The organism is Pseudomonas sp. S150 (assembly GCF_004526365.1).
Lineage (GTDB): Bacteria > Pseudomonadota > Gammaproteobacteria > Pseudomonadales > Pseudomonadaceae > Aquipseudomonas > Aquipseudomonas putida_A.
This window is the reverse complement of the sequence record NZ_CP038207.1, coordinates 5,203,748-5,261,418: the sequence shown is the minus strand read 5'-3', so window position 1 is coordinate 5,261,418 and position 57,671 is coordinate 5,203,748. Positions and strand designations below refer to the sequence as shown.

The following is a 57,671-nucleotide window of genomic DNA, read 5'->3' as shown; positions in this document are numbered from 1 at the left end:
TCATGCTGGTCTTGCGCACGATCTGCGTCAGCACTTCGCCCTGATCACGCAGCAAGTGCACCAGCAGTTCCGACGGCGAGCGAAAGCATTCGCCGGGCCTTCACCGACGAACGCAATTTGTCCACCGAGTGCAGCGGTTGCAGGCGTGCGCTGACGATCAGTTTGCTACGCACGCAGACCCACAGCGTCGACACGTCTGAGGAAACCATGCTGCTGAGGTTGAACACCACGTCGTTGACCACTGCCAGCAACGCCGAGTCAACGTGTTCGATGCGCGTCGAGCGCGAACCTTCGTGCAGCGCCTCGAAAAACTCTTCGGGCAATTGCAGATGACTCTTCATCCAGCGCTCGCACGCGGCGTGCGCCAGGTTCAGGTGCAGCCAGAGGAATTCATCACTGTCGCTGTCGTCTTGCAGACAACGCAGGGCGGTCGCCGAATCGACTTCGCGGCCACGTTCACCGGGACGAAAACGGAAGCCGTAAAGCAAACCGAACAAATCAGGATCGCGATGACTGAGATCAAGGCTGTGGTTCATGGAGGCTCGCTGCGAGGAGGGCGCGTCGGTCGCGGAATGGCAGGTTCACTGAGCCGCATCATCGCAATCACACATGACGCTTGTGTGACTGCAAAATGACAGTGATCGTGATCATTACCGGCAATCCTGTGGGAGGGGGCTTGCTCCCGAATGCGGATGATCATTGAGTGATGATGTGGATGACACGCCGCTTTCGCGAGCAAGCCCGCTCCCACCCTGTGCCATGGTCGATCACAGTCTCTTAATTCACCTACCAATGGTCGGATTTTCTTCAAGAAGCGCTCTGGTACGCCGATCACGCTTGGGTTACGTTGCGCGCGCTTGGCCATGAGCCAAGGCTCGCCGACACGGATGTCCGGCAAAATTCCACGCCTTACCGGGCGTGCCTCATCCCTGTCCTGAGTATCTCGCGATGCTGCAAAAATCCTTGAGAGCACAAATTCTCGCCCTGCTGGGCGGCAGCCTGCTGGCGATGCTGTTGATCGCACTGGCCTGCTTTCATTTCCTGTCCAACGGCGTGCAGAACTACAGCCAGTTGATCGCCGGCCCCTTGCACACCTCACAATTGATTGACGAGGCCAACCTGCAATTCAAGGTGCAGGTGCAGGAGTGGAAAAACGTCTTGCTGCGCGGCAAGCAACCGGCGGACCTGGCCAAGTACTGGAGCCAGTTCGAAGATCGTCAGCGCGATGTGCAGAACATTCTCGGTGAACTGGCCGGTCAGAAAGGCCTTGAGCCGGCGCTGAAATCCCGCATCGAACGCTTGCGTGATGAGCACCGCCAACTCGGCAGCGCCTACCAGAAGGGCCGCGATGCCTATGTCGCTGCGGGTGCCGATCCAACGGCTGGCGACAGCGCCGTCAAAGGCGTGGACCGCGCCACCAGCGATCAGATGAGCGAACTGGTCGCCGAGCTGCGCAAGCAGGGCACCGAACAGTCGGCGCAAATCAGCGCCAGTGCCGACAGCACCGTGCTGCTGGGGATACTGGTGATGCTCGGCTCGGGTCTGCTGATCGGCTTGCTGAGCCTGTGGCTGGTCAACCGCAACCTGATCGAGCCGATCCGCAAGCTGATCGATTACGTTACCCAGTTGAGCCGTGGGCGCCTCGCCGAACGCGTTGCCAACGACCGTCAGGACGAGTTGGGCAACCTTGCCGCCGCGGCCAATACCCTGCGTGATTTCCTCGCCGAAACCTTCACTCATCTGCAACGCAGCGCCAGTGATCTGGACAGCGCCAGCGGCGAACTGAATGCGATCGCCACGACCATGGCCGGCGGCACCAACGAGCAGTTCAACCGCACCGATCAGGTGGCCACGGCGATGAACGAAATGTCTGCCACTGCCCAGGAAGTCGCCCGTCACGCGGCGGATGCGGCGCGGGCTGCCGACGATGCCGACCAGTCTGCCCAGCAGGGTGAAAAGGTCATGCAGGGCACCATCCACACCATCACTAAGATGCGTGGCGAAATTGCCAACACCGCTGAAGTGATTCGTCGTCTGGAAAGCGACAGCGGCCGCATCGGCAAGGTGCTGGAAGTGATTCGCGGCATCGCCGAGCAGACCAACCTGCTGGCGCTTAACGCGGCGATTGAAGCGGCGCGGGCCGGTGAAGCCGGACGCGGTTTTGCGGTGGTCGCTGACGAGGTGCGCAATCTGGCGCAGCGTACGGCCGAGTCGATCATCGAGATCAACCAGATCATTCAGAACGTGCAGACCGGTGCCGTGGACGCCGCGCAAGCGATCGAAAGCGGTCAGGCGCGCAGCGACGAAAGCGTCGAGCAAGTGACTCAGGCCGGTGCGATGCTGGAGCGCATCACCCACGCAGTGGAAGCGATCCGCGACATGAACCGCCAGATCGCTACCGCCGCCGAAGAGCAGACCTCGGTCGCCGAAGACATCTCGCGCAACCTGACCGAGATTACCTCGATCGCCAGCACCAACCTCAACAGCGTGCAGCGCACCGAAAGCGCCAGCCAGAACCTGCACGGCCTGTCCGGGCAACTCAACGAAGTCACCGCACGCCTGAGCGCCTGACGTCCGCCGACGTGTACCGGTTCGGTTACCGAGTCGGTACACAGTCGATCTCAAATCCGTGCGACTGCCGCCGATGGCCGGTTATCTATAACCGGCATTGGAGCCCTCCCATGGTCAGCATCACCTCTGTTTCGATCAATCAGACCGTCAGCACCGCCACCAGCAAAACCAGGATCAGCGACGCGAGTGACGACACCTCGCCCCCTGCAACCAGCAGCGCGGGCGTCAGCGCCGATACCAGCAAAGTGGCGGCTGGCGGGGGCGCGGCTCCGGCAGGCGACAGCAGTTCCGACAGCAGCGGTGAATCGGATTCGGTGAAAGAATTGCGCAAGCAGATCGCCGAGCTGCAAAAGCAATTGCAGGAGCAACAGCAAGCGCTGCAAGCGGCTCAGGCCAAGCAGGAAGACGCGGATGCCAAGGCTGCCGACGTGGCGTCCGCCGAGTCGCAAATCTCCAGCACTTCGGCTTCGTTGCAGACGGCCACGGCGGCGTTGTTGCAGGCGTTGCAGGATTCCGGGTCGAGCAGCTCGGGGTCGTTGGTCAGCACTTCGGCTTAAGCATCACCGCAATACTTTTGTGGGAGCGGGCTTGCTCGCGAATGCGGTGTTTCAGTCACCGAAAATATTGACTGACACGACGCCTTCGCGAGCAAGCCCGCTCCCACAGGGGATTTGTGGTGTGTCTTAGATTGTGGGCAGGCTGAAGGTGAACAATGTGCCGCTCTGTGCGGTGGACGCCACATGCAAATGCCCGCCATGGGACTGGGCGATCTGGCTGGCGATGTACAGCCCCAGACCGAGCCCGGCCTGGGGCGCGCTGCCGGTCGGGCGCGAGTAAGGCTGGAACAGGTGCGGCAGGATCGCCTCGGGAATATGCCCCTGATTCTTTACCGCCAGCATTAACGCGCCGTGCTCGAGCTGCGCGATGACCTCAATGTCGCCCTCCGGGTCGCCATGGGCCACGGCATTGGCCAACAGGTTCGACAGCAGTTGAGCAATTCTCGCGCGGTCACAGGGCAAGCCCTGCAAGTCGCCGATGGACGCACGAATCGTGCGCTGCGGATGCACGTTGCGAATCTCCGTCACCACTTGTTGCACGGCTTCGGTCAAATCCGCGCAGGGCTGGATATCCACCGGAATACCCTTGCCCAACCGTCCGCGAGCAAAGTCGAGCACGTCATCCACCAACCGCGTTGCCCTTTGCGCACTGCCAAGGATATTGCGTACCCGCACCTCGATGGCCGGATCCGGATGCTTGCGCAGAAGCATTTCGGCGCCGGCGCTGATGGCGAACAACGGGTTGCGCAAGTCGTGGCCGAGCACGGCAATGAACTGTTCGCGCAACTCGGCGGTTTCGCGTTCCTGCAACAACGCGGTTTCGGTGCGCTGCGCGTTTTCCTCGGCTTCGATCTGCAACGCGAGCATCCGCGCGAACGACTCCATGGTGCTCTGGATGCTGCTCGACTTGAGTTGTGCCGGGTTCGGATCGAGCGCGCAGATCGTGCCGAAAAACCGTCCGTCAGTGCGGAACACCGGCACCGAGATATAACTCTCGAATTTGTACAGGCGCGGGGTGTGATGATCGCGGTAGAGCGGGTCTTCGCTGGCCTTGTCGATCACCACCGAGGTGTGCGCAGCACGGATTTCGTGGCACAGCGTGGTGACCACATCCAGCTCGCCACCAACCTGCAGGCCGAAATCCAGCTGGTCGAGGACGGCGCAGGCTGTCCACGAATCTTCGGTAACCCGCGCTACGGCGGCAAACCGCAGGCCGGTCAGTTCGCGGATCACTTGAAGGATCGCCGGAACCGCGCTGATCCGTCCGATTGTCGCGATGTCTGCTGCCGCTGTCTGCCCCATGCCCATCGCTCTCGGCTGCAATCGTTTATCTGATGCTCGCCATACTAGCAGTCTGATGGCGGTTTTGGCATCCCTTCAGGCTGCATCCGCGTGATTCGCCGGGCAACGGACGCAAAAAAGCCGCACGATCGCTGATCGTGCGGCTTTGCTTTGGCGGTGTATCAGGTGTCTTGCTTGTTGCTCAGCACTTTGCCGGTGGTGGCGTCGAAGTCGACGTCGAACTCTTTGCCATCGGCGGTTTTCAGCTCGACTTCGTACTCGTAACCGTTGAAGTGGTTATCCAGGTCGGTGTCGGTGATGGTCGCACCCGGGTGCAGTTTCAGTGCCTCGGCGTTCATCGATTCGAGCGACTTGATCTTGCCGGATTTGACCAACTCAGGGATCTGGTCGACACGCACATCGGCTTGGGCCAGGCCAGCGGTGAGGGTCAGGGCAGCGGCGGTAAACAGGGCAGTCAAAGTTTTCATCGGGTCATTCCTTGGGGTGTTCGTTGAAGTGGGCTCAGGTTAACCACCGCAACTTAATTCACCCTTAAAACCCCACATCGCGTGCAGCGCTCTTGTGGGAGCGAGCCTGCTCGCGATGCGGACAACCCGGTCTGCTGATCAGAACCCGTTGTTCTTCAACACCTGATCAACACTGGCACTGGCCGGGCGCTTGTAGAACTTCAACAGTTCGCTGGCGCGGTTGGTGAAGATGCCATCAACGCCGGCCGCCATGACTTTCTCGAAATCCACCGGCTCATCGACGGTGTAGACGTGCACCAGCATGCCCTGATCGTGGGTGTACTGGTTCATCCACGGTTGCACCAGGTCCGAATAGCTCTGGTCGCCGCCCTTGGTCAGCCTGGCCGAAGGGCCGGTGCCGATGGCGCCCTGCGACTTGGCGAAATCAACCCATTGCTTGAATTCGGCTTCGGACTTCGGCTCCTGCTTGCCGTAGAACACGTTCTTGTCCTTTTCGCCGGACTCGGCAAAGGTCACCTTCGATTTCGGCTCGATGCTGCCTTCGCCGACCCACAGCAGCAGGATTTTCGGCACTTGCGGCATTTCCTTTTGCAGCAGTTCGAGGCTGTTCTTCTCGAAAGTCTGCAGGATCACCTTGCCTTTGCCCTGGCCGACGGCCAACTCGCTTTTCGCCAGTTTCGAACCGGCCGGGCTCAGCCAGCCGCGATCTTGCAGCTTCTCTTTCAGGTCATGCTCGATGCCCGGAAACAGCTGCGGCTCCTTGGTTTCGATGTAAAGACCCGGCTTGTGTTTCGGGTTGGCCTGGGCGATGTCGATGATTTCATCGAGGGTGAGGATTTTCAGCCCGGCGTAGGTCGGACGCGCGCGATCCGGGTAAGCCTTGTTGTACCAGCTGCCGGCGTCGAGGGTTTTCAGTTCGGCCATGGTGAAGGCGGTGGCCGGGCTGTCTTTGCGCTCCGGGAATTTGGTGGCGACGTCGGTGGTGCGTTGCAGATTGTTGTCGTGCAGGGCGAACAGCACGCCGTCCTTGCTGCGCTGCAAATCCATTTCCAGGTAGTCGGCGCCGAGGTCGCGGGCCAGTTTGTAGGAGGCGGCGGTGGACTCCGGTGCATCAAAGGACGCGCCACGGTGAGCGATCACGGCTGGATGCGGGATGCCATGGGCGGCGGCAAGCGCGTTGACGTCAGTCTGGGCGGCGTGGGCCTGGCCGAGACCGAGCAGCAGGCTCAGCATGAGGGCGCTTTTGGTGAAAGTGGCGGGCATGTTCGAGTTCCTTTCGCAGGGCATTTTCAAAGACGTACCTTTTAACAACTGAATCGATTGGGTGCTATCGCCAGACCGACATAAACGTATTAAAAGCGATTTTTCCTGCACTTTTGTGGCGCGGTTTGCAGTACGCTTGCCCTCGGCAGACGCTCCGGCAGAGGGCGCGCCGATTCCGTTGCCCTGCGTGTAAACCATCGATGATTTTTCGTGAGGTTTACCATGCGCATCACTTCCCAACTCATCTGTCAGGCCGCCGATGACCTCAAGGGTTTCGTCGGCCTCAACCGCAAGACCGGCCAGTACATCGTGCGTTTCAGCGAAGATTCGTTCGGCATGGACGTCGCCGATGACGGCATTATTCCTGTGAGTGAATTCGTCTGGGCGCCGGCCTCTGAGACGACCATGACCTTGAAGCGAGAGCTGATTCAGTTGTTGCTGGACCAGAACATCGATGACCGGATCAACATCAGTGAGCCGTTGCGGGTGTACATGAGCAAGGTTGAGGTGCCGGAGATTGTGGCGGTGCGCAGTCTGGTGAAGGGTTGAAGTTTTTGTATTGACGGTACTGGCCTCTTCGCGGGCAAGCCACGCTCCCACAGGTTTTGAGTTGTTCTGAAGATCACGCTGTACCTGTGGGAGCTGGCTTGCCAGCGATGAGGCCGGTGAGAACACCACCCAATTCAAAGCCCAAGCGCGGTACCTGTGGGAGCGAGCTTGCTCGCGAAGAGGCCAGTCAGCGCGCCGTCAAAGTCACTGCCCAAACCGATACTCGCGCTCCACCCGACACACCCGGGTCTGAAATTTCGAATACCACTGCGCCCGGCCGCGCGCCTGAATCACCCGGTGCTCGGGATGCTCGCGCCAGGCCAGAATCGCCGCCTCGCTCTGCCAGTACGAAATGGTGATCCCGACCCCGTCTTCTCCACGAATCGAATCAATGCCGAGAAATCCCGGTTGCTCGCTGACCAACTCCATCATGCGCTCGGAGGCCGCGGCATAACCGTTGTCACCCTCGGTGCGGGTGGAGGTGAAAATCACCGCAAAGCAAGGCTCGTTCGGCTTCATGGATGTTGCTCCGCACATGCTTCGACAAACGCCCGCACCAGTGGCGGGATGTTGCCCTTGAGCGCTGCGCGTTCCGGTTGAAACAGCGTGGCGACAAAAAACACATGGTCAGTCAATTCGATCGCGCGCAAGTCACCTGCCGAATCATGCCCCACGGCGCGTAGCTGATGGCTCAGTAAATCTCGTTCGAACTGCGGATTCACCCCGAATCGGCAGCGATAGCCTTCAAGAATTTCGGACGTTTCGTACGCCTTGGCGATCAACGAGCCGGCGACCAGATGAATGCTGTCCACCGCCTCCACCAGTGAACAGGTCAGTGGTGTGAGCACGGCTCGCGGTGAATCCGGCGATGTTTCGCCATGCTCGGCATCGGCCCAGCCCAGCACATTGCGGGAAAATTCCAGCAGCGCATGCTGAAAACCACCGCAGGTGCCGAGGAAAGGGCGCTGTTGTTCGCGGGCAAAACGGATGGCCCTGAGTGCACCGGCCTCACTTTTGTAGGGGCTGGCCGGGACGCACCAGAAACCGTCAAAGTGATCCAGCGCAGTGTCGGCGTGTATCTGCTCGGTGGGCAGCCATTCGAATTGCACATTGTGGCCGGACTGCTCGGCGATCAGGCCGAGGGCAACGGGGATCGCCTGGTGGGCGGTGACTTGCGGATCGTGATCGCCGATCAGGGCGATGGAAATGGCGTCCATGGGATTTCCTTGATTTGAGTGAGTGATGAACCTCTGGGGGAGGGTGTGCAGTTGTCGATCACCGGGGCTCACTATAGATTGGCGTTCACGCACTCAATATTGGCGTTTCCCCAAGTGATCAATGCAGCGACGCACTATCGACTCGACTACCCGGATCTGGCGCTGATCCTCGCGTTGGTGCGGGGCGGCTCTCTGGCCCGGGCGTCGCAGCTGCTCAGGGTAGACGTGTCGACGGTGTTTCGCGCGGTACGTCGTCTGGAGTCAGCGCTGGGTCAGCAATTGTTCGAAAAGAGCCGCGCCGGGTACCTGCCAACCACCCTCGCGCAGACTCTCGCCGAGCAAGCCGAACGCGCCGAGCAGGCACTGGAAGCGGCGCGGATCGGTGTCGAGCAGGGCGGCGAAGTGGTCAGCGGCACGGTGCGCCTGACCTGCACCGACTCGGTGCTGCAAGGCCTGCTGTTGCCGGCGCTGGCGCAGTTCATGCCGAACTATCCGGCGTTGACTCTCGAGCTGAGCACCTCCAACGATTTCGCCAACCTCAACCGCCGCGATGCCGACATCGCCCTGCGCCTGACGCGTACGCCGCCAGAGCATCTGGTCGGACGGCAACTGGCGAAGATTTCCTACCGGGTCTGCGCCAGTGCGCGTTATCTGCAAAACGTCGATGCGACGGATCTGGCGGCGCTGACCTGGATCGCCCCGGACGAGTTTCTGCCGGATCACCCGACCGTCGCCTGGCGCCGTCAGCAGTTGCCCGGCGTGACCCCGGCTTATCGCTGCAACAGCATGCTCTCGGTGACTGAACTGGTGCGCGGCGGACTCGGTGTGGCGGCGTTGCCGGACTTTCTCATTACCGAAGGTTTACAGGCTCTCAGCGAACCGTTGCACGGTTACGACACCGCGCTGTGGCTGCTGACCCGCCCGGACTGCCGGGCGTTGCGCTCGGTGGTCACGCTGTTCGATGAACTGGGGCGGGCACTGCGGTTGCCGTGATCAGCGTTGCGGGTTCTGGCAGATGTGCGCATGCAGTTCGCGGGTCAGGCCTTCGATGCGCTCGGTCAGGCTCTTGGTCATTTCGGTGAGGCGGGTGTTCTGCTCCAGCAGTTCGAGCAGTTGCGCGGTGGTCTGCGCAGCCTGAGCCTGGCGCTCACTGTTGGCCACGGCCAGCGCTTCACGGTGTTGCGCGTCGGCGTCCGATTGCGCCTTGTCCCGCGCGGCTTGCCGGGTTTGTGCCAGCAGGATCAACGGCGCGGCGTAGGCGGCTTGCAGGCTGAACGCCAGGTTGAGCAGGATGAACGGGTAGACGTCGAACTGCGTCACGCCCAACACGTTGAGGCCGATCCACACCGCGACGATCACGGTTTGCGCACCGAGGAACAGCGGCGTGCCGAAGAATCGCGCGAAGGCCTCAGCGCGCAAGGCGAACGTGTCGTTGCCGAAGGTGGTGTTGAGGTGGGCGTGGGGGCGGTGGAAGCGCAAGTGGTCGACGGGGGCGGGCGCGGGGACGTCGGGTTTTTCTGTGGTCATGATGGGCTCGGCAGGACTTGGGACTGAAGGTCACTATAGTCCTGCATCGAGGCTTATGGCCCTTTCGCGAGCAGGCTCGCTCCTACAGGGATTGAGTCGATCACTTAACTTGTGATCAACCCAGAACCTGTGGGAGCGAGCTTGCTCGCGAAAGCCGCGACGCGGTCCAACGGCCCGACATATCGATCAGCCCGGCGCCCGCTCATTGGCAAACATGCTCACCGCCTGCACCGCTTCACTGGCGCCATCGCGGATCTGCAGAATCACGCTGCCAGCCTGATCCGCCAGTTCAACGCCTTGCGCCGCCCGCCCGCGAGTGCCTTCCATGCTCTTGATCGCCTGCCGCGTTTCGCTCTGGATCAGGTTAATCATGTTGGAAATCTCCGCCGTCGAGCCGCTGGTGCGCGCTGCCAGTTGCCGCACTTCGTCCGCTACAACGGCGAACCCGCGCCCCTGATCACCGGCACGCGCCGCTTCAATCGCTGCGTTGAGGGCCAGCAGATTGGTCTGGTCGGCAATCGCGCGGATAGTGTTGACGATCGCCGTGATCTGCTCCGAGCGTTCGCCAAGTTGCGCGATCAGCGTTGATGACTGCGCGATATCGTCAGCGATTTCGCGCATCTCACTGGCCGCCTGCTGGATCACCTGAGTGCCTTGCTCGGCGACTTTCCGGGTTTCCACCGAGATGTGATAAGCAGCGCTGGCGCTGCGCGCATCGTGCTCGTGCTGCTCGACGCGGGCGGTGACGTCCGTGGCGAATTTCACCACTTTGCACAACCGCCCGGCAGCGTCGTATACCGGGTTGTAGTTGGCCTCCAGCCACACACTCTGGCCGCGCTTGTCGACGCGTTCGAACTGACCCTGAAACAGCTCACCCTGATTCAACCGCCGCCAGAAATCCTCATAGGCGCTGCTGTTGACCAGCTCCGCGCGGCAGAACAAGCGGTGATGTTTACCCTTCAGTTCAGCGAGCGTGTAACCCATGCGCGTCAGAAAATTCTGGTTGGCGGTGAGAATGCCGCCGTTGAGGTCGAATTCGATCACCGCCATCGCCCGGTCGATCGCCTGCAGCTTGGCATTGGCCTCGCTCTCCTGCTGAACCTTGGTCGTCACGTCCATGGCGAACTTGACCACTTTGACCACGCGCCCCGACGCATCCTTGATCGGGTTGTAGTTGGCTTCCAGCCAGACCGGCTGGCCCTGGCTGTTGATCCGCTCGAAGGTACCGGACTGGAACTGGCCGTTTTTCAGGCGCGACCACAGTTCAGTGTATTGCGCGCTGCGACCAAACTCCGCGGTGCAGAACAAGCGATGCGGCTGGCCGATCACCTGTTCGGCGCGGTAACCCATGGTTTTGAGGAAGTTGTCATTGGCCTTTAGCACTACGCCTTCAAGGTCGAACTCGATCACCGCCATGGAGCGATTGATCGCTTCAAGCAGGCCGTTCTGTTCGGTGATGGTGTGTTGAAGGTCGTTGAGTTCGGACTGGTGGCGTTTGAAAAACATAGGGGCAGTACCTGGAAGTAGGGAAAGACGAGGTTTGTGTCCCTGTTTCCGCGCTGGCAGAGCAAATGCTGGATGAGCATTTGCCATTGACTGCAAAGTGCCAGCATCCAGGCTGACGAGCCGATCTTATACAAACTGCTTTGAGTTGTACAAGAAATTGCGAATCAGTTTTTTCAAGGCTGAGGGCGCGGGCGTCTTCTTAGCCCGGACTGCTCAGCGCCACGCTGATGGTGTTGCGCCCCGTGTGTTTGGCGGTGTACAGCGCTTTGTCGGCGTCATCCAGCCAGGCAACCGCGTCGCTGTACGACGGCTGAAACCGGGCCAGACCGATACTCAGGCTGACGCGTAGCTCTGGCACATCCGGGTGCCGATATTGATCCATCGCCTGACGCAATCGTTCCATTTGCGCCTCGGCTTTATTGAGTGGCTGGTCGGGCAGGATCAGGCAAAACTCGTCGCCGCCATAACGACCGGCCCGTTCACCTTCGGCCAGCAGCCCTTTGAGTGCCTGGCTCAACTCGCGCAGCACGGCGTCGCCAACGATGTGCCCATAGTTGTCGTTGATGGTCTTGAAATGATCGATGTCGATCAGCGCCAGAATGTCCTGGGTGTTGTTATCTCGGCACCGGGTGAAACGCGTATGGAGCAGATCCTTCCAGGCGCCGTGATTGAGCAGCCCGGTGAGGCTGTCGGTGCGGCTCAGGTCTCTGAGTGCACGCTTGTGCTGCGCGAGTTTGATCGCCAGTTGGTAACTGACCATGCCCAGGGCCAAGGGGTACAAGGTCAGCATCGGCAGGCAGGCCCAAACCTCGATTTGCGTCATCGTCAGGCTGAACTTGAAGCCGAACAGTAAACAGCCCAGCAGCACGCCGGCCACTTGGGCCAGGGCACCGAGCAGGAACAGACGTCGTCCACCGGCGGCGACATTGTTCATGGTCATCATCGACAGGATGGTCACGGTGGTCAGCGGATTGAACTGAAAGCAAGCGGTCCAGAAGCCCCCGCACAACGAGTCGTACAACAGGTTGCGGCGTTCGGCATGGTAGGGGAAGGTCGAGCGGGTCGAAACCTGATAGGCCAGATGCGGCCAGATAAAACCGTTGAACACCAGCAGCGCCCAGAGCCAGTTCGGCATGTGCAACGGATACAGCGCAGCCGCGACGCTGAAAAAGCCGACACCCAGACCGATGATCCTGGGCAGATAAATGCGTCTGGCGAATGACAAGCCTTTGCCGCGTTGATTTTCCATGATGTCCTGCGCCAGATTCATCCTGAAATACTTTGAAGTGTTTTTTCAGGTTGACCGTTCGTCGGTCAATTGTCGGACATTGTCATTTATTCCAACGAGAATAATCAGTGTCCTTCCGAGCCATTTAATCGTAGCGGGGCGCAGGAGAGGGCCGGTTTAGAGCTGGTATCTGGCCAGAAACATCTCCATGGCCGACTCGGCCACGGCTTTTTGCGTGTCTGCATCCAGCGGCGGCAGGCCCATGGAAATCTGCGGCCAGAAACCGAACGACTTCAACAGCCCTTGCACCTGCTGCGCGGCGAATTCTGCGTTCACGGTTTTCAGTCGACCATCCGCCAGCGCCGCGCGAATCCACACCGTCAGGCCTTCTTCGCGCTTGCCCATGCGCGCCACCATGTCCTGCGCGCGCTCCGGGGAATGAATGGTGGCGGCAATCGCCACCCGTGCCAGCCCGAGAAAGTTGTCATCGGCCATCATCTGCAGTTTAGCCAGCAACATGGGCAGCAGTTGCTCGCGCAGCGGCTGATCCGCGCGATAGGACACGGTTTGCTCGTCGGTAATCCGTGCCCAGAGTTGGTTGAGAATTTCGGCGAACAGCTCTTCCTTGCTGGGAAAGTGGTTGTACACCGTGCGCTTCGACACCCCGGCGGTGGCCGCGATCTTGTCCATGCTGGTGACCTCGAACCCGTTGGCACGGAATTCGGCAATTGCCGCCTGGATGATGGCTTCGCGTTTGCGGTCGGTGAGGCGTTGTGGAGCTGTCATAAGTACGCTTCGGCAGAGAAGGGGTGGAATTACACTTGGCAGTTTACTTGTCATCACGTTTCATGCAACCTAGAAACTACACCGCCCAGTGTAATGTTGCGTTAATCCGCGCAACCTAAAAACAGACAGTTCGGCTGATGCGTGCGTGCCTTGGCCATTTATCGTCCCACCGTGAAAAACCGTGAATTGCACGGTTTTTCTGGAGTCTCTCAGTCATGGCCAATCCAGATTTTTCTGCGGATCAAACTTCCACGCCTGAAGCCTCTCGCCAGGATCAAGGGCTGTTCCGTAACCACGCGCCGGTGCAGCGCGAAGGTGGGCGCAAGATGCTGCGGATCATGTGGAACATGATCTTCAACAAGCCGCGCAATACCCGACCGGCCGCCGCGATCCCGGTGCAACCGCTGACCCGTGAAGACCTGCTGGCGGCGCCTGACCACAGCGTCTATCGCCTCGGTCACTCGACTCTGCTGCTGAAAATGCGCGGCAAATTCTGGATAACTGACCCGGTCTTCGCCGAGCGTGCGTCGCCCGTGCAATGGGCCGGCCCGAAACGTTTTCACCAGCCGCCGATCAGCATCGACCAGTTGCCGCCGATCGAAGCGGTGATCCTGTCGCACAACCATTACGACCACCTCGATTACCAGGCGGTACTGCAACTGGCGGCCAAAACCAACTATTTCCTGACCCCGCTGGGCGTCGGCGACACCCTGATCAAATGGGGCATCGACGCCAGTAAAGTTCGCCAGTACGACTGGTGGCAGGGCACCGAAATCGCCGGCATCCGCTTCGTTGCCACTCCCTCGCAGCACTTCTCCGGCCGCAGCCTGTTCGACAGCAACAGCACCCTGTGGGCCTCGTGGGTGATGATCGATGGCGATACGCGAATCTTCTTCAGCGGCGACAGCGGCTATTTCGACGGCTTCAAACGCATCGGCGAACAATACGGCCCGTTCGATCTGACCCTGATGGAAACCGGCGCTTACAACGTCGAATGGCCACACGTGCACATGCAACCCGAAGAAACCCTGCAAGCGCACCTCGACCTCAAGGGCCGCTGGCTGTTTCCGATCCACAACGGCACCTTCGACCTGGCAATGCACGCCTGGCATGAACCGTTTGACCGGATTCTGGCGCTGGCCTGGGAGCGTAGTGTTTCGATTACCACGCCGCGAATGGGCGAGGCGTTTAATTTGATGCAGCCGCAGCGGGGGCACACGTGGTGGCTGAATATGGAGCAGGATGTGTCGGAAAACGCCCCAATTGCTGGTAGCGGCTACAAGTCGGGATGACTTTTCCTACTGTCGGTAGTCCAGCTGGCTGACAGCTCTTTCCTATGTCCTCGGTAGGCTTGGTCGCGAGTGAATGAATCACTCGTGATTAGCCTAAACAAGGACGATAGACATGACGCATTTCTTCAAACGTCGCGTGAATACGCTGACGAGATCCATATTGGTCGCACTGGCAGCGACAGGAGTCGCCGCCAGTGCCCATTCGGCCACTGATCTTCATTACGCCAGCGTCAGTGAACTCAGCAAAATGATGGCCGACAATGAGCTCACTGCTGTTGAACTGGTTGAACACTTTCAACAGCGAATTGCCGAGCTGGACAAGCAAGGCCCTGCTATCCACGCCATCGTCGAACTGAATTCACAAGCCATCGAAATAGCTACCGCGCTGGATAACGAGCGTAACGAGGGGCTGTCGCGTGGTCCGTTGCATGGTATTCCGGTACTGCTCAAAGACAATTTTGATACCGCCGACAGCCTGCAAACCGGCGCCGGCTCCTTGGCCATGGTCGGCCAGCCGGCAGCCAACGATGCCTTTGTGGTTAAACAGCTGCGGGATGCCGGCGCGATTATTCTGGGTAAAGCCAACATGAGTGAATGGGCTTATGTGCGGGAAATGGGTTTGCCCCATGGTTGGAGCGGACGTGGTGGGCAAGGGAAAAACCCACATGCACTGAGCGAGGAAATCTGCGGTTCCAGTTCTGGATCGGCCGCTGCCGTGGCTGCCGGTTTCGCGCCGATCTCCTTGGGCACGGAAACCAACGGTTCGATCACTTGCCCGGCATCGGCCAATGGCGTAATCGGCGTTAAACCAACCTTGGGCCTGTTCAGTCGCACCGGGGTGGTGCCAATCACCCGTCTGCAAGACACCCCTGGTACTTTGACACGTACTGTCCGTGACGCAGCGTTGATGTTCAACGTGTTGCAAGGCACGGATGCGACAGACTCCGCGACATCGATCGCCCCGACAGGAATCGACTACACCGCGTTACTGGCAAACGATGCCCTGCAAGGCAAGCGTATCGGTTATCCCGCCGCTTACGAGGGGACGGGCGGCGTGGTCCTGACTCCCGGAGTGGAGTTTCAGAAGGCAATGATCACACTCGAGAAACAAGGTGCGACGCTCGTGCCAGTGACCATTCGTTTACCTGATATCGATAATTTCGTACCCGGTCTGATGGGCGCGATGAAATACGAATTGCCTGAATATCTCGTCAGCCGTTCCGGTCTGCCGATCCAGTCGTTGCAGGACCTGATCGACTTCAATCAGCTCAATCCCGGCAAGGAGGGCTATGGGCAGGCCACGCTCGAAGCGATGAATGCGCTGGACATGACTCACGAACAGGCCAGCGGATTGATCTTGAGCATCAGCAAAAACTTCAAGGACGCCATTGACGAGCAACTGCGCGAACACAACCTCGACGCAATGGTTGCCGAAGCGGATGGTTACTCGCAGTTTTCTGCCGCAGTGGCTGGTTATCCGGCGGTAACCCTGCCATCGGGCATGAGCGCTAACGGTATACCCACGTCCGTGTTCTTTTTCGGCAAAGCATGGAGCGAGCCGCAATTGTTCGCCATGGCCTACAGCTATGAACAAGCCTCGGCCGAGCTGCGGCACCCTGCGTTCAAGTAATCATTCCACCTAAGCAAAATCCCCACGCTCTGCAACGTTCTGCTGCATGGCCTGGGGATTCAATTTTCGACCCGGCGCAAACCCGGGAAAAAACACCAGCCCCTGTGCCTCAAACCGATAAGCCAACGCCAGCCGCGTCGCATCCGCCACGTCCTGCTGCGCTTCAAACCGCTGGATATCATCCACCGCAACCTCCGCCTCGCGCGACAGTTGTTCCACGCTCCAGCCCAGCATCGCTCGGGCCTGAACGCAGTGCGTCGGGGTGAACTGGAAAAGGGCAATGCGTTCGAGGATGTGGTTCATCGCAAGAGAGGCCATGGTGTGCTCCGGGCTCAAGAGTGCTGATTGAAAATGTACTGTGTTTTTGTACAGTTGTTTTCGGCCGGGATCAAACGCATTTTTTGATTTGCCCTAGTTCGCCGCCTCCAACCAGACGGACGGTGCCTGTCCGAGGATGCGCCGGAACATCGTCGAGAACGCCGCCGGGCTCTCATAACCGAAGTCCAGGGCGATCCGCGTCACCGCTTCACCGGCCGCCAGCCGCGCCAGCGCCAGCACCACGCAGGCCTGTTGCCGCCATTGGCTGAAGCTCAACCCGGTCTGCTGCCGAAACAGTCTGTTGAAGGTGCGCAAGCTTATGTGCAACTGCTCGGCCCAGTGTTGCGGCGACTGATGAGCGTTGGGTTGATGCAGAAAGGTCTGACACAAAGCCAGGAGCTTTCCGTCAGTCGGCAGCGGAATGTGCAAGGGCAGGGGCGCACTGCGCGCCAGTTCATGCAGCAGCAGGTCGATCAATACGCCGTCGCGTCCTTCGAGGTCATAAGTCAGTGGCACTTCCACGGCTTCCATCAACAAGTGCCGCATCAACGGTGAAACGCTGATCACCTGACAACGCTGGCCCAAGTCCACCGCCCCCGGCTCGATGTACAAACTGCGCGTACTCACGCCGAGCATCAGCACCTCATGCGCCACCCCCGGCGGAATCCACACCGCCCGTTGCGGCGGCACCACCCAATTGCCGTCATGGGTACGAACCTGCATCACCCCAGTCGCGCCGTACAGCAATTGCGCCCGCCGGTGTGTATGAAATGGCAACAGATGGCCGTGGGAATAATCCGTACCGATCGCCACCACCGGGCGCGGCGTGTCATCCAGCTGATTGATCGAAACATTGCGCATCGAGCGTTTCCCGGTAGTTGGCGTAAACGCAAACATTATTGTCTGAGTTGCTGAAGCAGGCCAAGCCGACCCGCACTATCGTCGACCGCTCCCCATCACCGGAAGACGCGCCATGTTCTATCTCCTGCTAACCCTGTTCGGCTGCCTGACCGGGATCACCGCCGTGCTCTTCGGCTTCGGCGGCGGCTTCGTCGTCGTGCCGCTGCTCTACCGCATGCTCACCGCCAGCCACGGCGCCGACGACCCCATCGGCCAATCGGCGATGCACATCGCCGTCGCCACCTCGACCTGCGTGATGATCGTCAACGCGCTGATCGCCACCGACAAACACCGCCGCGCCGGCAACCTGATCCGCCATTACCTGTGGCCGCTCGGCGGCTTCATCGCCCTGGGCGCGATCCTCGGGGCGGTCGCGGCGGTGTGGGTCAGCGGCGAAATCATTCGCTACGCCTTCATCGCCTACCTCGGCGTGACCATCATCGACTGCCTGCTCAGACGCGGCTTCCTCACCCGCAGCGAAGGCATCATCCCGCGCCGACTCAGCAGTACAGAAACGTCCGCCGGCGGTGTAGGCATCGGCGCCATCGCCACGTTCCTCGGTGTAGGAGGAAGCGTCATGACCGTGCCGCTGCTGCGCCGCTGCGGGTTGAGCATGTCCCAGGCCACGTCCATGGCCAATCCGTTGAGCGTGCCGGTGGCAGTGGCCGGGACGCTGACCTACATGGCACTGGCCGGATTCAGCGCGACGGATCTGGGCGCGTGGTTTGTCGGGTATGTGGATTTGCTGGCGTTTGTGGTGCTGACACTGGGCTCGTTGGTCGGGATTCGAATGGCCACGCCGTGGATCGGGCGGATACCGGACCGGGTGCATGCGTGGGTGTACATCGCACTGCTGATCGTCGTCATGCTGGGCATGCTGCTCAAGTAGAGCCTCGATTCCTGCGCGCATCCTCTGCATACTCCGCAGCCTCATTCATTCAGGGATCGATCCATGCTCAAGGGACTGCTGCGCCTGGCGCCATACGCTGCGGCGCTGTTCACACTGATTTCCACTGCCCATGCCGAAGATGGCCGGCGCGTGTTCACCGGTACGCTGGGCAAGATGCCGATTGTGCTGGAGCTCAACACCACGCAGCAGGACGAAGTCACCGGCCGCTACTTCTATGAGAAGTATCACCGCGACCTGGAACTCAGCGGCTCGCTGCAGGACAGCACATTGAATCTCGTTGAAGGCAACAACCGCTATGACGACGACAAACCGCTGCCCACCCTGAAGTTGAAATCCACCGCCAACGGTTGGCAGGGCGAATGGCAAAATCCCAAGGGCAAGAAGCTGCCGGTACAACTGACCGAAGCCAAACTTCCCGCGCCAATTGCAACGACGTTGCCCTTTATTACCACTTTGCCGAAGAGCGATCCCTACGAGTATTTGCGCTTACAGGGACTCAAGCTCAAACCGGAGAAGAAAGAAAACTTCATGGGCTACGACCTGCAATGGTGGACGGAGCCTGAGTCGAAGATTTCGTTGTTCAGTGTTGAATCTGGCTATACGAAAGAAGAGCAGGAGCGGATCAATAACCACTTGCTCGGACGGCTCTGGACTGAAGTCATCGACTATCACCGCTGCATGATGGATGGCGGGGAATATGCCGAGTTCGATCAAGGGGCTGCTCCGGAGTTTCTCTCGCCGGATGTAGTCAGCCTGGACATTTCTACCGGTTACAGCTGCGGCGGTGCCCACCCGGATTTCGGCAGTTCGCCAATCAACCTCGACGTCCACACCGGCGAATTGTTGAAACTCAAAGATGTACTGTGGATTGGTGAACCGAATAGCGCGGCCACCGAATACGATCAGATGAAAGTCATGGCGCCGTGGCTGGTCAAACAGTTCACCACGCTCTATCCCGAAGAGATGAAGAAGCCCGCCGAAGATGACGGCAGTTGCGATTACACCGATGAAAGCGTCTGGGGTTATTCCAACTGGCACTTCACACCGAAGGGGATTTACCTGGGCGCTTACTTCGCCCGTTACCAACGTAACTGCGACAACCCCGATTGGTCAGTGCTGCCGTACTCGCTCGTCAACCAGCACCGTGGTGCAGCCAAACTGCAATTGCCCAAAGGCTAACCGTCACGCCAACCCCGGCGCCTCCCGCACAATAAAGTGATCCAGGTTCTCGATGTTGGCACTGAACACCCCGAACGTCTGTTCGGGGTTCTTCTTGCTCGGCACCTGCTTCAACTCCGGCGTCACGCCATAGAAGAAACAGAACAACTCCTTGTCGCTGTCGATCGCGTGCTTGATCTCTTCCAGAAACGCCTTGCGCTTGCGGTAGTTGTCGATCAACTTCTTGCTCAAGTACACGTTCACCGAATACGGCTTCTTCTTCGCCTCATCCGCCTGCTTGAACCAGACTTTCTGCTCGAAATCGATACGAAAACTCTGGGTGTAATCCTTGATCTCTTTGATCTTGCCCCAGTAAATCAGCCCCTTGTTGTCCGTCAGATACTCGATCTTCTTGAAGAACGAGCCATAAGGCGCCGTGTGCTCACCGATCTTCAACGGCATGCGCTTGAGCAATTCCTTGTCGGCGAAGTTCGACACAAAACACTCCACCGGATGCGCAAACACACTGGTCTTGTCCGGCGCCGTCTCACGCCCCGGCGACTCCCTGGAACTTACCTGCGCCACCCGCACCGGATCATCCCGCAACACATCCGCCGCCCCCGCCGGCGCAGCAGGCTTGCGCACATACTCACGCCGCGTCAGCAACAACTCCGACGGAAAATGCTCCTCCCGCCCGTCATCCACTTCACCCTCCGCCGCCTCAACACCCGACGCCGACGCCTTCAAACTCACATACGGACAACCCGCGACGTGCTGCGTAGTGGGCAGATTCTTGAAGTGCGGCGTGCGCACGTAATTCACGTTCTTGGCGTTGAACGTGCCCAACTCATTGGAGGCATCAAACGCCAAACGACAGGCATCGTTGGGGCACTGGAAATGTTCCTTCGCAGAATCGAACGCCACCGTCTCATCAAAATTGAGATCGCGAACGTCATAGATCGACAACTTGTCGTCGAGACTGAGGCAGTAGGCGAGATCGAATTTCATGGTGGGGCTCGGATCCTTGAGTGGGGGAGGGGTATTAATAGCGGGAGGCGGCGCGGGTTGCACTGATTGTTTTCAGGATGATGCAAAACCTGTACGAGCCAGCCTGCTGGCGATTCCAGGCATCAACCAGATTCAATCCTCACCCCGCCACTGCGGGCAGCACATCACCCCTGTGGCGAGGGAGCTTGCTCCCGCTGGGCTGCGGAGCAGCCCCAAGCATTTTGAGCCAAAAAAAATCCGCTGCTTGAACCTCAAACAGCGGATCTTCAAACCATCAGCAACCACGCAACAATCGCGAGGCCCTACGCCACCAGGACTCCTGTCGATTGAACGGATCCTCCGCCAGCAAACAAGGCATATCCCGCAACCGAATCCACGGCTCGTCCTGCCAGTGCAGCGTACTAAGCGACATCTGCGGCCAACTCAAGACACTCAGCGTCGGCCGCTCAACCGAGCGCGCCGGACGAGCATCGCGCAGCGCAGGCACGACATGATGCGTCAGCCACTCGCGAAGCTGTCGATACTCAGGACAGTAGTGATAGATCAGCAGTGCATACACACCGGACTCACTCACCATCATGTGATCCTCAGCTTCACCATAGGTCTCCACGCACATCATCTGACGCTGATCAGCGTCGAGTTTGCGCAACTGGCGTTCATCAAGATGTTTGCCCATCAACCGGCCCAGCTCATGGACGCAGAACCACGCCTGGTTCTCGACCAGAAGGGCGTGCAGATGGGTTTTGTTACGAGTGAAACGAGTTGGGAGAAATGGTTCAGACATGGCATGCCTCCTGACCTGGAAGCACGGGATTTGAACGGCGGGTACAGCGATTCACCTTCATCATGAAGGCTGAGTATTCAGGCATTTCCATTTACCTCTGGCTGCTTTCTTAGGGCATTCGTTAGGGTGTCGGGAGCTAAGAAACCCACCAGAGACGGGCCGGACATATTCCCCTTTCGGGTCTTGTATTCGCCCACTCCCGACATAACGGGATTTTTCGCAGGCGTAGAGAAACCGCAGACGAAAAAAAGCCGCATGACTGTCGGGTGCGGAGGACCGCTCTGGTTGGGGCGTTTCTTAGGCGCCGGAACAGAAGCCTAGGGCTTCAAGGCGGCGTGGTCAATCCTATAAAAATGATCATCGACTATTTGCTCGATTCCCGTAGGTCTAAGCATTCAAATCAAATGCAGAACGGATTTCATTGTGTAGGATTTCTCTGTCTTTGGTGTGGCACTCCCAAACGATCACTACTTTCCAACCAAGCTCCTTCAGCTTCTCCTGCACCTGCAAGTCCCGCTCAACATTCTTCGCGAGTTTAGGCAGCCAAAAGTCGAGTCTGCTTTTTGGTGTGTACGCATATTTGCAGCCCGGGTGTCGGTGCCAAAAGCAGCCGTGGACGAAGATACATAATCGGTGCTTGGGGAATACCAGATCAGGCGAACCTGGCAGATCTTTTCGATGCAGGCGATAACGAAATCCCAATTCATGGCACATCGAACGCACGACCATTTCAGGCTTGGTGTTTTTGCCCTTGATCATTGACATGATCTTCGAGCGGTGTTCGGGGGAGACAATGTCTGCGCTCATCCAATGTAGGCATCCGTACTAGTCCATGGATTCGATTTTTTCGCGGCGCTCGAAACATGACATCAATGGTTCGGGGAGGTAGTCGAGATTGCATCTTCTCGGAAAGTCATGCCTATACCCCCAGTTGAAAAACATATCTTGGCGTATCCAATGTGCTGCCTGTCGGACGAATTTACCTGTAGGGCACCAATATTTTCAGACGATCGGTGCTGTATTTACTAACAGATAAGCAACGCGTGGCTGCTCAGAAATGCAAGCGCTGACAACCCGAATCAGTGTAGTGATAGGCATCCTTGGTCTGTCCTTTACGTGCCTTTAACAAGTGGATATTGTGGATGGCGTTGCGCCACTGTGCTCCTCTTTGAGGAAAACGTAAGTGACTTCGGGAAGGCCTCGCACCACATTCAACCGCGTTCTCATTAGGCCAAATTAGTGTCAGCACTAAAGGGTATGAGCTTGCAAATGGAAGCATGAACAAGGAGTCGGTTCTGAAAAAAGAAGGATGTAGCAAAGTCATTTCTCAACTGATTGATGTGGGAGTGACTTTTAAGGCGAATCGCTTGGGCATGTGGGTAGCACCGTGGCTAAATTGAACCCCTTGCTCCGTATGGCGACCATTGCCGGTGTGGAGGTTGCAGTCAAACTCCATATCGCGCGTGGCGACGATCTTGACGCTCGCGATGGGGCAGGCGCTACGCCTCTAATGCTTGCCTCTGCTCGAAAGAAAAACGGCATTGTACGGCTTCTGTTGGCTGCTGGAGCAAAACCAGAGTTGCTCGATCCCGAAGGCCGAACTGCTCTCGCTTACGCGGAGAAGAGTAACTGTGCTCAATGTATTGACCTATTGCGAGAAGCACTTGGTTTTTCCTTCCAAGTAAGCGATGTGGGCACTGAAAATTCGCTTCAGAGTGATGTAAGCGCCGGAGAGTTACTCCCTCACTCGGTCCAGAGCGAATCGCCGCATAACGACATAGAAGATGAAGCGGTTAAGGTGCCACCTCAGGTTGATGAAGTGCTCGCGCCTGGAAATCACCCATCTTTTGAACTCGTCATCCGCGAGGCGGAAACGATCCGAGCTGACGAGCATGCCGTTCCCTTCGAGACAAAGCCGCACGAAGACCTGATCGAACTCGACGACGAGCCTCTCGACTTGGGGTTTGAGGATGACTGGGAAGCGGAGTCTGAAGTGGTTGCCCCGCAGGGCAACATGGCCGTAGCCGAAGAAATCAGCACACTTCAAGGAACGATAGGCAAGTTCAAAGCGATCGACACTGATGTGGAGTGGGACGATGTCGATCTGTTTCTTCCAGAAAGATCGCTTCCTTTAACCAGTGAGGATCGTGCTGATCTACGTGGCTTATTCTTCCGGGGTTTACGAGAAGGGACAGTACCCAAATCAGCTCTTATCGATGTATGCCGTGAGGGTGATCTCTCCCGCAATGAGGAAACTGAGCGTCTTCTGACTTTCGTTTTAGGCGATCTTGGAGTCTTGATCGATGAGTGGGCGGAGATTACCGATCAGTCTGATCTTGTCGAGCCGTCAGTTGATGAAGAATTAAAGCTATCAGAAGCCTTGGAGTTCGCAGAAGACCTCGCATCGGGTCGTAACGAACCGCTGAGATTTTACGCTAAGGGCTTAAAGAAAGACCTGCTTCTGGCTGCTGAGGAAATTGCATTGGGCCGGGAAATGGAGGAGGCAAGGGCTCAGGCCCTGGATGCGCTCTCACGCTGGCCCTCAGGACTTACTTTTGTTTTCGAAGCTGCCGACAAAGTAGCCCGAGGCCAGGCGAGTCATGAGAGCTTCACCTCTCGCGATGAACCAGCTAGTGAAGGTGACGTAAGCGAAAACTCCAGTGAGATGCCCTCCAATGAGGAGGCAGATTACGAAGAGGATAAGATCGGACTCGATTCGATCGCAACAACCTTTGTCTCCTCGGTTTCAGCTGCACGCTCTGCTGGCAACGATTACGTGAAAGTCCGAAGTGGACTTGCCGCTGCAAATCTTTCCCGAATTTTTCTCATTGAGCTTTCGAGGAAGGCGGATTGTGATTTGGCAGGTGCAGGCTTCTCCTCTGCTATTCGACGCCAGGAAGCTGCGCGAGAGAGGATGATCCTTTCTAACCTTCGTTTAGTGCTTTCCATAGCCAACAAATATCGATGGTCCGAGCTCGCTTTTGATGATCTTGTGCAGGAAGGCAACATAGGTCTGATGAGGGCCGTAGAACGGTTTGACTGGCGCAAAGGGTTCAGGTTTTCCACTTACGCGACGTGGTGGATTCGACAGCAAATTACGCGCGCTATCGCTAATCAAGAGAGAGCGGTCCGTGTTCCAGTTCACATGCAAGAACTGGCAAGAAATATCGTACGAGAACGGGATAAGTTCAAATTTAAGTTGGGCCTTCCCGAAAGCGAACGCGAGACATCCCATCGAACAGGGATTGCTCTCGATAAGCTCAAGCTCCTTTTAACCGTGTTCGAAAAGATCAGCAGTTTGGATGAGTGGTTCGAAGAATCCTCTAATTCCTTGCTCGATTCTCTCTTGGAGGAGGAACCATCTGACCCGGCAATCGCTGCAGAGCATGCTTCTTTACGAGCGATTTTGATGGAAATGATTGGAGAGCTTGACGAGCGTTCGGCCAAGGTGATCAACCTCCGTTTTGGCTTTGGCCAAGATGACGCTATGACCCTGGAGGAGGTTGGATCTCTGTTTGACGTCACTCGTGAGCGAATTAGGCAAATTGAATCGAAGGCACTAAAAAAGCTGTGCCATCCGTTAAGAAAGGAAAAGTTAGTCTTGTATGTAGGCGACTACTTCGAGATGAAAAAATCTCTCCCCTCAGATGAGCAATCAGAGAAGGTCACGGATGAGCGTAGCTGATGATGACCCGCCTCCAACCCAACCGGATGGAGTGCGCAAGTTTGCACGTAGGATGGCTGAACTCGGCTTCACGCACCTTTTTGGAATTGCCTAACTCAAATGAACGAACGTACTAGGTATACCCCACCGCGAGCCGACGCAATGCTTGAAGCCCTACGTGGCCTCGGATATTCGACTGCCTCTGCTTTAGCTGATGTGATTGATAACGGTGTTTCCGCTGGAGCAACGGAAGTTCATGTGGCTTTCGACTGGGATGGTGAAAGAAGTCGAATTTCCATTTTGGATAACGGACGAGGCATGACCGACGCTGAGTTAGAGGTGGCAATGACGCTTGGCGCCAAAAACCCTCTCGATGATCGAGCGGCTAATGATCTTGGGCGTTTCGGGATGGGCCTCAAAACAGCGTCATTTTCTCAGTGCCGCTCTCTCACTGTTGCGTCTAGACCGAAGAGTGGTTCAGTTTCCTGTCTGCGTTGGGATCTCGATGCCATTGCGGCATCAAGGGACGTTGGATGGAGGATATTTGAAGGGGCAGCCCGTGGCTCTGAAGCTTTCGTCGAGCCGCTCAATGCTCTTCATTCCGGGACAATAGTTCTCTGGGAGAAGTTGGACAGAATCGTAACGCTTGGCTATACGCTCAATCACTTTGCCGACTTGGTAGATGATGTTGAGCTACGTTTGGCGATGGTTTTTCATCGTCTGTTAGAAGGAAAAAACCCGGTCATCCGACTTTTCCTCAACGGAAAGATAGTTAGTCCATGGGATCCCTTTATGACAGGGCATCCCTCTAAGCCTTGGCAGTCACCAGTCGCCAAAATTGTCACCGCATCAGGGCTTGTTGAGGCTCAATGCCACGTTCTGCCACATAAAGATCGCCTCTCTGATGATGAGTTCCGTAGGGCGGGTGGGGCAGAAGGATGGACCTCTCAGCAAGGATTTTACGTATATCGAAGCCATCGTTTGCTTTTGGCAGGTGGATGGCTTGGGATTGGACAGGGCCGCGCTTGGAACCGAGAGGAACCTCATCGACTCGCCAGGATCATGTTGGACATTCCTAATACAGCCGATTCCGACTGGAAGATCGACGTCAAAAAATCTACGGCCCGACCTCCTGTATCTGTACGTCCGTGGCTCACGAAATTGGCTGAAGATACGAGGGAAAGAGCCAGAAGAGTCTTCGCTTTTCGAGGCTCGCCAATGCTTGGACTCGGAGGTCTCAAGGTTGAGCACCAAGCGTGGCGTGTAGACAGGCTTAAGGATGGGGTCCGATATCGCATCGACGAGAGGCATCCCGCTGTGGCTGCGGTAATTGAAGCGGTTGGTGGTAATGCTGGTCTTGTTCGGGCCATGTTACGCGTTGTCGAGGAAACGGTGCCTGTACAACGTATATGGCTAGATACAGCTGAAAACAAAGATACCCCAATGACTGGCTTCTCAGGGGAGCCTGAGACGGCCCCCGACGGTGTCAGAACTGTCCTCTTGACGCTATTCAGGGACATGGTCGGGCGGCGTGGAATGAGCGTCGAAATGGCTCTGACTTCGTTGTCTATGACTGAACCTTTTCAGAACTACCCCAATCTCGTCGCGTCTCTTCCGAGTCTCGCGACGATACCCGCCGAAGGGAAAGCAAGTTAATGGAAGAGCAGAATAAGGTATTTCAGCGCGTTGTCAGCGTTACTCAGACATTCTTGGTTGAAGCCTTGGAGAAAGGCTCTGTCACGCCCGCCCTTATCGCCGAGAAAGTTGATTTTGTCGCGACTCACATGGCGCCTGGCGAAAATATCGACCGGAAGGAGGCTGTCGCAGAACTCATTCGTCGATTCAGCCTCTGGATCGGTGGTGCGTCCACGTTGTCAGATAAGACTGGCCACAAAGATTGGCTTAATGCAGCTCGCAGAAGAGACTGGCGTTATTGGCAGCGATATCGCGACTTTCTTGAAAGTAAGATGTCCGTCAAGGCCGTGGACGCTTTGGATGAGGCGACCAACAAAATTCTTGAACTGCTTGAAGACCCTCTTCGCGAGGAGGGGTGGGATAGGCGCGGACTCGTGGTTGGACATGTCCAATCCGGTAAAACTGGCAATTACACAGGGCTTATATGCAAGGCGGCCGATGCCGGCTACAAGATCATCATTGTGCTTGCTGGTCTCCACAATAATCTGCGTTCCCAGACCCAGATTCGCTTAGAAGAAGGCTTCCTTGGCTACGAGACCTCGGCGAAGAATGATGTCGTCCGTTACATCGGAGTGGGAGAGAACGGGCGTGACGCCGAGATTCGCCCCAACTGTGCAACAAACCGCTCGGACAACGGTGACTTCAATACCAAGGTCGCGAAACACTTAGCCATTTCTCCGGAACAGAGACCATGGCTATTCGTAGTCAAAAAAAATAAGATCGTATTGGATCGCTTACTTAAATGGATTCGCAATCATGTTGCGGACTCTAAGGACGCTGAAGGCCGTCCGCTAGTCTCAGGCTTTCCGTTGCTCCTCATTGACGATGAGGCCGATCATGCCTCGGTCGACACCGGGGACCAAGTGATAGGCAAGGATGGGGCCGTGGACGACGAATACCAACCGAAGGCCATCAATAGCCGTATCCGAAAAATCCTTCACTCTTTCTCCCGAAAAGCCTATGTGGGATACACCGCCACGCCGTTCGCTAATATCTTCATTGACCGGCGCAAGGCAACTAAGGAGGAGGGGCCGGATTTATTCCCTCAGTCTTTCATCATTAATATTTCTGCACCTTCAAACTACGTCGGTCCGGCTCGTGTTTTTGGGCTTCGGGCGACAGAGGGTAGGGCCGGCGGTTTACCGCTTACTCGTGAAGTTGATGACCAGGCGGACGAGACAGGGGAAGGAGGCTGGATGCCGCCTCGGCACGACAAAAATCACGTGCCCTTGTACAAGGGGCTCGACGAGGTGCCACCGTCGCTAAGAGAGGCTGTTTCGTCCTTTGTTCTGGTGTGTGCAGTCCGCCTCCTGCGTGGACAGGGGCGCAGACACTGTTCAATGTTAATTCATGTTACTCGCTACACCGCAGTACAGGAGGAGGTGCGCCGGCAAGTTGAGGAACTAGTGAAAAACTATAGACAGCGGGTTGAGCGTGGCTTTGAAAAAAACAAATTGATGGTGGAATGGAAAAGGCTCTGGGAGTCTGATTTCGTTCCAACGTCGGCTGCTGTAGCGACTGCCATGGAGGAGGCAAGTGGAGAATTCGACCTTCCCCGTTGGGAAGAAGTTGAGGCAGTCCTAGCGGATGTGTTGGGTGATTTGGCAAGCAGCGTCAGAGCAATCAACGGTTCGGCAGGGGACGTCCTTGATTACGCTGAGCGTGAGGAAACCGGACTGAAGGTCATCGCGGTCGGAGGTGACAAGCTCGCACGAGGACTTACCCTTGAGGGGCTTTGTGTTAGCTATTTCGTGAGAACCACGAAGATGTACGACACCCTTATGCAGATGGGGCGCTGGTTTGGATATCGTCCAGGATATCTGGATCTCTGTCGCCTCTACACCAGTTCTGATTTAGTCGAGTGGTTTGGGCACATCACAGATGCTGCGGAGGAACTTCGTCAAGAGTTCGACACCATGGCCAAGGTACATGCCACACCCGAAAATTACGGTATGAAGGTTCAGTCACACCCTGTTCTCATGGTTACCTCACCGATCAAGATGCGAAGTGCCAAGAGTCTGCAAGTTTCCTTTTGTGGATCTGTTCTGGAGACAGTGGCTTTCCATCGCGACTCATCTGTCATTAAGAGAAATCTCGCCGTCATGGAGAGGCTACTCGACGCTGCTGGGACTCCTGCAGAGAACGGAGAATTTGTTAGACAGCGGGGTGAGGCTTGTCAGGAGTGGAAGGGATTTCTCTGGGATAACATCCCCGCCGAGCATGTTATCGAGTTCTTCTCCGGGTATTTGACTCATCCTGCTGCGAGAAAGGTTAACAGCGCCGTGCTGGCTGACTTCGTCAAGGTGATGGCAGCAAAAGGTGAGCTCACCTCTTGGACCATCGCTCTGATAGGAGGAGGTGAGGGAGCCAGTAGCATTTTCTGCGGAAAACATGTGCTCGGAAACATGATCACTCGAAACCAAAATCCCGCTTCCAAAGGAGAGCACTACTCAATCGGGCGTCTTTTGTCGCCCAGAGATGAATCGATCGATCTCGACGAGGATGCTTGGATGGCGGCCTTGAGTCTCACCGTCGAAGACAGAATGAAGGACCCTGCGCGAGGAACAGAGGAGACAAGCAAGGACTCGCCCAAAGCCCCAAGCGGGGTCTTCGTACGACAAGTTCGAGGATTGGGCGCGAAAGGAATACCTGGTCATCCCGAGCGAGGTCTTTTGCTTTTGTACCCAATTGACCCGAAAAGCGCTGGACTCCCAGATGATGGTCTTCCCATAACCGCCTTTGGGGTCAGTTTCCCTGCTAGCTGTTCGGCAACCACTGTCAAGTACGAAGTAGATCACTTGCTATGGGAGACTGAATATGCCCCGGTCTATTGAGGAGTTCGTAACAGCTTGGGACGCTCTTTCGGGGGAGTGCGGGCAGGAGGGGGGGTGGCTTGGTATTGTGGTGACTTCCGTTGGCGCATGTGAACTCATGGCGGCTCGGCGTTTCCCAGGAAACGAGGAAGCTCTTCTTGCTCGCTTTCCCACGGCCCGGCTAGGTGCCGCCGAGCGGCTACCTGAGGGCAGGGGTTTTGAAGTTGTAAGGGCGGATCCTCGCCGCGATGGCAAGACTTGGATAGCTCTCTCACGCAAAGAGTCAGGCAGCCCCGAGTTGTTTTCAGAGATGGTCGGTGACGTTGTGGGTGCTATGGACGCCTCTGTTGGAGAGGGCGAGGCAGCGGTACAGCGGACGATGCTACGCAGGGTTCGCATGTGGCAACAGTTCATGTCCCGTGGGGCTACTCCTCTCAGTCCTGAGGCGGAGCTTGGTCTAGTGGGCGAACTCACCATTATGGCCATTCTTATGGACTCAGGCGTTTCAACTGAGGAAGTACTCAGGGGATGGGTGGGGCCTGACGACGCTTTACAAGACTTCCTGTTGGGTGACGGAGCGCTAGAGGTGAAGGCGACGATGTCCTCATCTGGCTTTCCAGTAAAGATAACGTCCCTTGAGCAGTTGGACGATTCGGTGGCGTCACCACTCTTTCTGGCTGCGGTTCGGTTTGCGTGTGAGGAAGGCGGGCTCACCCTTCCTGAAATGATTGGGGAAGTAGAGAAACGTCTTGGTGAAGAGCCTGGAGCGGTAAATTACCTTAGAGATAAGTTGATTGTTGCCGGATACGCCGAAACCCAATCGAGGCATTACACCCGAAGATTCGAATCAAAAGAAATTCGAATTCTCTCCGTGTCCGAAGGCTTTCCGCGGTTGACTCCGGGAACGGTTCCCGTCGGAGTTACGCGAGCCCTTTACGAAATCAATCTAGACCACGTTGGTGACTACCTAATGGACCTCGACACGGCGCTCAATTTGTTAGGAGTAAATGGATGACCCTTGATGATTTTTTCGCAGAGACAAGGGGCGAGATAGCAGCCCAGATGTCTGATGGCGCTCCTTTTGGCGAACTGGTTTTTTCCGATGTGGTGATGCAACACCTTGCTGACGCGGGTATGACATTCGACCCAGTTGTGTGCCACTTTCAAGGGAAAATCGCCAATGCGAATTTGCGTTTGAGTGGTTATGCCATGTCTGAAGACGCCGATCAGCTTGATCTTTTTGTAAGTCTGTACGAAGGCTTTGAAAGTCTAAGTCCTATTCCCGATCAAGATATTAAGACGGCCGCGGCGCAATGTGTTCGATTCTTGGATCTTTGTGCAGAAGGACGTATTGCCGAAAAACTTGATCCGTCGAGTGATGTTCATTCTCTGGCTTTAACAATCCGAGAAATTTATGACGGGCTTGAACAGGTGCGTGTTTATATCCTTACAGATGGTGTAGCTAAGTCGAAAAGCTTTCAATCTCGGAATGTGGGCGGAAAACTAGTAAAGCTTGAAGTCATGGATATTGAGCGACTTTTTCGCCATCGTTCCGAAGGTAAGCCACGCGATGAACTTGTCGTTGACTTCACCGATGTGTCAGGTTCTCCTCTGCCCTGTGTTTTCGTACCAGGCGAAACAGGGGATTATGACTACGCACTAACCGCAATTCCAGGTGAGGCGCTTCGATTCGTTTATGAAAAATTTGGACCTCGCCTGCTTGAGGCCAATGTGCGCTCATTTCTAAGTGTGAAGGCGAAGGGGGTGAATGCTGGGCTTCAGAGTACTTTACGGAATGCGCCAGAAAGATTCATGGCCTATAACAATGGGATAGTGTTAGTTGCTGATGAGATGTTGTTGGATCGCGCTGCCGATGGGTCGCCTGGTATAGCTTGGTTGCGAGGCATGCAAATCGTTAATGGCGGGCAAACTACGGCTTCAATTTTTTTCGCCAAGAAAAAGTATGCGGATACTGATTTGAGCAAAGTTCGTGTCCCCGCAAAAATCATTGTTATGAAAGAGCAAGATCCTGCGAAAGAGGAAGCTCTTGTATCTGATATCTCGCGTTATGCCAATAGTCAAAATGCTGTTCGACAATCTGATCTATCTGCTAATAAGCCTTTTCATGTCGATATCGAGCGATTGTCACTTTCTGTCTATTGCCCTGATGGCATAGGTCGATGGTTCTATGAGAGAGCTGCAGGCAGTTATAACACTCTTCTTGCTCGTGACGGTACGAGTCCAGCCAAACTTCGAGCTCTGAAAGAGTCTGTGCCTCCCTCTAGAAAGATCACAAAAACTGAATTGGCGAAGTACGCTGTCGCATGGGGTGGAAATGCGGATGTTGTCAGTCTTGGTGCACAAAAGTGCTTTGACCGTTTCATGGCCGGCATGGCTGATATGGAAGCTAAAGGGACCGCTTTTACTCCAGATGTTGTTTATTACAAGGACGTTGTTTCGAAAGCGTTACTGTTCAAAGCAGTACATAAAACAGCGCGACCATTGGTGCCTGCATTTCTCGCGAACGTTGCAGCTTATACAGTTGCAGTAATTTCTCAGACTTATGGCGAAGCCTTTAACCTAGAACGTATCTGGAATAAGCAGGGTATTTCTCCCCAACTTGTTAAGCAGATTGAAATCTGGGCCAGAGAGGTCAATGATCGACTTCATGTGACAGCAAAAGGCAAAATGATCTCTGAATGGGCAAAACGTCCCGAATGCCGAGACGCTATGTTTTCCCAGCCTTTTTCTTCTCCGTCAGCGGATATTCCTGAGGCGCTCTGACATTGCAGGCCTTTTGTAGGACAAGTTCCAGAAGGTGAGTCAGTCGGGTATGCGGTGGAGGGGGCGGGTTAAATACCTGCCCCACGAAACCAAAACATCGAAAAACCGAAAGGTTTGATCAATTGCCTACTGATGTTTGGCGGCTTTTCCCTGCGCGATAGGAGTCAATGATCGCTGAGACAACTGCTGCGATTTTTCTAGCAAGGAGTGGCGGAACCGCGTTTCCTATCTGTGTGTACTGTTCCGTTCTATTTCCTTCAAAGAAGTAATTATCAGGGAATGTTTGCAATCGAGCTGCCTCTCGAACAGTCAAGCTACGACACTGACTGGCATCAGGATGTATGTAGTAATGGCCATCTTTGGCAATGTGGGCGACGACAGTGGTAGAAGGGCCATTCTCTAATTGAACCCTGAAGCGATCACTGAACGGGACGGATTCAGAGGAAACGTTTTCATGGGCAGGTAGGAACTGCTCAGGAAACTGATGTATTTTTGGGGAGATGCCATTCAACTTCGCAAATGACGCTGCGTAGATATATCTATGCAGGTCAGAGCGCATATGACTCCTGGCCTCATGTTGTAGAACCCCTCCCAATCTAGGGTCGAGAAACCATTCGCGCTGCTTGGCATTCATGTCTGGAGACACTTTCCAAGGTATGAATCGACTGCCGCTAGTTTTCAGCCTTTGTGCCTCATCAGCCGCTTTTTTTACGGCATCTATCAAATCCCCCCGCCCGGCCTCATAGGGGCGTAATAGCATAGAGCTTGCTTCATTCAAAGTTGAGAGCCATGCCTCGATAGAGTCTCCACCCCTTGAAATTTTGCTCCGTATTGGGGGGAGGCCCGATAAAGCCTGTTGAACGGTGAAAACCTTTTGGCTGGTTTCCATTACAAGTGTTTGCGGGCGCTCCAACAAGGCAGGGCAGCTTGAGGCAACGTCAGAGCGAACTCCGAGCAAGATAACTCTATGTCGAGCCTGCGGAAGTCCATGACGTTCTGCTTGAATGACAAAATCGTGTGGGTCTAGTTTTTCTACGTCTTTAGGAACCACTAAAGAACGAATGTTGTAAGAAAGGTTTTCAGTAGGAGTCGATAGATCATCAAGGATTTGTTGGAATATGTGCGAGCCACTGTGTTTTGAAGAAAGTATGCCCTTCACGTTTTCCATAACGAAAATAGTCGGTTTGAATTCGCGAATAATCCGCAGATATTCTTTGTAGAGAAAATGCTTCTCGTCGCTCTCAAACTTTTCTTGGCTTTCTCTCGTTCGACGTGCACGACCTGCTACTGAATATGCTTGGCACGGCGGGCCACCTATAAGCACCCATTCATCTACACCCTCCAAGGCCTCTTTGATCCAATTGTCGACCTCTTCGGGAGATTTTTTACCAAGCTCTGCGAGCTTGGCTTCTTGCGCTGCTTCCCTTGCTTCTACCGGTACATCCGGATGATTGAAAAGCTCATCACGAGTAATTTCGCCACGGATGTATTGGTAGTATGCGTCTGGCGCTTCGCCCTTCGGAAAGCTGCGAAACAGTGCGCGGAGCGATAAGGTCCTGTGAGCGATGGGGTCTTTTTCGATCGAAACGCGAAGCTGAAACTTACGTACTCCCTTCTCAGCGCCGCCGATTGAAGAGAATCCCTCACCAAGTCCCCCAGGGCCCGCAAAGAGGTCGATGACCGGTATAGATTCCTTGTATTTCATTGATTTAGTAGATGCGCCTAAGAAGAAAGTAAAAAAGCGCATTGCAGCGCTCAGAAGAGATGCGGCGTTAGATAGACACGCCCTAAGTGCGATAAATGGTAACGGTTCACTTGATGTCGGGCAAGAAATGAACCTTGGCAGAGGCAGTGAGTTTACTAAACGAAGGAGCTCGTTAAAGCTGCCAATCCATTTATTTTTTGCTGAGCCCTCAAATATCAAGCTTTCGCAAAATTAATAGGTTTCCAGGAACCGTCAGTGCGGAAACTGCTGAAAGTGTTGTAGGATTTTTGGTAGTCAAGCTGAGGAAGTGAGTGTTTCTATTCCCAACAAAAAAGCCCCAATTGAATTGGGGCTTTTTTGTTTTTCAGTTTTGGTATCGATCTGTCAAGTCGCGGTTAATTCAGGAATCAATCCCAGCTCAACGCACCACCAGTTTGATATTCGATCACGCGCGTCTCAAAGAAATTCTTCTCTTTCTTCAAGTCCATAATCTCGCTCATCCAAGGGAACGGGTTCGTAGTCCCTGGATATTCCTCTTTCAAACCAATCTGGCTCAAACGACGGTTAGCGATGAACTTCAGGTAGTCCTCCATCATCGCCGCGTTCATGCCCAGTACGCCGCGAGGCATGGTGTCCCGGGCGTATTCGATTTCCAGCTGCGTACCCTGCAGGATCATCTGGGTCGCTTCTTCCTTCATTTCGGCGTCCCACAGGTGTGGGTTTTCGATTTTGATCTGGTTGATCACGTCGATGCCGAAGTTCAGGTGCATGGATTCGTCGCGCAGGATGTACTGGAACTGCTCGGCGACGCCGGTCATTTTGTTGCGGCGGCCCATGGAGAGGATTTGGGTGAAGCCGCAGTAGAAGAAGATGCCTTCCAGAACGCAGTAGTAGGCGATCAGGTTGCGCAGCAGTTCTTTGTCGGTGTCCGGGGTGCCGGTTTCGAACTTCGGATCGGAGATCGAGCGGGTGTACTTCAGGCCCCAGGCTGCCTTTTTCGCGACCGATGGGATCTCGTGGTACATGTTGAAGATCTCGCCTTCATCCATGGCCAGCGATTCGATGCAGTACTGGTAGGCGTGGGTGTGGATCGCCTCTTCGAAGGCCTGGCGCAGGATGTACTGGCGGCATTCCGGGTTGGTGATCAGGCGGTACACGGCCAGGACCAGGTTGTTGGCAACCAGGGAGTCGGCGGTGGAGAAGAAGCCGAGGTTGCGCATCACGATGCGGCGCTCGTCGTCGGTCAGGCCTTCCGGGTTTTTCCAGAGGGCGATGTCGGCGGTCATGTTGACTTCTTGCGGCATCCAGTGGTTTGCGCAGCCGTCCAGGTACTTCTGCCAGGCCCAGTCGTACTTGAAGGGTACGAGTTGGTTGAGGTCGGCGCGGCAGTTGATCATGCGCTTTTCGTCAACGGCGACACGGGCGGAGGCGCCTTCGAGTTCGGCGAGGCCTTCGGCGACGTCGAGGGAATCCAGTGCGGCCTTGGCGCGGGCCACGGCGGCCGAGTCGTCGGCGGTCACGGCGCGGGCTTCCAGCGCTGCTGCACCGCCGGCGCTGTCGAGGCGGTCCATGTTGGCTTCAGTAGCGTGGCCGGCGTTGGCGCCTTTCACGGTTGCTACTTCACTGTCTTCTTTGTCGAATTCGTCCCAGCTCAGCATGACGTGTCGTCTCCTGCGTGAGGGCCTGTCGCCCCGTGTGAAACCTGATTGGTTGGTTTTTCACACGGTCGTACAGACCGCGTTGGATCTTAAGGAATCGTTTTTTGCGGCAGCCAAGGCAGGCAATAAAACAGAATTTTGTACGGGTTTCCGAGAGCCTCTGACGGGCGCAGATCAGCGTTGACGCTGCTGCGGGGCTTCAGAATGGCTTTTGCTCCCTGTAAGGGAATATTGCTGACCCGATTAGGGCGGCATTATAGGGAAAAAAACACGGGCGTGGGGGAGGGCGAAACACCGCAGGGCGTTCGATTGGCCGGGTGATTTCGATCGGAGCGAGGGTTTACAGGGCTTTCGCTGGGATTGGCCGGCGAGAATTTTTTTTCATTAATTTTTTTGCGAGGCTTCGGTTGCTCAAGAAATGAGCAAAAAACCGGGTTTTTCACTATATCTTGTGTTTTGCAACCCTTTTGAGCGACTCCAGACACAACTGAGCCCGACCGAAGCCGGGCTGGAATCGACCCTCAAATGAGGCGCTGAACGGTCCGATTCGGTGCAGTCTCAATCATCAATTGGTGCAGCCGTTGCCCATGACGCTGTAACGCAGGATGTGGCGCTGACCCTTGGAGTCGTCGTACTCCATTTTGGCCGGTACCACTTCGCAGACATTCGGCACTTCGCTCATCGATACAACTTTGGCGATGTCCAGGTGAGTGGAGTAAGTGTATTCCTCTATCACCGGTTGTTGCTGTGCGACATCAGTCGGGACCTCGTCTGCCATGGCGGTTGCGCACAGACTGCTGAGGGCCAGAACCAATAAAGCTTTCATTTCAGATTTACCTTTTTGAGGTCGAGTGGGGTCACGCAACCTTTTTAGGGTTGCGTGTGGAACTTCATCATTTGCAGTTATTACTTGAGAGCTGGATTAACGGCCTTCGTGGGGGCTGTAACGTTGTTAATCGCGTTTGCCTTGTCGGCGAGGTGGATTTTAGGGAGGTGGGGTGGGGGTAAACAGGTGGGGTTTTGATAAACACTTTTCGCGGTTTTGGTAACAATCGGTCGTCAGGGTGGGGAAGAGCGTTTTCTGGCGATGCAATTTGTCTGGGGAACCGAGTTGTCTGGATCGCTTGCAGGCAAGCTCCTACAAGGGGTTTGGGGTGTTTGGGGGTAGTGCGTCGGGCTTGCTGTCTGGGTATCGCCATGTTTTGTAGGGGCTTGTTACTACCATCGTCGAATGGTTCTATGGGCCCGGCCCGGCTACAACGGGGTCATACAAAAACAACTATTCCACCGAGGTAAGAAAGATGAGTGCGGCTTCTCTGTATCCCGTTCGTCCCGAGGTTCTGGCCAATACGCTGACTGACGAGGCGACCTACAAAGCCATGTACCAGCAGTCGGTCGTCAACCCTGACGGTTTCTGGCGCGAGCAAGCCAAGCGCCTCGACTGGATCAAGCCTTTCACCACGGTGAAGCAGACTTCCTTCGACGATCACCATGTCGACATCAAATGGTTCGCCGACGGCACCCTGAACGTTTCCTACAACTGCCTCGACCGTCACCTGGCCGAGCGCGGCGATCAAGTCGCGATCATCTGGGAAGGCGACGATCCTTCCGAAAGCCGCAACATCACCTACCGCGAATTGCACGAGCAAGTGTGCAAGCTGGCCAACGCCCTGCGTGGTCAGGACGTACACCGCGGCGACGTGGTGACTATCTATATGCCGATGATCCCCGAAGCCGTGGTCGCCATGCTGGCCTGCACCCGGATCGGCGCGATTCATTCGGTGGTGTTCGGTGGTTTCTCGCCGGAAGCGCTGGCGGGGCGGATCATCGACTGCAAATCGAAAGTGGTGATCACCGCTGACGAAGGCATCCGTGCCGGCAAGAAGATCTCGCTGAAAGCCAACGTCGACGACGCGCTGACCAACCCGGAAACCAGCAGCATCCAGAAAGTCATCGTGTGCAAGCGCACCGGTGGCGACATCAAGTGGAACCAGCATCGCGACATCTGGTACGAAGACCTGATGAAAGTGGCGGGCACCGTCTGCGCGCCAAAAGAGATGGGCGCCGAAGAAGCGCTGTTCATCCTTTATACCTCCGGCTCGACCGGCAAGCCGAAGGGCGTGCAGCACACCACCGGCGGTTATCTGCTGTATGCGGCGATGACCCACGAGCGCGTCTTCGACTACCGTCCGGGCGAAATCTACTGGTGCACCGCCGACGTCGGCTGGGTCACCGGCCACAGCTACATCGTCTACGGCCCGCTGGCCAATGGCGCGACCACGCTGCTGTTCGAAGGCGTGCCGAACTACCCGGACATCACCCGGGTGGCGAAGATCGTCGACAAGCACAAGGTCAACATCCTCTACACCGCGCCGACCGCGATCCGCGCGATGATGGCGTCCGGCACCGCTGCCGTTGAGGGCGCGGATGGCAGCAGCCTGCGTCTGCTCGGTTCGGTGGGCGAGCCGATCAACCCGGAAGCCTGGGACTGGTACTACAAGAATGTCGGCAAGTCCCGTTGCCCGATCGTCGATACCTGGTGGCAGACCGAAACCGGCGGCAACATGATGAGCCCGCTGCCGGGGGCGCATGCGCTGAAGCCGGGTTCGGCGGCACGTCCGTTCTTCGGTGTGGTGCCGGCGCTGGTCGACAACCTCGGCAACATCATCGAGGGCGAGGCCGAGGGCAATCTGGTGATTCTCGATTCGTGGCCGGGTCAGGCGCGCACGTTGTATGGCGATCACGACCGCTTCGTCGACACCTACTTCAAGACCTTCCGGGGCATGTACTTCACCGGTGACGGTGCGCGGCGTGATGCCGATGGTTACTACTGGATCACCGGGCGTGTCGACGACGTGCTCAACGTCTCCGGCCACCGCATGGGCACCGCCGAGATCGAAAGCGCGATGGTCGCCCACCCGAAAGTCGCCGAAGCGGCTGTGGTTGGTGTGCCGCACGACATCAAGGGGCAGGGCATTTATGTCTACGTCACCCTGAAAAATGGCGAAGAGCCGAGCGAGCAACTGCGTCTGGAACTGAAGAACTGGGTGCGCAAAGAGATCGGCCCGATTGCTTCGCCGGACGTGATCCAGTGGGCGCCGGGGCTGCCGAAGACCCGTTCGGGCAAGATCATGCGGCGGATTCTGCGCAAGATTGCTACGGCTGAGTACGATGGGTTGGGGGATATCTCGACCCTGGCGGATCCTGGTGTGGTGCAACATTTGATTGATACGCACAAGACGATGAATGTGGCTTAAGCCTGTCTGATGCATTGAAAAGCCCTGTCCGGTGATGCCGGGTGGGGCTTTTTTGTGTCTGGTGGGTTTGTGGTGGTTTTGCTGGCCTCATCGCGAGCAGGCTCACTCCTACAGTTGATTGGAGCGCGATCACTGTAGGAGTGAGCCTGCTCGCGATAGCCATCTGTCAGACACCGGTGTACTTCGCTGTCGGAATGAAAACCCACCCAACCAATAATTATCGATTTCCTGCGTAAGCCCCTTCCCGCTGTTACCCATCCCCGTCCGAGTAACCAAATGTGTAACCGCCCGCCCCGCCGCGGGGCGAAGGGAAACGCAATGCCCCGTTTTAGAGCCTTAAACCCCCCGGTGAAAAATAAGACACAACGCTGCGCTTGCCGGATTAGAAGGGTTTGCGAATAATAGGCCCGCAATTTGCAGCATAGATCGGTTCACTGTCTTTCGCTCTTGCATGAATTTGCAAGGCTGTCAATGCGCCCAGGCGGGTTTCTCTGTGCATCTGTAATTAGTTGTCGCATTGAAGAAATATCGGCTTCGGGCCTGTCGTTAGAATGCCGATCACTCGCTCATCGTGGCTGACGTTGAAACCCCCGAGGGTTTCAATGGGAAATTTCCCACCGATGCTGCGCCGCTTTCCCGATTCACCCATTCGCATATTGGGCTGTCGCTCACTCTGCCGTTTTTGCCCTTTACCGATGGAGTCCCAAGATGAAGAAACTTGTGCTGCTTGGCGCCCTGGCACTGTCCGTGCTGTCGCTGAATTCCTTCGCTGATGAAAAACCTCTGAAGATCGGTATCGAAGCGGCTTACCCTCCGTTCGCTTCCAAAGCGCCGGATGGCAGCATCGTTGGTTTCGACTACGACATCGGCAATGCCTTGTGTGAAGAAATGAAGGTCAAGTGCCAGTGGGTCGAGCAAGAGTTCGACGGTCTGATCCCGGCACTGAAAGTGCGCAAGATCGACGCGATCCTGTCGTCGATGTCGATCACCGAAGACCGCAAGAAATCCGTGGACTTCACCAACAAGTACTACAACACCCCGGCTCGTCTGGTCATGAAGCAAGGCACCGTTGTCAGCGACAACCTGTCTGAGCTCAAAGGCAAGAACATCGGTGTGCAACGTGGTTCGATTCACGAGCGTTTCGCCCGCGAAGTCCTGGCCCCGCTGGGTGCCGAGATCAAGCCATACGGTTCGCAGAACGAAATCTACCTCGACGTGGCCGCCGGTCGCCTCGACGGTACCGTGGCTGATGCCACCCTGCTGCAGGACGGCTTCCTGAACACTGATTCCGGCAAAGGCTTCGCCTTCGTCGGCCCGCAGTTCACCGACGTCAAATACTTCGGCGACGGCGTAGGCATCGCGGTGCGCAAGGGCGACGCGCTGAAAGACAAGATCAACGCGGCCATCGCGGCCATCCGTGAAAACGGTAAATACAAAGCCATCCAGGACAAATACTTCGCCTTCGATATCTACGGCAAGTAACACGTCTCTGCGACAAGTCAGAAATGGCGCAAGCAACAGGATCTCTGCGGTTTGCGCCATTTTTTCATCCCAACTTTCGAGGACCTGAATCATGTTGAAAGGCTACGGGGCTGTCATCCTCGATGGCGCATGGCTGACGCTTCAGCTCGCCTTGTCGTCCATGGCCCTGGCCATCGTTCTCGGGCTGATCGGGGTCGCGTTGCGCCTGTCGCCGATTCGTTGGCTGGCGTGGCTGGGCGATCTGTATTCCACGGTGATCCGCGGGATTCCCGACCTGGTGCTGATCCTGCTGATCTTCTACGGCGGTCAGGACTTGCTCAACCGTGTTGCGCCGATGCTCGGCTATGACGACTACATCGACCTGAATCCGCTGGCCGCCGGTATCGGCACCCTCGGTTTCATCTTCGGTGCGTACCTTTCGGAAACCTTCCGCGGCGCGTTCATGGCGATCCCAAAAGGCCAGGCCGAAGCGGGCATGGCCTACGGCATGAGTAGTTTTCAGGTGTTTTTCCGGGTGATGGTGCCGCAGATGATTCGCCTGGCGATTCCTGGCTTCACCAACAACTGGCTGGTGCTGACCAAAGCCACCGCGCTGATTTCGGTGGTCGGTCTGCAAGACATGATGTTCAAGGCCAAGCAGGCGGCAGATGCCACCCGCGAGCCTTTCACCTTCTTCCTCGCAGTGGCGGCGATGTACCTGGTGATCACCAGTGTCTCGTTGCTGGCGCTGCGTCACCTTGAGAAGCGCTACTCGGTAGGCGTAAGGGCGGCTGATCTATGATCTTCGACTACAACGTCATTTGGGAGGCCATGCCGCTGTACCTCGGCGGCCTGCTGACCACCCTCAAACTGCTCGCGCTGTCGCTGTTGTTCGGTCTGTTGGCGGCACTGCCGCTGGGCCTGATGCGCGTCTCGAAGAACCCGATCGTCAACGGCGCCGCGTGGCTCTACACCTACGTGATCCGCGGCACGCCGATGCTGGTGCAACTGTTCCTGATCTACTACGGCCTGGCGCAGTTCGAAGCAGTACGTGAAAGCTTCTTGTGGCCGTGGCTGTCCAGCGCGACGTTCTGTGCGTGCCTGGCGTTCGCGATCAACACCAGCGCCTACACCGCCGAGATCATCGCCGGCAGCCTCAAGGCCACGCCGAACGGCGAGATTGAAGCCGCCAAGGCCATGGGCATGTCGCGCTTCAAACTGTACAAGCGCATTCTGTTGCCATCGGCTCTGCGCCGGGCACTGCCGCAGTACAGCAACGAAGTGATCATGATGCTGCAGACCACCAGTCTGGCGTCCATCGTGACCCTGATTGACATCACCGGCGCGGCCCGTACCGTCAACGCGCAGTACTACCTGCCGTTCGAGGCGTACATCACCGCCGGCGTGTTCTACCTGTGCCTGACCTTCATTCTGGTGCGCCTGTTCAAGCTGGCCGAGCGTCGCTGGCTGAGCTATCTGGCCCCACGGAAGCACTGATATGGAACGCATCGACCACGTATTGCCGTGGAGCCATCTGGGCAGCGAGCGCAAGATCTCGGTCTTCCGCTTCGGCAGCGGTGAGCGCAAGGCTTACATCCAAGCCAGCCTGCACGCTGACGAACTGCCGGGCATGCGCACCGCCTGGGAGCTGAAAAAACGCCTCGGCGAACTCGAAGCCCAAGGTCTGCTCAACGGTGTGATCGAGCTGGTGCCGGTCGCCAACCCGCTGGGCCTCGGCCAGTTGCTGCAAGGCAATCATCAGGGGCGTTTCGAGGCGGGCAGCGGCAAGAATTTCAACCGCGATTTCGTCGAGCTGAGCGCGCCGGTGGCGGCGACGCTGGCCGAGCGTCTTGGTGACGATCCGCACGCCAACATTCGGCTGATCCGTCAGGCCATGGCGGATCATCTGGCGGCATTGCCCGAGGCAGGCAGCCAGTTGCAAGGCATGCAGCGCGTTTTGCTCAGCCACGCCTGCACTGCCGATGTGGTGCTTGACTTGCACTGCGACGCCGAAGCCGCGCTGCACATGTATGCACTGCCGCAGCACTGGCCGCAGTGGCGCTCCCTGGCCGCACATCTGAATGTGAAGGTCGGTTTGCTGGCGGAAGATTCCGGCGGCAGCTCCTTCGATGAAGCGTGCTCGTTGCCATGGTTGCGTCTGTCGCGGCAGTTTCCGGACGCGCAGATCCCACTGGCGTGCCTGGCGACCACCGTCGAGCTCGGCGGTCAGGCCAATACCGACCGCGCTGATGCGGTGGCCTGGGCCGAAGGCATTCTGGCGTTCCTTGCCGAGCAGGGCCTGATCACGGGCGAGTGGCCGAAACCGGCCAACGAAGCGTGCGAAGGCATGCCGTTCGAAGGCACTGAATTACTGTTGGCGCCGCACCCCGGCGTGGTGAGTTTTCTGCGTAAACCCGGCGAGTGGGTTGAAGCCGGGGATGAGATTTTCGAAGTGATCGACCCTGTGTCCGATCGGGTCAGCACGGTGTGTGCTGGTACGTCCGGGGTGCTGTTTGCCATTGAACGGCTGCGCTATGCCCAACCCGGTTTCTGGCTGGCCAAGGTGGCGGGGCGCGAAGCGCTGCGTCACGGGCGCTTGCTCAACGACTGACTGACTGTTTTTGTGAGAACCGACCGCATGTACAAACTTGAAGTCCAAGACCTGCATAAACGCTATGGCAGTCACGAAGTGCTCAAGGGCGTGTCCCTGAAAGCGGCAGCCGGCGATGTGATCAGCATCATCGGCTCCAGTGGCTCCGGCAAAAGTACTTTCCTGCGCTGCATCAACCTGCTCGAGCAGCCGCACGCGGGCAAGATCCTGCTCAACAACGAAGAGTTGAAACTGGTAGCGAACAAGGACGGCGCGCTGAAAGCCGCTGATCCGAAACAGCTGCAACGCATGCGTTCGCGCCTGTCGATGGTGTTCCAGCATTTCAACCTGTGGTCGCACATGACCGCGCTGGAAAACATCATGGAAGCGCCGGTCCACGTACTGGGCGTGTCCAAGGCTGAAGCCCGCGAGAAAGCCGAGCACTACCTGAACAAGGTTGGCGTGGCCCATCGCAAAGACGCGTTCCCTGGGCACATGTCCGGTGGCGAGCAGCAGCGTGTGGCGATTGCCCGTGCGCTGGCGATGGAGCCGGAAGTGATGCTGTTCGACGAACCGACTTCGGCCCTCGACCCGGAACTGGTCGGCGACGTGCTCAAAGTCATGCAGGCCCTCGCTCAGGAAGGCCGCACCATGGTCGTGGTCACGCACGAAATGGGCTTCGCCCGTGAAGTGTCGAACCAGTTGGTGTTCCTGCACAAAGGTGTCGTGGAAGAGAGCGGCAACCCGCGCGAAGTGCTGGTCAATCCGCAATCCGAGCGCTTGCAGCAATTCCTCTCAGGTAGCCTCAAGTAATCGCTGCCGTTATGCACCAGATTAGGTCATGCTTCGCGACCTGAAGACTGGCTCGGTCCCCCTGTGGGAGCGGGCTTGCTCGCGAAAACGGTCGATCAGTCAACATCATTGCTGCCTGAACCACCGCCTTCGCGAGCAAGCCCGCTCCCACAATGGACCTGCGACAGCTTCGATTACGGGCTAGCATTGGCCCATGCCTTCATCACCGTTCTTCGTTTCGGATTGCCCGCCCATGACTGCCCATCGAATTGGTTTCCTGATTTGGCCCAGCACTAAAGCTTTGACGCTGGCGCTGGCGGAGGAGGCCTTGCGTGTTGCTCAGCGGGTGCATCCGGAGGTGGTTTACGAATTGTCGTTCCTCCAGGCCGAAACCGTGACAGACGTTGCGGCCGAGGGGGCGTGGCAACTGCCGGGCGAGGCGTGGACCGGCAAGCTGGAAAACTTCCAGAAACTCTTTTTGCTCGCCGACGAGCCGCCTGCCACGCTGGCCCCGGCCCTCAGCAGCGCACTCAAGCAACTGGTGCGGGCCGGTTGCGTGATCGGTGGTCTGTCTGCCGGTGTCTATCCGTTGGCGCAGCTCGGTCTGCTCGACGGTTATCGCGCGGCTGTGCACTGGCGCTGGCAGGACGATTTCGCCGAGCGCTTCCCGAAAGTCATCGCCACCAGTCACCTGTTCGACTGGGATCGTGATCGCCTGACCGCGTGTGGCGGCATGTCGGTACTCGACCTGCTGCTGGCGGTGCTGGCCCGTGATCATGGGGCAGAACTGGCCGGTGCGGTGTCCGAAGAACTGGTGGTCGAGCGCATCCGCGAGGGCGGTGAACGCCAGCGCATTCCACTGCAGAACCGCCTCGGTTCCAGCCATCCGAAGCTCACCCAGGCGGTGTTGCTGATGGAAGCTAACATTGAAGAGCCGCTGACCACCGACGAAATCGCCCAGCACGTGTGCGTGTCCCGTCGACAGCTGGAGCGGATCTTCAAGCAATACCTCAACCGCGTGCCGAGCCAGTACTACTTGGAACTGCGCCTGAACAAGGCCCGGCAGATGTTGATGCAAACCAGCAAGTCGATCATCCAGATCGGCCTGTCCTGCGGTTTCTCCTCGGGGCCGCATTTCTCCAGCGCCTATCGCAACTTCTTCGGCGCCACGCCGCGCGAAGATCGCAACCAGCGGCGCAGCAGCAGTCCGTTCGAACTGTCGTCAGTGCCGCCGGAGCGCGGTTGACGCACCCCGGCAGAACCCGCTGAGCGTCACTCATCGACCCCCGAATCTTCAGACGTGGACACCTCCATTTCCGCCCGTTCGATGACGGCTTCCACGCCAAAATCGATGCGGTGCTTTCTGAAGTAGGCGATCAGCCGTTGCAGGCTCAGCTCAGAGAGCGGATTGCTCCGCAGGCTGAATTTGTCCGCACGCTCTTCTGGCAACTCCAGGATATCGCTGGGAACCTGGGTGATCGCGTTGTCGCTCAGGTCGGCGATTTCCAGGTGTTCGAGTTGCAGCAAGCCCGGCGGCAGGCTGGTGATGCCGCTGTTGTCCAGCATCAGCGTTTGCAGATTAGTCATCTGGCTGACATCCGGCGTCTCGCCCAACGGGTTGTCACTCAAGTCCAGGTGATCGAGGCGCTCCATTTGCGCAAGCTCAAGGGCGTTTTGCGGCGTGAGCGTCAGCTCGCAGTGTGAAAGCGACAAATAGGTCAGCTTGGCCATGCGAAACACCGCCGGCGGAATGTGTTCAAGCCGATATTGATAAATCGTCAGTCCTCTGAGGCTGGCAAACGTCTCGACAAACCTGTCGATTCCAAACGTCTGACCCGGCAGGCTTCTGAGGTACAGATGCGTGACATGGCTGAAATCGGCATTGAGTACGGGCAAGTCGCCGCGGATGATCGTCGCCAGGTTCAAGTCATGCAGTGGCTGGAGGTTCTGATCCGGTTCGTCTTGCTCGGTTTCCCGGCGCCAGCACTGTTCAATGAGCGATTTGAATTCGTGACGTGCGGCGTGCTCATTCAGCACTTGCTCAATCGTGAAGGGCTCGCCACTGATCGGGTGCAGGGCCGGGTGGTCGGTCGCCCAGTGGGCGAGGTTGCTACTCAAGTCGCTGTATTCACGCTCGAGTCGTGCAAGTTCGATTCGACCCTCGGCCAGGGTGCCGGGTAGCAGATAGAAAAATTCACTGGCCTGTTCCAGATCCATGTGTGTGTACAGCGCCTGTACGCGCAGCAGATCAGCCTGTTCGGCCATTACGCCGAAGTCCTGGCGGGTGTCGTTGAAGTGGCGTTTGATGCGCTCCCGGTCTGCGCTGGCAATCGGATTGCCACTCAGATCGAAGCCTTCCGGAACATTGTTGGGCAGCTCGAAAAGGGCGGGAGACAACGACCGGATCTGGTTGTCGTTGAGCAGCGCAGTGCGCAATAGCGGGCGCGTGAGCAGGCCGGGTGGCAGTTCGGAAATGCCGGTCTCCGACACATCGATGTAATTGAGTCGGGGCATTTTTTCGACGTTGGGGGTGAGTCCGAGCGGGTTCCTGAACAGGTCAAGGGTTCTCAGTTGAGTCAACGCCGCCAGTGTGGTTTGGCTCTCGGCTGTCAGGGTGATGCTGCAGTCGCTGAGAATCAGCTCGCGCAGTTGTGGCGAACGGCTGATCGACTCCGGTAGGTTGCCCAGCTGGAAATTGCGCAGCGCCAGGCGACGCAAGCCGGAGAAGCAGTTTAGAAAACTGTGTATACCCTGAGTGCTGCCGATCCCCTCGATGGTCAGGTAGTCCACGTGACTGAAGTTCACCTCAAGTTGTGGCAGCTCTCCGATGATTGACTGTGACAGGCGCAGATCGATGGTCTGCTCGGTGTTCTCCGGCAAGGAAACCTGCTGCTTCCAGCAGTCCAGGATGTCGACCCGCATCTGCCGTCGGCGATGACGCTGGATCGCATATTGCTCGGTGGTGAGGCGGATGCCGGACTGCGGATGAACGAGGGGAATACCCTCAGTCCACGGACTCAGCACCGCGTCGAGGCGGTTGCGTTCGGCGATCAGACGGCTCAGCTCCGCTCGCGGGCCGTTCGGATGGCGTTGCAGGCGCTCGACGAATACATTGAGTTCCTCGGGCAGCAAGTGCGGCAGTAGCCAGTGGGCATGGGCGTGCAGCGTCGGCGTATTGGTCGGCATGCGCCGATAGCCACTGGTACCGCCACGCAGGCGCATCACGGTGGGGTCGTAAGCGGGTTTGCGAATCGGATTTTGCGACAGCAGGTTCAGCAACGCTTGACGGTCGAGCGCGTGGTCACGAATCAGCTGCTTGAGCTGCAGGTCTTGCGTGATATGGATGTTCAGCGCCGAACGTTCTGGGTCGGGCAGGGCATGCAGCAGGCTTGAATACAGTGAACCCGGCGCGCTGAGTGACTCACCGGTAGCGTCGAACGGCTGATAGTCGCCCTGTTCGGTCAGTACCAGCACCTTGCGAATGAGCGCGTCCTGCGCGCCGAGGCTGTGGATCAGTTGCCCGCTATGGCTGTAGTGCCTGAGCTCCATTCGTATCGACGGCGACCAGCCCGGCAAGCGTGGCAGCGAGTGGAGGGCCAGCCGATCCGTATCCAGATTATTGATTGTCGCTTGCAGCTCCAGCCCTTCAAAGGCTCGGGTTGCGCGCACTTGCAGACCCGTTTCCTGGGTCAGAGCGACCAGTCTTGCGGAGAGTGTTCCACGCTGTAATTGCAGGTATTCAGCATCACTTGCCGTTTCCAGTATCGATTGCGCCAACGCCTTCGGCAGGCCGGGTTCGGCATCCATCAGTACCTGTACCAGCGGGCTGGCGCCGCGCTGCAATTGACGATATCGATCCTCGAACAGGCTTTGGCGTTTGCGCTGTGCCAGCTCGGCGACGCTGCGCCGCAGGCTAGTTGCGCGGGCCTCGGCCGAGGGTGCGGGCGTATGCAGGGCTTCGCTCAATAGCCGCCTTCGTTGCGATTCTGTCAGGCGTTGCAGACAGGTCTTGAGCAGGTCGCCATCGTCCAGTCGTGAGCCCTCGATTTGTATGAAGGACACGTCGGCGACGGGGCTGCGCCACAGGGTTCTGCCCTGACGATCGATCAGTTGCAGGCCTCGGTCAACAGGCCAGTCGCCGTTGTCGAAAAGCAGTTGCAGTTGGGTGGCCGGGTCGGCCTTGAGGTAATCCTCGGCATTCGAGCTGCCAATCTGCTCGATGAACAATTGAATGTCCTGATCGATCTGCCAGCGCTGCAGCGTGTCACTGAGTAAGGGTGGCAATTGATCGCGCTCGACGTGCATCTGGCGCAGGGTGTTTTCCTCGCAGCCACTGATATTCAGCAGGCGCTCCCGCAGAGCGGCGGGAAGGCGCTGCATCTGCGCACTGCTGCGGCTCAGCACGGTGGCGCGATCCCAAGCCAGTGGCTGGTCAATTTCGGTTTGCCAGGCGCCTGCGGTGTTGTGCCTGAGTGCGGGTTTGTAAGCCTCGGGGCGAGTCGGATGGTCGATGCGATGGGCGCCCGTTTCGGGGTCAAGGCTGACGGCATACAACTTGTCTTCCAGGGCCAGCAGGCTCTTGCCCAGGTGGGTTTGCAGGCCCAGTGCATCGGTTCTGGCGTCTTTGGGCAGCGTGCCAGACCACTCGTAAGGGCGCAGGTCGGGTTTCCAGTAGCGGGTCTTGCCATTGGCCGTTTTCACCGGAATGAAGCGGTCGATGAACTGGACGACATCGGCAGGCAACAGCGCGCGAAACTCGCTGACGGCGATAGCGCCGCCGGCGGCGAAAGTGCCGACCTGCACCATGGACTCCACGACGCCGATCAAATGCGCGAACGCTTCGCGGGGTTGTCCTTCGGCCCAGTCGACGATGCTTTCGAACGTCTCGTCGAGCAGTTGGTAGGCCGTGTAGGCAAGCATCAGCTCGCCGAGAAATGGCACGAATGGCAAGGCGACAAACGCGACGAGGTTGATCAACGACTGTGCGATGTCCGTGAAGGAATCCCAGAGTGCCCAGCGCGCCTTGCGATCGACCATGGCCGTCGAGACGGCGATGACGCGGGCATCGTTGAGCATCTTGTCGAGCTTGCGCTGGTAGAGGTAAACCCACAGCTCACCCCGGATCGGGGTCGCGACGATCTGCATAAAAGGCCGCACGGCCGGATGCTCGCGCCAGGTGGGGCGTGGATCGCCGGCCGGTACGGGTTGCCAGGTGACGGGGCTGAGCAAGGCCCGCAACTGACCGAAGAAAGCGCCGCGCTCGGCGTGGTCGATAAAACGGCTGAAGAACACCTGATAGTCCGGATCGCGCAGGCGTTGCGCCAGCTCCTCAGCGAAGGCAGCGGAACTGGCGTATTCCTTGACTGGGTGTTGTGGGTCATCGGGAATGTAAGCCACGACTCGCGCTGCTGCGTGTGCAGCTTCAAGATTCGGCGCGAACAGCACGATGCCGGTCAGGCGGACTTTCATCATCGTCAGCACATGGCAATGCCAGGCCTGACGATTGAGGCGCAAATGCTGCAAGCCATCGAGCAGCCCGAGGATCAGGCGATGGACATCGGCCCCCAGCAGCTTTTGCATGTAGGCCATTTGCAGGGCGGCGACCAGGGCGGCTTTGTCACTCGTGCAAACCTGTGGTTGCAGCACGGCTGCGACCAGCGGATTGCTGACGCCCAAATTGTCTTGCAGATAAGTGTTATAGCGGCGGCCGATATCCAGCTCGCGACACAGGCGGGTGAAGGCAGGGATCGGCATCGCCTTGAGGATGTTCGGCAATACGCTGAACTGGCCGTCAGGTGAGGGCTGACTGACATAACCCGAGGCGGACTCAAAGGCGTCAGCGCTGGTCTCGCTGCTTTCAAAATTGTGCAGCGCGGCGTCCAGCAGCGAGACAGTCCAGGTGCGTGCGGCGCCGGATTTGATGCGCAGCCACGGAACATGGTCGGGCAGGTACAGGCGCAGGAAGGTCTGCCTGACATCCAGTTTGAGGCCAAAACGGTTTTCTATCTCGGCGCGCAGCAGCGGTTCGGCGAACGCTTTGGCATCCTGCAGCCGGGCAAGGCTTCGTTCGACGCGGTTGTGTGCGGTCCAGTGCGCGGCATTAAGCGCGCGCAGTTTTGCATGCTCGGTGCGTGATGCCTGTTTGAGGTTGGCGGGCAGCAGCGGACTGGCCCGTTTCAATGCCGTGCGCTTGTGTGCCGCAGCCTGAATCAGCCATGTCGGGATGGCCTGGAGCAGCGGTTGATAGTGTGCGTCCTGCCGGGGTAGCAGCAGTGGGGCGGGCAGTGTCGCGGGGGCGGGTGTGGTTTCTTGAATCATGGGGTGAGGCCGTTTGCCTGGAGAAAGGTCCCTAGCAAACACCGGCCGTTGATTCGATGTGCGGTACATATATACCGCACGCCACAAAACTCTCTTGATTAAGATCCCCGGTACGTCTGCGCAAATGGCGGCGTGCAGTTTAAACTGCGCCTTTGCGACGCTATATGTCGCATTGCCGTAAACCCGGGAAAATCCGGGGTTTGCGCTATAAGAAGTTGTCGCTTGGCGGCAAGGCCGGGCTGAAAACTGTCCTTACAATCCCCCCATCGCTCGCCAGTTTCAGGCGGGTGTTCCTCTTCAGGAGACTCCGATGTCCGTTGAGCACGCTGCGGTACAACGCGCCGATTTCGACCAGGTAATGGTTCCCAACTACGCGCCTGCCGCTTTCATTCCGGTGCGTGGCGCCGGTTCCCGCGTCTGGGACCAGAGCGGTCGCGAGCTGATCGACTTCGCCGGCGGGATTGCCGTAAACGTATTGGGCCACGCGCATCCGGCGCTGGTCGGTGCCTTGACCGAGCAGGCGAACAAGCTGTGGCACGTGTCTAACGTGTTCACCAATGAGCCGGCCCTGCGCCTGGCGCACAAGCTGATCGACGCCACGTTCGCCGAGCGCGTGTTCTTCTGCAACTCGGGCGCCGAAGCCAACGAGGCCGCGTTCAAGCTGGCCCGTCGCGTGGCGTTCGACCGTTTCGGCAGCGAGAAGTACGAGATCATCGCCGCGCTCAACAGCTTCCACGGTCGTACCCTGTTCACCGTCAACGTCGGTGGCCAGTCGAAGTACTCCGACGGTTTCGGTCCGAAAATCACCGGCATCACCCACGTTCCTTACAACGATCTGGCCGCGCTGAAAGCGGCGGTGTCCGACAAGACCTGTGCGGTCGTGCTCGAACCTATCCAGGGCGAGGGCGGTGTACTGCCGGCCGAACTGGCTTACCTGCAAGGTGCCCGCGAACTGTGCGACGCGCACAACGCGCTGCTGGTGTTCGACGAAGTGCAGACCGGCATGGGCCGAACCGGCCACCTGTTCGCCTACCAGCATTACGGCGTAACCCCGGACATCCTGACCAGCGCCAAGAGCCTGGGCGGTGGTTTCCCGATCGCCGCGATGCTGACCACTGAAGCGCTGGCCAAACATCTGGTCGTCGGCACCCACGGCACCACCTACGGCGGCAACCCGCTGGCGTGCGCCGTTGCCGAGGCAGTGATCGACGTGATCAACACCCCCGAGGTGCTGAGCGGCGTCAACGCCAAGCACGACAAATTTAAGACCCGTCTGCAGCAGATCGGCGAGAAGTACGGCCTGTTCACTCAGGTGCGAGGCCTCGGTCTGTTGATCGGCTGCGTGCTGAGCGATGCCTGGAAAGGCAAGGCCAAGGACATCTTCAACGCCGCTGAAAAAGAAGGCCTGATGATTCTGCAGGCCGGCCCGGACGTGATCCGTTTCGCCCCGAGCCTGGTGGTGGAAGACGCCGATATCGATGCCGGTCTGGACCGCTTCGAACACGCGGCAGCAGCACTGACGCAAGCCTGATAGACCCTTCGGCGCCCGAGGATTCGGGCGTCGAACCCAATTTTTGATACCGGACAGATTTAACTGTCGGAGTCAGCCTTAGTGGTGAGGGGATTTATCCCCGATGGGCAGCGAAGCGGCCCCCAAAATCTTGGGGCTGCTGCGCAACCCATCGGGGATAAATCCCCTCACCACAGGGCTCACTCCTACAAGGCCCGGCTATTTCTTCAGTAAATTTTTATAAGAGAAAGGAGTGACACCATGCTGGTGATGCGCCCTGCGCAAATGGCTGATCTGGGCGAGGTACAGCGTCTGGCTGCGGACAGTCCGATTGGTGTCACTTCCTTGCCGGATGACGTGGAACGTCTGAGCGACAAGATCGCCGCGAGCGAAGCCTCGTTCGCTGCCGAAGTGAGTTTCAACGGTGAAGAGAGCTACTTCTTCGTCCTCGAAGACACCGCCACCGGCAAACTGGTCGGCTGCTCGGCGATCGTTGCCTCGGCCGGTTACTCCGAGCCGTTCTACAGCTTCCGCAACGAAACCTTCGTCCACGCTTCTCGCGAGCTGAAAATCCACAACAAGATCCACGTGCTTTCGCAATGCCACGACCTGACCGGCAACAGCTTGCTGACCAGTTTCTACGTGCAGCGTGAGCTGGTGGGGTCGCCGTGGGCCGAGCTCAACTCCCGTGGCCGCCTGCTGTTCGTCGCCAGCCACCCGGAGCGTTTCGCCGATTCGGTGGTGACCGAGATCGTCGGCTACAGCGACGAAAACGGTGACTCGCCATTCTGGGACGCGATCGGGCGCAACTTCTTCGACCTCAACTACGCCGAGGCCGAACGCCTGTGTGGCCTGAAGAGCCGCACGTTCCTCGCCGAACTGATGCCGCATTACCCGATCTACGTGCCGCTGCTGCCGGATTCCGCTCAAGAAGCGATGGGCCAGGTGCACCCGCGTGCGCAGATCACTTTCGACATCCTGATGCGCGAAGGCTTCGAGACCGATCACTACATCGACATTTTCGACGGTGGCCCGACCCTGCATGCGCGTGTTTCGGGGATCCGTTCGATCGCCCAGAGCCGTGTAGTGCCGGTGAAGATCGGCGAGCCGGTCAAAGGCGCCGGGCGCCAGTATCTGGTGGCCAACGCGCAGTTGCAGGATTACCGCGCGGTGCTGCTGGAACTCGATTACGCGCCGGGCAAACCGGTGACCCTGGATCTGGAAGCAGCCGAAGCCCTGGGCGTCGGTGAAGGTGCCAGCGTGCGCCTGGTGGCGGTTTAACGCCTTAGCGAGTTTCACGGGTGGCGAAGGCGGCCCGTTTGAGGAGATAGCATGATTGTTCGTCCCGTACGCAGCAGCGATTTATCCGCGCTGATCGACCTGGCCCGCAGCACCGGCACCGGCCTGACCACGTTGCCGGCCAACGAAGAACGCCTGACTCACCGGGTCGGCTGGGCCGAGAAGACCTTTCGCGGCGAAGCCGGCCGTGGCGATGCGGACTACCTGTTCGTGCTCGAAGACGACAACGGTCGCGTGGTGGGGATTTCCGCCATCGCCGGCGCGGTCGGTCTGCGTGAGCCGTGGTACAACTTCCGCGTCGGCCTGACCGTCAGCGCCTCGCAAGAGCTGAACATCTATCGCGAGATTCCGACGCTGTTCCTCGCCAACGACCTCACCGGCAACTCCGAGCTGTGCTCGCTTTTCCTGCATGCCGATTACCGCACCGGTCTGAACGGCCGCATGCTGTCCAAGGCCCGCATGCTGTTCATCGCCGAGTTCCCTGAGCTGTTCGGCAACAAGATCATCGCCGAGATGCGCGGCGTCTCCGATGAAGCCGGACGCTCGCCGTTCTGGGAGAGCCTCGGTCGGCACTTCTTCAAGATGGAATTCAGTCAGGCCGATTACCTGACCGGCGTTGGCAACAAGGCGTTCATTGCCGAACTGATGCCGAAATTCCCGCTGTACACCTGCTTCCTGTCGCCGGATGCGCGCAACGTCATCGGTCAGGTACACCCCGACACTGAACCGGCGCTGGCGATGCTCAAGAGCGAAGGTTTCAGCTATCAGGGCTACGTCGACATCTTCGACGCCGGCCCGGCCATCGAGTGCGAAACCAGCAAGATCCGCGCAGTCCGCGACAGCGAAGCGCTGGTGCTGGCGATCGGTACACCGGGCGATGACGCCACGCCGTTCATCATCCATAACCGCAAGCGCGAAGATTGCCGCATCACCGCTGCCCCGGCCCGCCTGGCCGCCGGCACGCTGGTGGTCGATCCGCTGACCGCCAAACGTCTTCAACTCAACGCTGGCGATCAAGTGCGCGCCGTGGCGTTGTCTGCTGCTCGGGAGTCGAAATAATGAATTCGCTATACATCGCAGGTGAATGGCTCGCCGGTCAGGGCGAAGCCTTTCAGTCGCTGAACCCGGTGACCCAGCAGGTGCTGTGGTCGGGGGAGGGCGCTACCGCCGCTCAGGTCGAGTCGGCCGTGCAGGCTGCGCGTCAGGCCTTTCCGGGTTGGGCGCGGCGTTCGCTGGACGAGCGCATCAGCGTGCTCGAAGCCTTCGCCGCCACTCTGAAAAACCACAGCGACGAACTGGCCCGTACCATCGGTGAGGAAACCGGCAAACCGTTGTGGGAAGCCGCGACCGAAGTTACCAGCATGGTCAACAAGATCGCGATCTCGGTGCAGAGCTACCGCGAACGTACCGGCGAGAAGAGCGGCCCGCTGGGCGACGCCACCGCCGTACTGCGCCACAAGCCACACGGTGTGGTGGCGGTGTTCGGCCCTTACAACTTCCCGGGTCATTTGCCGAACGGGCACATCGTGCCGGCGCTGCTGGCCGGTAACAGCGTGCTGTTCAAGCCAAGCGAGCTGACGCCGAAAGTCGCCGAGCTGACGGTCAAGTGCTGGATCGAAGCCGGTCTTCCGGCCGGCGTGTTGAACCTGCTGCAAGGTGCTCGCGAAACCGGTATCGCGCTGGCGGCGAACCCGGGCATCGACGGACTGTTCTTCACCGGTTCGAGCCGCACCGGCAATCACCTGCACCAGCAGTTCGCCGGGCGTCCGGACAAGATTCTTGCTTTGGAAATGGGTGGCAACAACCCGCTGGTGGTCGATCAGGTGGCTGATCTGGACGCGGCGGTGTACACGATCATTCAGTCGGCGTTCATCTCCGCCGGTCAGCGTTGCACCTGCGCCCGTCGTCTGCTGGTGCCGCAAGGCGCGTGGGGCGACAGCCTGCTCAAGCGTCTGGTGGAAGTCAGCGCGACCATCGAGGTCGGTGCGTTCGATCAGCAACCCGCGCCGTTCATGGGCTCGGTGATTTCCCTTGGCGCGGCGAAAGCGCTGATGGATGCCCAGCAACACCTGCTGGCCAATGGCGCGGTGTCGCTGCTGGCGATGACTCAGCCGCAAGCGCAATCGGCGTTGCTGACTCCGGGCATTCTGGATGTGACCGCCGTGGCCAAGCGCCCGGACGAAGAACTGTTCGGCCCGTTGCTGCAGGTGATTCGCTACGCCGATTTCGCTGCGGCGATCGCTGAGGCCAACGACACCGCTTATGGCTTGGCGGCTGGTTTGCTGTCGGATTCCGAAGATCGTTATCAGCAGTTCTGGCTGGAAAGCCGCGCCGGTATCGTCAACTGGAACAAACAGCTGACCGGTGCGGCGAGCAGCGCGCCGTTCGGCGGTGTCGGGGCTTCGGGCAACCATCGCGCCAGCGCCTACTACGCGGCGGATTACTGCGCGTACCCGGTGGCGTCGCTGGAAACACCGAGCCTGGTGTTGCCTGCGGCCCTGACGCCTGGCGTGAAGATGGCGTAACGGCCATCGCGAGCAGGCTCACTCCTACAGGATTTGTGTCGAACATAGCATGTGTGAACACCGCCAAACCTGTAGGAGTGAGCCTGCTCGCGATAGCCGCGACGCGGTCTGACTGAATTGTTACTTGAAGCCTATAACAACAGATTCTCGTGGAGCCTCGCTGATGAAATCCTATGAAGTCAATTTTGACGGTCTAGTGGGGCCGACCCATAACTACGGTGGTCTGTCCTACGGCAACGTCGCGTCCCAGAGCAACAGCCAGCAGTCTTCGAACCCGAAGGAAGCGGCGCTGCAAGGTCTGGCGAAAATGAAAGCGCTGATGGAAATGGGCTTTCAGCAAGGCGTGCTGGCGCCGCAGGAGCGTCCGGACGTGGCCGCTCTGCGCCGTTTGGGCTTCAGCGGCACCGACGCGCAAGTGATCGAGCGCGCCGCGAAGGAAGCCATGCCGTTGCTGGTTGCCAGTTGCTCGGCATCGAGCATGTGGGTGGCCAATGCCGCCACTGTCAGCCCGAGTGCCGACACCGCTGACGGTCGCGTGCATTTCACCGCCGCCAACCTCAACTGCAAATACCACCGCAGCATCGAACACCCGACCACCAGCCGCGTGCTCGGTGCGATGTTCGCCGATCAGCAGCACTTCGCCCATCACGCCGCGTTGCCGGCGGTGGCGCAGTTCGGTGACGAAGGCGCGGCCAACCACACGCGTTTCTGCCGTGAGTACGGCGAGGCCGGTGTCGAGTTCTTCGTGTTCGGTCGCAGTGCGTTCGACACCCGTTACCCGGCGCCTCAGAAGTACCCGGCGCGCCAGACTCTGGAAGCCTCGCAAGCGGTAGCGCGTCTGCACGGTCTGCGTGACGAGGGCGTGGTTTACGCGCAGCAGAACCCGGCGGTGATCGACCAGGGCGTATTCCACAACGACGTGATCGCGGTGGGTAACGGCGAGGTGCTGTTCTATCACGAGGACGCGTTCCTCGACACCGAACAGATGCTGGCCGAGTTGCAGGGCAAACTGGCCAAGGTCGGCGGCAAGTTCCAGTCGATCTGTGTGCCGCGTTCGGCGGTCACCGTCGACGACGCGGTGCGCTCCTATCTGTTCAACAGCCAGTTGCTGTCGCGTCCTGACGGTTCGATGCTGCTGATCGTGCCGGAAGAGTGCCGGGGCAACGAGCGCGTGTGGAACTACCTGCAAGGGCTGACCAGCTCCGGCGGGCTGATCCGCGAAGTGAAAGTCTTCGACCTCAAGCAAAGCATGCAGAACGGCGGTGGCCCGGCGTGCCTGCGACTGCGCGTCGCGCTCAACGAAACCGAGCTGGCGGCGGTCAATCCAGGGGTTATCATGACGGCCCCGTTGTACGGTTCGTTGACCGCATGGGTTGAAAAGCACTACCGCGACCGCCTGAGCGAAACCGATCTGGCGGACCCGCAGTTGCTGCTTGAATGCCGGACGGCACTGGATGAACTGACGCAAATCCTTAAACTGGGCGCGGTTTATCCATTCCAGATCAATTGATGGCCGGCGCGTTGCCTGAACACGGCGCGCGGCTTGTCTCCCCAAGAGAGTAAAAACATGAGCGATTCCCTGCAGCTGATCCTTGAAGACACCGACGGCACGCAACTGCAAACCTCGTGCACCCGCGTCGCGGTCATGTGGCAAGGCAAAGAGCTGTGGATCCAGCAGGACGGCCGTGGCCAACTGCTGATCGGCGTGGACGTCGAGGAAGGTGACGAAGAGTACGCCAACCTGCTGCTGCGCCCATTGGCAACTAATCTGGTAAGTCTGCAACTGGAAATGGAACCGGCTGAAGTCGGCGACGACGAAGACCACGTGCACGGCCCGGATTGCAACCACGATCACTAAGGAAACCGCTCTATGCTCGCCCTCGGCAAACTGCTTGAACTGACCCTCGCCGGCCGCGAACCGGCGGAGAAGACTCAACTGACTGTCGAAGGCGTGCGCATGCGCTGGTTGAGCGAGGGTGCGCTGGAAGTCCGGCCACCCGAAGCGCGTGACAATGGCCTGGACCTGCTGCTGTCGGCAGGTATCCACGGCAATGAAACAGCGCCGATCGAGTTGCTCGATCGGCTGCTGCATGACATCGCTCGCGGCGATCTGAAGCCGCGTGCACGCATTCTGTTCCTGTTCGGCAACCCGGAAGCGATCCGCAAGGGCGAGCGCTTCGTCGAGCAGGACGTCAATCGGCTGTTCAACGGCCGGCATGAACAAACCAGCGGTTCCGAAGCCATCCGCGCCTGCGAGCTGGAACGGCTGGCGGCGAGCTTCTTCAGCCTGCCGGATCGGCAGCGCCTGCACTACGACCTGCACACCGCCATTCGTGGTTCGAAGATCGAGCAGTTCGCGCTGTATCCGTGGAAGGAAGGTCGCCAGCATTCGCGCCGCGAGCTGGCGCGTCTGCGCGCTGCCGGGATGGAAGCGGTGCTGCTGCAGAACAAGCCGTCGATCGTGTTCAGTTCCTACACCTACGACAAGCTCGGTGCCGAGGCTTTCACCCTGGAACTGGGCAAGGCGCGGCCGTTCGGGCAGAACGAAGGGGTGGATGTTTCACGTCTGGAAACTCGTCTGAAGCAGATCATCGAAGGCAATGAGCCGGATCTGGCTGCAGAGGGAC

Annotated in this window: 44 protein-coding genes and 4 pseudogenes (2 of these 48 running past the window's edge); 28 read left to right on the top strand and 20 right to left on the bottom strand. The window is 58.0% G+C overall.

The features are described 5' to 3' along the window. Positions 1-536, bottom strand: a pseudogene (locus E3Z29_RS24360) (transporter); it reaches 488 nt to the left of the window's first position. A 412-nt stretch (positions 537-948) separates the two neighbouring features. Between E3Z29_RS24360 and E3Z29_RS30015 the strand changes: the two are divergent. From E3Z29_RS30015 to E3Z29_RS24350, 3 genes and pseudogenes are all read left to right on the top strand, one after another. Then, positions 949-1,638: pseudogene (locus E3Z29_RS30015) on the top strand (methyl-accepting chemotaxis protein); the annotation flags it as partial. A gap of 165 nt (positions 1,639-1,803) precedes the next feature. Continuing rightward, positions 1,804-2,571 carry a methyl-accepting chemotaxis protein gene (locus tag E3Z29_RS30010; RefSeq protein WP_371921119.1) on the top strand — a complete coding sequence of 256 codons (768 nt, stop codon included), beginning with the start codon at positions 1,804-1,806 and terminating at the stop codon, positions 2,569-2,571. A gap of 110 nt (positions 2,572-2,681) precedes the next feature. Continuing rightward, on the top strand, positions 2,682-3,128 hold the full coding sequence (locus E3Z29_RS24350) for a hypothetical protein (protein ID WP_134787150.1): 447 nt from the start codon (positions 2,682-2,684) through the stop codon (positions 3,126-3,128). A gap of 126 nt (positions 3,129-3,254) precedes the next feature. Here the strand turns inward: E3Z29_RS24350 and E3Z29_RS24340 are convergent, their stop codons facing one another. From E3Z29_RS24340 to E3Z29_RS24330, 3 genes are all read right to left on the bottom strand, one after another. After that, a complete protein-coding gene (locus tag E3Z29_RS24340; RefSeq protein WP_134787149.1) occupies positions 3,255-4,430 on the bottom strand; it encodes a GAF domain-containing sensor histidine kinase in 1,176 nt (391 codons plus the stop codon). Positions 4,431-4,591: 161 nt separating this feature from the next. Then, on the bottom strand, positions 4,592-4,897 hold the full coding sequence (locus E3Z29_RS24335; RefSeq protein ID WP_007917758.1) for a PepSY domain-containing protein: 306 nt from the start codon (positions 4,895-4,897) through the stop codon (positions 4,592-4,594). 138 nt (positions 4,898-5,035) lie between these two features. Next, positions 5,036-6,160: a glycerophosphodiester phosphodiesterase gene (locus E3Z29_RS24330; RefSeq protein ID WP_134787148.1), complete on the bottom strand. Its 1,125-nt coding sequence runs from the start codon at positions 6,158-6,160 to the stop codon at positions 5,036-5,038. 222 nt (positions 6,161-6,382) lie between these two features. Here E3Z29_RS24330 and E3Z29_RS24325 point away from each other — a divergent pair, with 222 nt between their 5' ends. Next, the gene (locus E3Z29_RS24325) at positions 6,383-6,709 is read left to right on the top strand and encodes a DUF2025 family protein (protein ID WP_134787147.1); all 327 of its coding nucleotides are present in this window, start codon (positions 6,383-6,385) and stop codon (positions 6,707-6,709) included. A 204-nt stretch (positions 6,710-6,913) separates the two neighbouring features. Here the strand turns inward: E3Z29_RS24325 and E3Z29_RS24320 are convergent, their stop codons facing one another. Together E3Z29_RS24320 and E3Z29_RS24315 are read right to left on the bottom strand one after the other, a co-directional pair. Beyond that, complete coding sequence (locus E3Z29_RS24320; protein WP_134787146.1) at positions 6,914-7,228, bottom strand: antibiotic biosynthesis monooxygenase; 315 nt, start codon at positions 7,226-7,228, stop codon at positions 6,914-6,916. Further along, on the bottom strand, positions 7,225-7,926 hold the full coding sequence (locus E3Z29_RS24315; protein WP_134787145.1) for a CTP synthase: 702 nt from the start codon (positions 7,924-7,926) through the stop codon (positions 7,225-7,227). The genes E3Z29_RS24320 and E3Z29_RS24315 overlap by 4 nt, the downstream gene beginning before the upstream one ends. 51 nt (positions 7,927-7,977) lie before the next feature. Here E3Z29_RS24315 and E3Z29_RS24310 point away from each other — a divergent pair, with 51 nt between their 5' ends. Continuing rightward, the gene (locus E3Z29_RS24310) at positions 7,978-8,919 is read left to right on the top strand and encodes a LysR family transcriptional regulator (protein WP_027612611.1); all 942 of its coding nucleotides are present in this window, start codon (positions 7,978-7,980) and stop codon (positions 8,917-8,919) included. On the opposite strand, the gene E3Z29_RS24305 is transcribed toward E3Z29_RS24310, so the two are convergent. The 5 genes and pseudogenes from E3Z29_RS24305 to E3Z29_RS24290 form a co-directional block, all read right to left on the bottom strand. Further along, a complete protein-coding gene (locus E3Z29_RS24305; protein ID WP_134787144.1) occupies positions 8,920-9,453 on the bottom strand; it encodes a DUF1003 domain-containing protein in 534 nt (177 codons plus the stop codon). Positions 9,454-9,639: 186 nt separating this feature from the next. Next, positions 9,640-10,077: pseudogene (locus E3Z29_RS30005) on the bottom strand (methyl-accepting chemotaxis protein); the annotation flags it as partial. Positions 10,078-10,233: 156 nt separating this feature from the next. Next, positions 10,234-10,869 (bottom strand): annotated as a pseudogene (locus tag E3Z29_RS30000) (PAS domain-containing protein); the annotation flags it as partial. A gap of 289 nt (positions 10,870-11,158) precedes the next feature. Continuing rightward, complete coding sequence (locus E3Z29_RS24295) at positions 11,159-12,208, bottom strand: diguanylate cyclase (RefSeq protein ID WP_134787615.1); 1,050 nt, start codon at positions 12,206-12,208, stop codon at positions 11,159-11,161. A gap of 156 nt (positions 12,209-12,364) precedes the next feature. Continuing rightward, entirely contained in the window at positions 12,365-12,973 is a 609-nt protein-coding gene (locus E3Z29_RS24290) for a TetR/AcrR family transcriptional regulator (protein WP_134787142.1), read from the bottom strand. 215 nt (positions 12,974-13,188) lie between these two features. Here E3Z29_RS24290 and E3Z29_RS24285 point away from each other — a divergent pair, with 215 nt between their 5' ends. Together E3Z29_RS24285 and E3Z29_RS24280 are read left to right on the top strand one after the other, a co-directional pair. Next, positions 13,189-14,265, top strand: a complete 1,077-nt coding sequence (locus E3Z29_RS24285) for an MBL fold metallo-hydrolase (protein WP_134787141.1) — start codon at positions 13,189-13,191, stop codon at positions 14,263-14,265. 112 nt (positions 14,266-14,377) lie between these two features. After that, a complete protein-coding gene (locus tag E3Z29_RS24280) occupies positions 14,378-15,895 on the top strand; it encodes an amidase family protein (protein WP_134787140.1) in 1,518 nt (505 codons plus the stop codon). Between the two features lie 9 nt (positions 15,896-15,904). Here E3Z29_RS24280 and E3Z29_RS24275 read toward each other — a convergent pair whose 3' ends face one another. Together E3Z29_RS24275 and E3Z29_RS24270 are read right to left on the bottom strand one after the other, a co-directional pair. After that, positions 15,905-16,213 (bottom strand): hypothetical protein, encoded by a 309-nt coding sequence (locus E3Z29_RS24275; RefSeq protein ID WP_027612618.1) that lies wholly within the window; start codon positions 16,211-16,213, stop codon positions 15,905-15,907. 93 nt (positions 16,214-16,306) lie between these two features. Beyond that, positions 16,307-17,074 (bottom strand): helix-turn-helix domain-containing protein, encoded by a 768-nt coding sequence (locus tag E3Z29_RS24270; protein ID WP_134787139.1) that lies wholly within the window; start codon positions 17,072-17,074, stop codon positions 16,307-16,309. A gap of 112 nt (positions 17,075-17,186) precedes the next feature. Between E3Z29_RS24270 and E3Z29_RS24265 the strand changes: the two genes are divergently transcribed. Together E3Z29_RS24265 and E3Z29_RS24260 are read left to right on the top strand one after the other, a co-directional pair. Continuing rightward, the gene (locus tag E3Z29_RS24265) at positions 17,187-18,002 is read left to right on the top strand and encodes a sulfite exporter TauE/SafE family protein (RefSeq protein ID WP_134787138.1); all 816 of its coding nucleotides are present in this window, start codon (positions 17,187-17,189) and stop codon (positions 18,000-18,002) included. A 63-nt stretch (positions 18,003-18,065) separates the two neighbouring features. Next, complete coding sequence (locus E3Z29_RS24260) at positions 18,066-19,202, top strand: hypothetical protein (RefSeq protein ID WP_134787137.1); 1,137 nt, start codon at positions 18,066-18,068, stop codon at positions 19,200-19,202. Positions 19,203-19,205: 3 nt separating this feature from the next. On the opposite strand, the gene E3Z29_RS24255 is transcribed toward E3Z29_RS24260, so the two are convergent. The 3 genes from E3Z29_RS24255 to E3Z29_RS24245 all read right to left on the bottom strand — a co-directional run bounded on the left by E3Z29_RS24255 (position 19,206) and on the right by E3Z29_RS24245 (position 21,780). Then, positions 19,206-20,189, bottom strand: coding sequence for a hypothetical protein (locus E3Z29_RS24255; RefSeq protein ID WP_134787136.1), 984 nt, complete (start codon positions 20,187-20,189; stop codon positions 19,206-19,208). 274 nt (positions 20,190-20,463) lie between these two features. Beyond that, positions 20,464-20,973 carry a Bro-N domain-containing protein gene (locus tag E3Z29_RS24250; protein WP_134787135.1) on the bottom strand — a complete coding sequence of 170 codons (510 nt, stop codon included), beginning with the start codon at positions 20,971-20,973 and terminating at the stop codon, positions 20,464-20,466. A gap of 387 nt (positions 20,974-21,360) precedes the next feature. Further along, on the bottom strand, positions 21,361-21,780 hold the full coding sequence (locus E3Z29_RS24245; protein WP_114884943.1) for a very short patch repair endonuclease: 420 nt from the start codon (positions 21,778-21,780) through the stop codon (positions 21,361-21,363). A gap of 580 nt (positions 21,781-22,360) precedes the next feature. On the opposite strand from E3Z29_RS24245, the gene E3Z29_RS24240 reads away from it, so the two are divergent. The 5 genes from E3Z29_RS24240 (at position 22,361) to E3Z29_RS24220 (ending at position 31,929) form a co-directional block, all read left to right on the top strand. Next, a complete protein-coding gene (locus E3Z29_RS24240) occupies positions 22,361-24,658 on the top strand; it encodes a sigma-70 family RNA polymerase sigma factor (protein WP_134787134.1) in 2,298 nt (765 codons plus the stop codon). A gap of 141 nt (positions 24,659-24,799) precedes the next feature. After that, positions 24,800-26,293, top strand: a complete 1,494-nt coding sequence (locus tag E3Z29_RS24235; protein ID WP_167734170.1) for an ATP-binding protein — start codon at positions 24,800-24,802, stop codon at positions 26,291-26,293. Continuing rightward, positions 26,293-29,166: a Z1 domain-containing protein gene (locus E3Z29_RS24230; protein ID WP_134787132.1), complete on the top strand. Its 2,874-nt coding sequence runs from the start codon at positions 26,293-26,295 to the stop codon at positions 29,164-29,166. The genes E3Z29_RS24235 and E3Z29_RS24230 overlap by 1 nt, the downstream gene beginning before the upstream one ends. Next, positions 29,150-30,160: a PD-(D/E)XK motif protein gene (locus tag E3Z29_RS24225; protein WP_134787131.1), complete on the top strand. Its 1,011-nt coding sequence runs from the start codon at positions 29,150-29,152 to the stop codon at positions 30,158-30,160. Before E3Z29_RS24230 ends, E3Z29_RS24225 begins: the two co-directional genes overlap by 17 nt. Further along, positions 30,157-31,929, top strand: a complete 1,773-nt coding sequence (locus E3Z29_RS24220) for an AIPR family protein (protein WP_134787130.1) — start codon at positions 30,157-30,159, stop codon at positions 31,927-31,929. The genes E3Z29_RS24225 and E3Z29_RS24220 overlap by 4 nt, the downstream gene beginning before the upstream one ends. A 118-nt stretch (positions 31,930-32,047) precedes the next feature. On the opposite strand, the gene E3Z29_RS24215 is transcribed toward E3Z29_RS24220, so the two are convergent. The 3 genes from E3Z29_RS24215 to E3Z29_RS24205 form a co-directional block, all read right to left on the bottom strand. Then, positions 32,048-33,676 (bottom strand): DNA cytosine methyltransferase, encoded by a 1,629-nt coding sequence (locus E3Z29_RS24215; RefSeq protein WP_256662046.1) that lies wholly within the window; start codon positions 33,674-33,676, stop codon positions 32,048-32,050. Positions 33,677-34,041: 365 nt separating this feature from the next. Next, positions 34,042-35,292 carry a ribonucleotide-diphosphate reductase subunit beta gene (locus E3Z29_RS24210; RefSeq protein WP_003227292.1) on the bottom strand — a complete coding sequence of 417 codons (1,251 nt, stop codon included), beginning with the start codon at positions 35,290-35,292 and terminating at the stop codon, positions 34,042-34,044. A 565-nt stretch (positions 35,293-35,857) separates the two neighbouring features. Beyond that, on the bottom strand, positions 35,858-36,118 hold the full coding sequence (locus E3Z29_RS24205; RefSeq protein ID WP_027612631.1) for a DUF2790 domain-containing protein: 261 nt from the start codon (positions 36,116-36,118) through the stop codon (positions 35,858-35,860). Positions 36,119-36,593: 475 nt separating this feature from the next. Between E3Z29_RS24205 and acs the strand changes: the two genes are divergently transcribed. The 7 genes from acs to argR all read left to right on the top strand — a co-directional run bounded on the left by acs (position 36,594) and on the right by argR (position 44,638). Then, positions 36,594-38,549 carry an acetate--CoA ligase gene (acs, locus tag E3Z29_RS24200; protein WP_007963105.1) on the top strand — a complete coding sequence of 652 codons (1,956 nt, stop codon included), beginning with the start codon at positions 36,594-36,596 and terminating at the stop codon, positions 38,547-38,549. Positions 38,550-39,257: 708 nt separating this feature from the next. Beyond that, entirely contained in the window at positions 39,258-40,031 is a 774-nt protein-coding gene (locus E3Z29_RS24195) for an ABC transporter substrate-binding protein (RefSeq protein WP_027612633.1), read from the top strand. Positions 40,032-40,122: 91 nt separating this feature from the next. Continuing rightward, positions 40,123-40,812, top strand: a complete 690-nt coding sequence (locus E3Z29_RS24190) for an ABC transporter permease (protein ID WP_003227287.1) — start codon at positions 40,123-40,125, stop codon at positions 40,810-40,812. Further along, positions 40,809-41,507, top strand: coding sequence for an ABC transporter permease (locus tag E3Z29_RS24185; RefSeq protein WP_097085837.1), 699 nt, complete (start codon positions 40,809-40,811; stop codon positions 41,505-41,507). Before E3Z29_RS24190 ends, E3Z29_RS24185 begins: the two co-directional genes overlap by 4 nt. 1 nt (position 41,508) lies before the next feature. After that, positions 41,509-42,621, top strand: coding sequence for a M14 family metallopeptidase (locus E3Z29_RS24180; protein WP_134787129.1), 1,113 nt, complete (start codon positions 41,509-41,511; stop codon positions 42,619-42,621). 27 nt (positions 42,622-42,648) lie between these two features. Beyond that, positions 42,649-43,413 carry an ABC transporter ATP-binding protein gene (locus E3Z29_RS24175; RefSeq protein ID WP_003227281.1) on the top strand — a complete coding sequence of 255 codons (765 nt, stop codon included), beginning with the start codon at positions 42,649-42,651 and terminating at the stop codon, positions 43,411-43,413. 232 nt (positions 43,414-43,645) lie between these two features. Further along, entirely contained in the window at positions 43,646-44,638 is a 993-nt protein-coding gene (argR, locus tag E3Z29_RS24165; protein ID WP_167734168.1) for a transcriptional regulator ArgR, read from the top strand. 26 nt (positions 44,639-44,664) lie between these two features. Here argR and E3Z29_RS24160 read toward each other — a convergent pair whose 3' ends face one another. Continuing rightward, positions 44,665-49,710, bottom strand: coding sequence for a dermonecrotic toxin domain-containing protein (locus E3Z29_RS24160; protein ID WP_134787127.1), 5,046 nt, complete (start codon positions 49,708-49,710; stop codon positions 44,665-44,667). 310 nt (positions 49,711-50,020) lie between these two features. Here E3Z29_RS24160 and E3Z29_RS24155 point away from each other — a divergent pair, with 310 nt between their 5' ends. The 7 genes from E3Z29_RS24155 to astE all read left to right on the top strand — a co-directional run. Continuing rightward, on the top strand, positions 50,021-51,241 hold the full coding sequence (locus E3Z29_RS24155; protein ID WP_134787126.1) for an aspartate aminotransferase family protein: 1,221 nt from the start codon (positions 50,021-50,023) through the stop codon (positions 51,239-51,241). Positions 51,242-51,481: 240 nt separating this feature from the next. Next, a complete protein-coding gene (gene aruF / locus E3Z29_RS24150) occupies positions 51,482-52,501 on the top strand; it encodes an arginine/ornithine succinyltransferase subunit alpha (RefSeq protein ID WP_025112905.1) in 1,020 nt (339 codons plus the stop codon). 51 nt (positions 52,502-52,552) lie between these two features. Continuing rightward, positions 52,553-53,578, top strand: coding sequence for an arginine N-succinyltransferase (gene astA / locus E3Z29_RS24145; RefSeq protein ID WP_027612638.1), 1,026 nt, complete (start codon positions 52,553-52,555; stop codon positions 53,576-53,578). After that, entirely contained in the window at positions 53,575-55,044 is a 1,470-nt protein-coding gene (gene astD / locus E3Z29_RS24140) for a succinylglutamate-semialdehyde dehydrogenase (RefSeq protein ID WP_167734222.1), read from the top strand. Before astA ends, astD begins: the two co-directional genes overlap by 4 nt. A 163-nt stretch (positions 55,045-55,207) precedes the next feature. Next, complete coding sequence (gene astB / locus E3Z29_RS24135) at positions 55,208-56,554, top strand: N-succinylarginine dihydrolase (RefSeq protein ID WP_003227272.1); 1,347 nt, start codon at positions 55,208-55,210, stop codon at positions 56,552-56,554. Between the two features lie 57 nt (positions 56,555-56,611). Next, the gene (locus E3Z29_RS24130; RefSeq protein WP_134787124.1) at positions 56,612-56,902 is read left to right on the top strand and encodes a topoisomerase II; all 291 of its coding nucleotides are present in this window, start codon (positions 56,612-56,614) and stop codon (positions 56,900-56,902) included. Between the two features lie 12 nt (positions 56,903-56,914). Further along, positions 56,915-57,671, top strand: the 5' portion of a protein-coding gene (gene astE / locus E3Z29_RS24125) for a succinylglutamate desuccinylase (protein ID WP_027612642.1). Its footprint extends 254 nt past the window's final position; only the first 757 of its 1,011 coding nucleotides appear in the window; the start codon lies at positions 56,915-56,917; its stop codon lies beyond the right edge, outside the window.

Bases quoted from the DNA above. Each gene is read 5' to 3' on its own strand.
- E3Z29_RS30010 (WP_371921119.1), top strand. From the start codon at position 1,804: ATGGCCGGCGGCACCAACGAGCAGTTCAACCGCACCGATCAGGTGGCC.
- E3Z29_RS24350 (WP_134787150.1), top strand. From the start codon at position 2,682: ATGGTCAGCATCACCTCTGTTTCGATCAATCAGACCGTCAGCACCGCC.
- E3Z29_RS24340 (WP_134787149.1), bottom strand. From the start codon at position 4,430: ATGGGGCAGACAGCGGCAGCAGACATCGCGACAATCGGACGGATCAGC.
- E3Z29_RS24335 (WP_007917758.1), bottom strand. From the start codon at position 4,897: ATGAAAACTTTGACTGCCCTGTTTACCGCCGCTGCCCTGACCCTCACC.
- E3Z29_RS24330 (WP_134787148.1), bottom strand. From the start codon at position 6,160: ATGCCCGCCACTTTCACCAAAAGCGCCCTCATGCTGAGCCTGCTGCTC.
- E3Z29_RS24325 (WP_134787147.1), top strand. From the start codon at position 6,383: ATGCGCATCACTTCCCAACTCATCTGTCAGGCCGCCGATGACCTCAAG.
- E3Z29_RS24320 (WP_134787146.1), bottom strand. From the start codon at position 7,228: ATGAAGCCGAACGAGCCTTGCTTTGCGGTGATTTTCACCTCCACCCGC.
- E3Z29_RS24315 (WP_134787145.1), bottom strand. From the start codon at position 7,926: ATGGACGCCATTTCCATCGCCCTGATCGGCGATCACGATCCGCAAGTC.
- E3Z29_RS24305 (WP_134787144.1), bottom strand. From the start codon at position 9,453: ATGACCACAGAAAAACCCGACGTCCCCGCGCCCGCCCCCGTCGACCAC.
- E3Z29_RS24295 (WP_134787615.1), bottom strand. From the start codon at position 12,208: ATGGAAAATCAACGCGGCAAAGGCTTGTCATTCGCCAGACGCATTTAT.
- E3Z29_RS24290 (WP_134787142.1), bottom strand. From the start codon at position 12,973: ATGACAGCTCCACAACGCCTCACCGACCGCAAACGCGAAGCCATCATC.
- E3Z29_RS24285 (WP_134787141.1), top strand. From the start codon at position 13,189: ATGGCCAATCCAGATTTTTCTGCGGATCAAACTTCCACGCCTGAAGCC.
- E3Z29_RS24280 (WP_134787140.1), top strand. From the start codon at position 14,378: ATGACGCATTTCTTCAAACGTCGCGTGAATACGCTGACGAGATCCATA.
- E3Z29_RS24275 (WP_027612618.1), bottom strand. From the start codon at position 16,213: ATGGCCTCTCTTGCGATGAACCACATCCTCGAACGCATTGCCCTTTTC.
- E3Z29_RS24270 (WP_134787139.1), bottom strand. From the start codon at position 17,074: ATGCGCAATGTTTCGATCAATCAGCTGGATGACACGCCGCGCCCGGTG.
- E3Z29_RS24265 (WP_134787138.1), top strand. From the start codon at position 17,187: ATGTTCTATCTCCTGCTAACCCTGTTCGGCTGCCTGACCGGGATCACC.
- E3Z29_RS24260 (WP_134787137.1), top strand. From the start codon at position 18,066: ATGCTCAAGGGACTGCTGCGCCTGGCGCCATACGCTGCGGCGCTGTTC.
- E3Z29_RS24255 (WP_134787136.1), bottom strand. From the start codon at position 20,189: ATGAAATTCGATCTCGCCTACTGCCTCAGTCTCGACGACAAGTTGTCG.
- E3Z29_RS24250 (WP_134787135.1), bottom strand. From the start codon at position 20,973: ATGTCTGAACCATTTCTCCCAACTCGTTTCACTCGTAACAAAACCCAT.
- E3Z29_RS24245 (WP_114884943.1), bottom strand. From the start codon at position 21,780: ATGAGCGCAGACATTGTCTCCCCCGAACACCGCTCGAAGATCATGTCA.
- E3Z29_RS24235 (WP_167734170.1), top strand. From the start codon at position 24,800: ATGCTTGAAGCCCTACGTGGCCTCGGATATTCGACTGCCTCTGCTTTA.
- E3Z29_RS24230 (WP_134787132.1), top strand. From the start codon at position 26,293: ATGGAAGAGCAGAATAAGGTATTTCAGCGCGTTGTCAGCGTTACTCAG.
- E3Z29_RS24225 (WP_134787131.1), top strand. From the start codon at position 29,150: ATGCCCCGGTCTATTGAGGAGTTCGTAACAGCTTGGGACGCTCTTTCG.
- E3Z29_RS24220 (WP_134787130.1), top strand. From the start codon at position 30,157: ATGACCCTTGATGATTTTTTCGCAGAGACAAGGGGCGAGATAGCAGCC.
- E3Z29_RS24215 (WP_256662046.1), bottom strand. From the start codon at position 33,676: ATGCGCTTTTTTACTTTCTTCTTAGGCGCATCTACTAAATCAATGAAA.
- E3Z29_RS24210 (WP_003227292.1), bottom strand. From the start codon at position 35,292: ATGCTGAGCTGGGACGAATTCGACAAAGAAGACAGTGAAGTAGCAACC.
- E3Z29_RS24205 (WP_027612631.1), bottom strand. From the start codon at position 36,118: ATGAAAGCTTTATTGGTTCTGGCCCTCAGCAGTCTGTGCGCAACCGCC.
- acs (WP_007963105.1), top strand. From the start codon at position 36,594: ATGAGTGCGGCTTCTCTGTATCCCGTTCGTCCCGAGGTTCTGGCCAAT.
- E3Z29_RS24195 (WP_027612633.1), top strand. From the start codon at position 39,258: ATGAAGAAACTTGTGCTGCTTGGCGCCCTGGCACTGTCCGTGCTGTCG.
- E3Z29_RS24190 (WP_003227287.1), top strand. From the start codon at position 40,123: ATGTTGAAAGGCTACGGGGCTGTCATCCTCGATGGCGCATGGCTGACG.
- E3Z29_RS24185 (WP_097085837.1), top strand. From the start codon at position 40,809: ATGATCTTCGACTACAACGTCATTTGGGAGGCCATGCCGCTGTACCTC.
- E3Z29_RS24180 (WP_134787129.1), top strand. From the start codon at position 41,509: ATGGAACGCATCGACCACGTATTGCCGTGGAGCCATCTGGGCAGCGAG.
- E3Z29_RS24175 (WP_003227281.1), top strand. From the start codon at position 42,649: ATGTACAAACTTGAAGTCCAAGACCTGCATAAACGCTATGGCAGTCAC.
- argR (WP_167734168.1), top strand. From the start codon at position 43,646: ATGACTGCCCATCGAATTGGTTTCCTGATTTGGCCCAGCACTAAAGCT.
- E3Z29_RS24160 (WP_134787127.1), bottom strand. From the start codon at position 49,710: ATGATTCAAGAAACCACACCCGCCCCCGCGACACTGCCCGCCCCACTG.
- E3Z29_RS24155 (WP_134787126.1), top strand. From the start codon at position 50,021: ATGTCCGTTGAGCACGCTGCGGTACAACGCGCCGATTTCGACCAGGTA.
- aruF (WP_025112905.1), top strand. From the start codon at position 51,482: ATGCTGGTGATGCGCCCTGCGCAAATGGCTGATCTGGGCGAGGTACAG.
- astA (WP_027612638.1), top strand. From the start codon at position 52,553: ATGATTGTTCGTCCCGTACGCAGCAGCGATTTATCCGCGCTGATCGAC.
- astB (WP_003227272.1), top strand. From the start codon at position 55,208: ATGAAATCCTATGAAGTCAATTTTGACGGTCTAGTGGGGCCGACCCAT.
- E3Z29_RS24130 (WP_134787124.1), top strand. From the start codon at position 56,612: ATGAGCGATTCCCTGCAGCTGATCCTTGAAGACACCGACGGCACGCAA.